This is a genomic window from Methanooceanicella nereidis, from assembly GCF_021023085.1.
Lineage (GTDB): Archaea > Halobacteriota > Methanocellia > Methanocellales > Methanocellaceae > Methanooceanicella > Methanooceanicella nereidis.
Genome location: NZ_PGCK01000009.1, coordinates 114,839 through 167,522, shown reverse-complemented (window position 1 = coordinate 167,522; position 52,684 = coordinate 114,839). Strand labels below are relative to the sequence as shown.

53 protein-coding genes, 1 rRNA gene and 2 pseudogenes (1 of these 56 only partly in view) are annotated in these 52,684 nt (G+C 46.1%); 26 read left to right on the top strand and 30 right to left on the bottom strand.

The window, feature by feature from the left end:
• Positions 1-96: ribosomal RNA gene (gene rrf, locus CUJ83_RS11620) — 5S ribosomal RNA — on the top strand; the annotation flags it as partial.
• Positions 97-269: 173 nt separating this feature from the next.
• Here the strand turns inward: rrf and CUJ83_RS11615 are convergent.
• The gene (locus CUJ83_RS11615; RefSeq protein ID WP_230742483.1) at positions 270-440 is read right to left on the bottom strand and encodes an Em GEA1 (EM1); all 171 of its coding nucleotides are present in this window, start codon (positions 438-440) and stop codon (positions 270-272) included.
• 216 nt (positions 441-656) lie between these two features.
• On the opposite strand from CUJ83_RS11615, the gene arcS reads away from it, so the two are divergent.
• The 5 genes from arcS (at position 657) to CUJ83_RS11590 (ending at position 5,052) form a co-directional block, all read left to right on the top strand.
• Positions 657-2,447, top strand: coding sequence for an archaeosine synthase subunit alpha (arcS, locus tag CUJ83_RS11610; RefSeq protein WP_230742482.1), 1,791 nt, complete (start codon positions 657-659; stop codon positions 2,445-2,447).
• Positions 2,444-3,463 carry an archaeosine biosynthesis radical SAM protein RaSEA gene (locus CUJ83_RS11605; RefSeq protein WP_230742481.1) on the top strand — a complete coding sequence of 340 codons (1,020 nt, stop codon included), beginning with the start codon at positions 2,444-2,446 and terminating at the stop codon, positions 3,461-3,463. Before arcS ends, CUJ83_RS11605 begins: the two co-directional genes overlap by 4 nt.
• 31 nt (positions 3,464-3,494) lie before the next feature.
• The gene (locus CUJ83_RS11600) at positions 3,495-4,055 is read left to right on the top strand and encodes a nitroreductase family protein (RefSeq protein ID WP_230742480.1); all 561 of its coding nucleotides are present in this window, start codon (positions 3,495-3,497) and stop codon (positions 4,053-4,055) included.
• A 74-nt stretch (positions 4,056-4,129) separates the two neighbouring features.
• Positions 4,130-4,633 (top strand): TrpY family transcription regulator, encoded by a 504-nt coding sequence (trpY, locus tag CUJ83_RS11595; RefSeq protein ID WP_230742479.1) that lies wholly within the window; start codon positions 4,130-4,132, stop codon positions 4,631-4,633.
• 113 nt (positions 4,634-4,746) lie between these two features.
• Positions 4,747-5,052 (top strand): hypothetical protein, encoded by a 306-nt coding sequence (locus CUJ83_RS11590; protein WP_230742478.1) that lies wholly within the window; start codon positions 4,747-4,749, stop codon positions 5,050-5,052.
• Positions 5,053-5,413: 361 nt separating this feature from the next.
• Here the strand turns inward: CUJ83_RS11590 and CUJ83_RS11585 are convergent.
• From CUJ83_RS11585 to CUJ83_RS11555, 8 genes and pseudogenes are all read right to left on the bottom strand, one after another.
• Positions 5,414-5,896: pseudogene (locus CUJ83_RS11585) on the bottom strand (HD domain-containing protein); the annotation flags it as partial.
• Positions 5,893-6,408 carry a transcription factor gene (locus CUJ83_RS11580; RefSeq protein ID WP_230742476.1) on the bottom strand — a complete coding sequence of 172 codons (516 nt, stop codon included), beginning with the start codon at positions 6,406-6,408 and terminating at the stop codon, positions 5,893-5,895. The pseudogene CUJ83_RS11585 and the gene CUJ83_RS11580, both read right to left, overlap by 4 nt.
• A 309-nt stretch (positions 6,409-6,717) precedes the next feature.
• Complete coding sequence (locus tag CUJ83_RS11575; RefSeq protein ID WP_230742475.1) at positions 6,718-7,785, bottom strand: ATP-grasp domain-containing protein; 1,068 nt, start codon at positions 7,783-7,785, stop codon at positions 6,718-6,720.
• Between the two features lie 7 nt (positions 7,786-7,792).
• The gene (locus CUJ83_RS11570) at positions 7,793-8,326 is read right to left on the bottom strand and encodes a tRNA (cytidine(56)-2'-O)-methyltransferase (protein WP_230742474.1); all 534 of its coding nucleotides are present in this window, start codon (positions 8,324-8,326) and stop codon (positions 7,793-7,795) included.
• A gap of 68 nt (positions 8,327-8,394) precedes the next feature.
• Positions 8,395-8,676, bottom strand: coding sequence for a DNA-directed RNA polymerase subunit L (locus CUJ83_RS11565; protein WP_230742473.1), 282 nt, complete (start codon positions 8,674-8,676; stop codon positions 8,395-8,397).
• A 16-nt stretch (positions 8,677-8,692) separates the two neighbouring features.
• Positions 8,693-8,977 (bottom strand): exosome complex RNA-binding protein Csl4, encoded by a 285-nt coding sequence (locus CUJ83_RS15760; protein ID WP_369424239.1) that lies wholly within the window; start codon positions 8,975-8,977, stop codon positions 8,693-8,695.
• 44 nt (positions 8,978-9,021) lie between these two features.
• Positions 9,022-9,255, bottom strand: coding sequence for a hypothetical protein (locus CUJ83_RS15755; protein ID WP_255668527.1), 234 nt, complete (start codon positions 9,253-9,255; stop codon positions 9,022-9,024).
• A gap of 16 nt (positions 9,256-9,271) precedes the next feature.
• Complete coding sequence (locus CUJ83_RS11555; RefSeq protein ID WP_230742472.1) at positions 9,272-9,877, bottom strand: METTL5 family protein; 606 nt, start codon at positions 9,875-9,877, stop codon at positions 9,272-9,274.
• 194 nt (positions 9,878-10,071) lie between these two features.
• On the opposite strand from CUJ83_RS11555, the gene CUJ83_RS11550 reads away from it, so the two are divergent.
• Complete coding sequence (locus CUJ83_RS11550) at positions 10,072-10,620, top strand: protease inhibitor I42 family protein (RefSeq protein WP_230742471.1); 549 nt, start codon at positions 10,072-10,074, stop codon at positions 10,618-10,620.
• A 109-nt stretch (positions 10,621-10,729) separates the two neighbouring features.
• Positions 10,730-13,102: a PAS domain S-box protein gene (locus CUJ83_RS11545; protein ID WP_369424237.1), complete on the top strand. Its 2,373-nt coding sequence runs from the start codon at positions 10,730-10,732 to the stop codon at positions 13,100-13,102.
• 18 nt (positions 13,103-13,120) lie between these two features.
• Here the strand turns inward: CUJ83_RS11545 and CUJ83_RS11540 are convergent, their stop codons facing one another.
• From CUJ83_RS11540 to CUJ83_RS15750, 6 genes are all read right to left on the bottom strand, one after another.
• On the bottom strand, positions 13,121-14,875 hold the full coding sequence (locus CUJ83_RS11540; RefSeq protein ID WP_230742470.1) for a sensor histidine kinase: 1,755 nt from the start codon (positions 14,873-14,875) through the stop codon (positions 13,121-13,123).
• A gap of 117 nt (positions 14,876-14,992) precedes the next feature.
• Positions 14,993-15,550 (bottom strand): hypothetical protein, encoded by a 558-nt coding sequence (locus CUJ83_RS11535; protein WP_230742469.1) that lies wholly within the window; start codon positions 15,548-15,550, stop codon positions 14,993-14,995.
• Positions 15,551-15,660: 110 nt separating this feature from the next.
• Positions 15,661-16,551 carry an RPA family protein gene (locus tag CUJ83_RS11530; RefSeq protein ID WP_230742468.1) on the bottom strand — a complete coding sequence of 297 codons (891 nt, stop codon included), beginning with the start codon at positions 16,549-16,551 and terminating at the stop codon, positions 15,661-15,663.
• On the bottom strand, positions 16,548-17,555 hold the full coding sequence (locus CUJ83_RS11525; RefSeq protein ID WP_230742467.1) for a single-stranded DNA-binding protein: 1,008 nt from the start codon (positions 17,553-17,555) through the stop codon (positions 16,548-16,550). The genes CUJ83_RS11530 and CUJ83_RS11525 overlap by 4 nt, the downstream gene beginning before the upstream one ends.
• 136 nt (positions 17,556-17,691) lie before the next feature.
• Complete coding sequence (locus CUJ83_RS11520; RefSeq protein WP_230742466.1) at positions 17,692-18,111, bottom strand: hypothetical protein; 420 nt, start codon at positions 18,109-18,111, stop codon at positions 17,692-17,694.
• A 21-nt stretch (positions 18,112-18,132) separates the two neighbouring features.
• On the bottom strand, positions 18,133-18,255 hold the full coding sequence (locus CUJ83_RS15750; protein WP_255668524.1) for a hypothetical protein: 123 nt from the start codon (positions 18,253-18,255) through the stop codon (positions 18,133-18,135).
• A gap of 1,139 nt (positions 18,256-19,394) precedes the next feature.
• Here CUJ83_RS15750 and CUJ83_RS11515 point away from each other — a divergent pair.
• Positions 19,395-21,203 (top strand): DUF294 nucleotidyltransferase-like domain-containing protein, encoded by a 1,809-nt coding sequence (locus CUJ83_RS11515; protein WP_230742465.1) that lies wholly within the window; start codon positions 19,395-19,397, stop codon positions 21,201-21,203.
• A gap of 112 nt (positions 21,204-21,315) precedes the next feature.
• On the opposite strand, the gene CUJ83_RS11510 is transcribed toward CUJ83_RS11515, so the two are convergent.
• A complete protein-coding gene (locus CUJ83_RS11510; RefSeq protein WP_230742464.1) occupies positions 21,316-22,863 on the bottom strand; it encodes an MBL fold metallo-hydrolase in 1,548 nt (515 codons plus the stop codon).
• A gap of 252 nt (positions 22,864-23,115) precedes the next feature.
• Here CUJ83_RS11510 and CUJ83_RS11505 point away from each other — a divergent pair, with 252 nt between their 5' ends.
• Complete coding sequence (locus CUJ83_RS11505; RefSeq protein WP_230742463.1) at positions 23,116-23,892, top strand: NAD(P)H-dependent oxidoreductase; 777 nt, start codon at positions 23,116-23,118, stop codon at positions 23,890-23,892.
• Between the two features lie 244 nt (positions 23,893-24,136).
• Here CUJ83_RS11505 and CUJ83_RS11500 read toward each other — a convergent pair whose 3' ends face one another.
• The 6 genes from CUJ83_RS11500 to CUJ83_RS11475 form a co-directional block, all read right to left on the bottom strand.
• On the bottom strand, positions 24,137-24,799 hold the full coding sequence (locus CUJ83_RS11500; RefSeq protein ID WP_230742462.1) for a ferredoxin-like domain-containing protein: 663 nt from the start codon (positions 24,797-24,799) through the stop codon (positions 24,137-24,139).
• Between the two features lie 150 nt (positions 24,800-24,949).
• Complete coding sequence (locus CUJ83_RS11495) at positions 24,950-25,099, bottom strand: hypothetical protein (protein ID WP_230742461.1); 150 nt, start codon at positions 25,097-25,099, stop codon at positions 24,950-24,952.
• A gap of 230 nt (positions 25,100-25,329) precedes the next feature.
• Positions 25,330-26,313 carry a YkgJ family cysteine cluster protein gene (locus CUJ83_RS11490; RefSeq protein WP_230742460.1) on the bottom strand — a complete coding sequence of 328 codons (984 nt, stop codon included), beginning with the start codon at positions 26,311-26,313 and terminating at the stop codon, positions 25,330-25,332.
• Positions 26,314-26,554: 241 nt separating this feature from the next.
• Positions 26,555-27,805 carry an MFS transporter gene (locus CUJ83_RS11485; protein ID WP_230742459.1) on the bottom strand — a complete coding sequence of 417 codons (1,251 nt, stop codon included), beginning with the start codon at positions 27,803-27,805 and terminating at the stop codon, positions 26,555-26,557.
• A gap of 320 nt (positions 27,806-28,125) precedes the next feature.
• On the bottom strand, positions 28,126-28,365 hold the full coding sequence (locus CUJ83_RS11480; RefSeq protein WP_230742458.1) for a glutaredoxin family protein: 240 nt from the start codon (positions 28,363-28,365) through the stop codon (positions 28,126-28,128).
• Between the two features lie 37 nt (positions 28,366-28,402).
• The gene (locus CUJ83_RS11475; RefSeq protein WP_230742457.1) at positions 28,403-30,049 is read right to left on the bottom strand and encodes a GAF domain-containing protein; all 1,647 of its coding nucleotides are present in this window, start codon (positions 30,047-30,049) and stop codon (positions 28,403-28,405) included.
• 252 nt (positions 30,050-30,301) lie between these two features.
• Between CUJ83_RS11475 and CUJ83_RS11470 the strand changes: the two genes are divergently transcribed.
• The 6 genes from CUJ83_RS11470 (at position 30,302) to CUJ83_RS11445 (ending at position 34,310) form a co-directional block, all read left to right on the top strand.
• Positions 30,302-30,982, top strand: coding sequence for a DUF169 domain-containing protein (locus tag CUJ83_RS11470; protein ID WP_230742456.1), 681 nt, complete (start codon positions 30,302-30,304; stop codon positions 30,980-30,982).
• 2 nt (positions 30,983-30,984) lie between these two features.
• Positions 30,985-31,824 (top strand): DsrE family protein, encoded by an 840-nt coding sequence (locus CUJ83_RS11465; RefSeq protein WP_230742455.1) that lies wholly within the window; start codon positions 30,985-30,987, stop codon positions 31,822-31,824.
• Between the two features lie 9 nt (positions 31,825-31,833).
• Positions 31,834-32,160, top strand: a complete 327-nt coding sequence (locus CUJ83_RS11460; RefSeq protein ID WP_230742454.1) for a DUF5400 family protein — start codon at positions 31,834-31,836, stop codon at positions 32,158-32,160.
• A gap of 228 nt (positions 32,161-32,388) precedes the next feature.
• Complete coding sequence (locus tag CUJ83_RS11455) at positions 32,389-33,480, top strand: PAS domain S-box protein (protein ID WP_230742453.1); 1,092 nt, start codon at positions 32,389-32,391, stop codon at positions 33,478-33,480.
• A 109-nt stretch (positions 33,481-33,589) separates the two neighbouring features.
• Positions 33,590-33,850, top strand: a complete 261-nt coding sequence (locus CUJ83_RS11450) for a hypothetical protein (RefSeq protein ID WP_230742452.1) — start codon at positions 33,590-33,592, stop codon at positions 33,848-33,850.
• Positions 33,851-33,926: 76 nt separating this feature from the next.
• On the top strand, positions 33,927-34,310 hold the full coding sequence (locus tag CUJ83_RS11445; protein ID WP_230742451.1) for a VOC family protein: 384 nt from the start codon (positions 33,927-33,929) through the stop codon (positions 34,308-34,310).
• A 4-nt stretch (positions 34,311-34,314) separates the two neighbouring features.
• Here the strand turns inward: CUJ83_RS11445 and CUJ83_RS11440 are convergent, their stop codons facing one another.
• Positions 34,315-34,527, bottom strand: a complete 213-nt coding sequence (locus CUJ83_RS11440; protein WP_230742450.1) for a hypothetical protein — start codon at positions 34,525-34,527, stop codon at positions 34,315-34,317.
• Positions 34,528-34,655: 128 nt separating this feature from the next.
• Between CUJ83_RS11440 and CUJ83_RS11435 the strand changes: the two genes are divergently transcribed.
• Positions 34,656-35,252, top strand: coding sequence for a DUF2284 domain-containing protein (locus CUJ83_RS11435; protein WP_230742449.1), 597 nt, complete (start codon positions 34,656-34,658; stop codon positions 35,250-35,252).
• A 30-nt stretch (positions 35,253-35,282) separates the two neighbouring features.
• Here CUJ83_RS11435 and CUJ83_RS11430 read toward each other — a convergent pair whose 3' ends face one another.
• Both CUJ83_RS11430 and CUJ83_RS11425 read right to left on the bottom strand, forming a co-directional pair.
• Complete coding sequence (locus CUJ83_RS11430; protein ID WP_230742448.1) at positions 35,283-36,113, bottom strand: MBL fold metallo-hydrolase; 831 nt, start codon at positions 36,111-36,113, stop codon at positions 35,283-35,285.
• A gap of 94 nt (positions 36,114-36,207) precedes the next feature.
• The gene (locus CUJ83_RS11425) at positions 36,208-36,885 is read right to left on the bottom strand and encodes a DUF169 domain-containing protein (RefSeq protein WP_230742447.1); all 678 of its coding nucleotides are present in this window, start codon (positions 36,883-36,885) and stop codon (positions 36,208-36,210) included.
• Between the two features lie 181 nt (positions 36,886-37,066).
• Here CUJ83_RS11425 and CUJ83_RS11420 point away from each other — a divergent pair, with 181 nt between their 5' ends.
• Positions 37,067-37,459, top strand: a complete 393-nt coding sequence (locus tag CUJ83_RS11420; protein WP_230742446.1) for a nitrogen regulation protein NR(II) — start codon at positions 37,067-37,069, stop codon at positions 37,457-37,459.
• On the opposite strand, the gene CUJ83_RS11415 is transcribed toward CUJ83_RS11420, so the two are convergent.
• Positions 37,383-39,719, bottom strand: a complete 2,337-nt coding sequence (locus CUJ83_RS11415; RefSeq protein ID WP_230742445.1) for a DNA polymerase domain-containing protein — start codon at positions 39,717-39,719, stop codon at positions 37,383-37,385. The two genes, CUJ83_RS11420 and CUJ83_RS11415, sit on opposite strands and share 77 nt — an antisense overlap.
• A gap of 581 nt (positions 39,720-40,300) precedes the next feature.
• On the opposite strand from CUJ83_RS11415, the gene CUJ83_RS11410 reads away from it, so the two are divergent.
• Positions 40,301-41,893, top strand: coding sequence for a GTPBP1 family GTP-binding protein (locus CUJ83_RS11410; protein WP_230742444.1), 1,593 nt, complete (start codon positions 40,301-40,303; stop codon positions 41,891-41,893).
• Positions 41,894-42,284: 391 nt separating this feature from the next.
• Positions 42,285-43,118, top strand: a complete 834-nt coding sequence (locus CUJ83_RS11405; protein WP_230742443.1) for a GNAT family N-acetyltransferase — start codon at positions 42,285-42,287, stop codon at positions 43,116-43,118.
• Positions 43,119-43,258: 140 nt separating this feature from the next.
• Here CUJ83_RS11405 and CUJ83_RS11400 read toward each other — a convergent pair whose 3' ends face one another.
• Positions 43,259-44,203, bottom strand: a complete 945-nt coding sequence (locus tag CUJ83_RS11400; protein WP_230742442.1) for a S1C family serine protease — start codon at positions 44,201-44,203, stop codon at positions 43,259-43,261.
• A gap of 131 nt (positions 44,204-44,334) precedes the next feature.
• On the opposite strand from CUJ83_RS11400, the gene CUJ83_RS11395 reads away from it, so the two are divergent.
• Complete coding sequence (locus CUJ83_RS11395; protein ID WP_230742441.1) at positions 44,335-44,943, top strand: YkgJ family cysteine cluster protein; 609 nt, start codon at positions 44,335-44,337, stop codon at positions 44,941-44,943.
• Here CUJ83_RS11395 and CUJ83_RS11390 read toward each other — a convergent pair.
• Together CUJ83_RS11390 and pheA are read right to left on the bottom strand one after the other, a co-directional pair.
• Positions 44,930-46,216, bottom strand: coding sequence for an ArsB/NhaD family transporter (locus CUJ83_RS11390; RefSeq protein ID WP_230742440.1), 1,287 nt, complete (start codon positions 46,214-46,216; stop codon positions 44,930-44,932). The two genes, CUJ83_RS11395 and CUJ83_RS11390, sit on opposite strands and share 14 nt — an antisense overlap.
• Complete coding sequence (pheA, locus tag CUJ83_RS11385; protein WP_230742439.1) at positions 46,213-47,025, bottom strand: prephenate dehydratase; 813 nt, start codon at positions 47,023-47,025, stop codon at positions 46,213-46,215. Before pheA ends, CUJ83_RS11390 begins: the two co-directional genes overlap by 4 nt.
• Before the next feature lie 181 nt (positions 47,026-47,206).
• On the opposite strand from pheA, the gene CUJ83_RS11380 reads away from it, so the two are divergent.
• Together CUJ83_RS11380 and CUJ83_RS15940 are read left to right on the top strand one after the other, a co-directional pair.
• Positions 47,207-47,548 carry a hypothetical protein gene (locus CUJ83_RS11380; protein WP_230742438.1) on the top strand — a complete coding sequence of 114 codons (342 nt, stop codon included), beginning with the start codon at positions 47,207-47,209 and terminating at the stop codon, positions 47,546-47,548.
• Positions 47,549-47,754: 206 nt separating this feature from the next.
• Positions 47,755-47,889: pseudogene (locus CUJ83_RS15940) on the top strand (MTH865 family protein); the annotation flags it as partial.
• A 220-nt stretch (positions 47,890-48,109) separates the two neighbouring features.
• Here the strand turns inward: CUJ83_RS15940 and CUJ83_RS11375 are convergent.
• Complete coding sequence (locus CUJ83_RS11375) at positions 48,110-49,156, bottom strand: SAP domain-containing protein (protein WP_230742437.1); 1,047 nt, start codon at positions 49,154-49,156, stop codon at positions 48,110-48,112.
• 173 nt (positions 49,157-49,329) lie between these two features.
• Here CUJ83_RS11375 and CUJ83_RS11370 point away from each other — a divergent pair, with 173 nt between their 5' ends.
• From CUJ83_RS11370 to CUJ83_RS11360, 3 genes are all read left to right on the top strand, one after another.
• Positions 49,330-49,632: an MTH865 family protein gene (locus CUJ83_RS11370; protein ID WP_230742436.1), complete on the top strand. Its 303-nt coding sequence runs from the start codon at positions 49,330-49,332 to the stop codon at positions 49,630-49,632.
• Positions 49,633-49,872: 240 nt separating this feature from the next.
• On the top strand, positions 49,873-51,351 hold the full coding sequence (locus CUJ83_RS11365) for an amidase (protein WP_230742435.1): 1,479 nt from the start codon (positions 49,873-49,875) through the stop codon (positions 51,349-51,351).
• Positions 51,352-51,553: 202 nt separating this feature from the next.
• Positions 51,554-52,684: the 5' portion of a PAS domain-containing sensor histidine kinase gene (locus CUJ83_RS11360; protein ID WP_230742484.1), read on the top strand. 819 nt of this gene lie beyond the right edge of the window; only the first 1,131 of its 1,950 coding nucleotides appear in the window; it begins with the start codon at positions 51,554-51,556; the stop codon falls past the right edge of the window.

Sequence of the window (52,684 nt, the reverse complement as noted above, 5' to 3'; positions counted from 1 at the left end):
ACCCGGTCCCATCCCGAACCCGGAAGTTAAGCCCGCACACGTAATGCCCTGTACTGAGGTACGCGAGTCCCCGGGAACGGCAATAAGCCGCCAAACCAACCAAAAAACCACCCAAATTATAAAAAATATCATTTTTCATAGTATACAATATCATTTTAAAAAAGTTATAGTTTTGAAAAATTTTTAAAGATCATTAGAGAATTTAATTTCTATATATTCATTATTTATCTGGTAAAATCAGTGAACTCAATTAAAAGTAGGCTAATTTCCTACTTTTTCATCGCCTCTTTGCCTCTTTCTATAAGTTCACGTACTTTCTGTCCGCCTTTTTTTCCTATGCTTTCATAGTAGCCTTCGCCATATCTCTTCTTAGTCGTTTCGCCGCCTTTCTTGCCGGCTTCCCTGACTGTCATTTCTCCTTTGCTTCCTTTTTGTGCCATAGGATCACACCACAATATAACATAAGCGCATATAATATTGTACGTTGTTAACGGAAATAACGAAAATACGCTTAATTAACAACTAATGGCACAGATAGAGAGAAAATATGAATTATAACGCATTTTAAACTAATACTCGTGAGATGTAAATATCGATAAAGAATATATCTTATGTAGCTATTAGTAGTTCTGAAACTTAATAAGAGGAGAGATAAATTGACACGTTTTTTTGAGGTGACAGGCAGGGACGGAACGGCAAGAATAGGTCGTATGCTGATCCGGGGGGATATTGAGACCCCTTATGTATTTAGTCCTGCCCGTAAAGATAATATCATCACTAACGCGGGAAACGCATGGGTCAACAAGCCAGTAGAGGAGTGTTCCGATTCATTTACTGTACAGCCATACATAGGTATGCCGTATCATGTTAGAAAGGAACTTGTAAATTTATATACATCACCGCATGTTTTGCAGACTGATAATCCTAAAGCAGTGCCGGTCCATCCGGAACAGGAGATACCGGTAGCGGACATGTACATAATGAGCGGGGCAAGGTCAATTGAAGGAGATTCAAGGGCCTTACTTAATAGTTTTATAAAGATCAGGGAAAAGGCGAGATATGACACGGCGCTATATGTGCCAGGGCTTGCCACTCCGGAAAACGTATCATTGCTGATATATCTGGGAGCAGACGTCGTAGATGATGTGCTGGTAACTGCAAAAGCATATCAAAGCCTGTATCTCACGCAGGATGGCGAGTACAGGTTGAATGACCTGGCTGCATTGCCATGCTCATGTGAAATATGTGCGGCACGCACGGTCGAAGATCTAAAGTCGCTTATCCCGGAAGAACGCTCAAAAGCTCTGGCCAGGCATAATTATCTCAAGCTAAAAGAAGAGGTCGATCGTGTTAAGGTCCATATCAAGAACGGCGTGTTAAGGGAATATATGGAGAAACAGTGCAGGTCAAGGCCCTGGCTTACGGCGTTATTGAGACTGGCTGATGCCGAATATGGATATCTCGAGAAAAGGACCCCTACATATCGTTCGTCCCAGCTGCTCGCATGCTCGGCGGAATCACAGAACCGTGTGGAAGTGAGGCGATTCGCAGAACGCGTAAAGACCAGGTTCAAGTCCGACGGGGAGATATTGCTCATAATCCCCTGCTCTGCCAGGAAACCATATTCCACTTCTCAGTCCCATATGGCAATATCCTCAGCTATAGGAAAGCTCAGGAATAACATCAGGGAAGTGATACTGACATCTCCTATGGGCGTAGTCCCGAGAGAGCTGGAACTTGTTTACCCTGCGGCTCACTATGATGTCGCGGTCACAGGCGTCTGGGATCTTGAGGAGCGTCAATGGGTCGCCGATTGCCTGAGGGACTTCATAGATAACAATGATTTTAAAAGGATAATAGCTCATGTGGAAGGGGCCTATGTGGACGTATGCAGGCAGGCTGACAGGGAAATGACGTTCACGTCGACCGGAAAAGTGACCGGCGAAGATTCATTGAAAAATCTGGTCGATTGTATAAAGCAGGCTATAGATGAAGTGTCGCCAAAGCCTCGTAACTATCCTTCATCCCAGCTGGATATATTCAGGAAGATGGCAGATTATGAGTTCGGTGCAGGCAAAGGCGATCTTCTTGTGGGCGAGAAATGTTCTATTAAGGGTAAGTACCCGAAATACGTTTTGTTTGATGGCAGGGATCAGCTTTGCTCGATGATCCCCGAGTACGGCTCATTGGCTCTCACGCTTGAAGGTGCAAGGCGCATGGGACTTGAAAATGATTATTTCGTAGAGATAGAGGATTTTATACCGAAGGGAAGCATCCTTGCGCCCGGTGTTAAGGACGCGGACATGAAAATACGTCCGGGAGACGATGTCTACGTCAGGGGCAAAAAGGCCGTAGCTGTAGGAAAGGCGAAGATGAGCGGGCCGGAGATGGTGAGCTCCAGCCGCGGGATAGCAGTGGAATTAAGGCACGTGGAGAAATTAAAATGACCGGTTTAAGCGAAGTGATGCTGGACATCAGAAAAAAGCAGAGAGTAAAGGAAAGATCCCCGCGGGAAGCGGCAGCGTTCTGGACCAGTGACGATCTGCTTGAAGGGGTCCCTGTAAAATGCTATACTATAATATTCCAGACAAGGGGCTGTTACTGGGGACAAAAGGGCGGATGTACCATGTGCGGTTATATTTATGACTCTGCGAGCATTCCTCCGTCAACGGAAGATCTTATAGCGCAATTCGATTCGGTCGCGGATCGTATAGGTGAAGGTGTAGTCAAGATATTCACTTCCGGCAGCTTTTTTGACGTGAGGGAGATACCTGAGAGCGTACGTGAACATATACTTACGAGGCTCAACGAGATCACTGATAAGGTCATCATCGAGACGCGCCCGGAGTTCGTAACCGATAAGACGATGGTGTCTTCAAAAGCTCTGGTCGATAACATGGAAGTCGCGATCGGGCTTGAGACGTCGAACGATGACATCCGCATCAATAGTATCAATAAAAATTTCCTGTTCAAGGATTTCGTCAGGGCCAGTGAGACTGCAAAGGCTCATGGTGTCACCACTAAGGCATACCTGATGATGAAACCGCCTTTCATATCTGAAAAGGATGCTCTGGATGATATGGTAAAGTCAGTTATGGATGCAGCGCCATATGCGCCGACTATATCGATCAACCTGTGCAATGTACAGCGCGGCACTCTTGTGGATGAGCTGTTTTACAGGAAAGCCTACAGGCCCCCATGGCTATGGAGCATAGTGGAGGTCATAAAACGTGTTCACGGAAAGACCGGCTCGGTGATAATGTCGGATCCTCTTGCTGCAGGCGCTTCCAGGGGCCCACATAATTGCGGCAAATGTGACTCAGACTTTGCTAACGCCATAAGAAAATACTCGATGACCCAGGATATTTCAGCATTCGACGATCTGGACTGCGAGTGTCGTTCTCTCTGGGAAAAGGTCCTTGAGCTTGAGGACTGGACATTCGGGGCGCCATTGATATATTAATAGGTCAATATATAGGTCTGGTAGTGTTATAATGGAGTTTTACGAGGTCATAAGGGATCGAAAAAGCGTAAGGCGATATTTACCCGATAAGGTGCCAGAGGAAGCGCTGCTGAGAGTGCTTGAGGCCGCCAGGCTAGCCCCTTCATGGTGTAATAAGCAGTGCTGGAGCTACATAGTCGTAGATGACCCCGGGCTCATATCCAGTATTGTCGCAGGCGGGGCTAAAGCTTTTAACGCTCCCATGTACATTGTCCTTTGCGCAGATCCTTCACTGTCGGGGAGCATCGGCGGCAAGGAGTATTATCTTGTCGATGCGGCGATATCCATGGAACATCTTGTGCTCGCAGCGACGGCCGAAGGCCTCGGTACCTGCTGGCTCGGTGCCATGTTCAACGAAGAGAGCGTAAAAAAAGCTTTGAGCATACCTGATGGTCTTAGGGTGGTCGCAATAACGCCCCTGGGCTACGAGGCAAAGGGTATCGGCGGGTTTATTGGCAACAATATCGTGCGCGCAATATCTTCCGGGCGGTCCCGTAAGCCCTTAAATAGCATGGCTTACAGGAATGGTCATGGCAGGCCATTGAATAAATAAAAAGAGTAGTTTTAATAATAGAAGACTAATACATATAGCACTTAATACCAATTATACTGGTGAGTCGAAGCATTATGTGGAGTGAAATCATCGGCAAATTTAAAGGAATGCCGTCACAGGAAAAGGTTATCAGGGTCCTTCTGGAGAGGGGTTTTCAGGTAAACGCCGAGGGGCACGTGGTATCCGGGGCCATCGAGATCCCCCATACCCAGATAGCCAAAGAAGTTGGTGTGGATAGAAGGGTCGTAGACGCTACTACCGAGATGATACTAAAGGATGAGGTCCTTAAGCGGGTGTTCATGAATATCCGTTCGATAGCATCGCTTCGTGATGTCGCGCCCATGCTAGGCCTTGGAGTCATAATCATAACCCCTGACAATGCCCAGAACGTGGGCATCATAACGGATGTAACTAGCGTCATAGCCAGGTACAACCTTAGCATAAGGCAGGCGGTGACCGACGATCCATTCTTTTCGGATGATCCCAAGATGACGTTGATAACAAATGATGTCATACCGGGGGAACTTGTCAGCGATCTGCGGAAGCTCAAGAACGTTAGAAGCGTCACAATATTGTAAGCGGCAAACCGCCACAATTTTTTGATATCGGCCTTATTTTATATTATCTCTGTCAAAGGGAAGCATAGTTAAAATATTTAAACAATAGCTGTTCATCTACCAAATGAGTAAGTATGCTGAAAAAATTGGCCGACATACAGAAAATTGCTGTGGAGATAAATTCGGGCATACCTTCCGCGGACGACTCCTCTAAGATAGAAAAGTTCGAGCTCAGGGATGAGATCGTAAATAAAATAAGGCGTATAGCAGGCAAGAATAGTATTAAGAGAGTAGTGCCTGTGCAGAAAAAGGGCGATCATAAAATGCAGGAGATCTGTTTCAATGTGGATGATACCCTTTACGTCGCCGTCATCAGGTACAATAACGCCCTCACTGAAGGCCAGGTATCTGACCTAAGACGAGTGCCTAAGAAATGTTAGGGCTTATAAATAAAAGTTTAAGATATCGTTCAAGCATCCCGGACCGAATAATAATGTAATGCCATAATATCCTTAAAAGATCATATGTGGCATGCGACCTTTTATCTTATGCCATCTTCGAATTCCAGGATCGATCTTAGGCCGAGAACGGCTCCGCTCCCATGTCTTTTATCAGGAGATCTTTTGCAGATCCCGCATCTCTTCCGTGAAGCGAGACGACATATCTATCGCCATCGATGTTGAGCCTGTAAAGAATATCCATATCCTTTAATTTCTTATCCAGGGCCTTTTTCATTAGATCTAAACCATTACCATTATCGGAGCATACCGGCTCAGTTAAAATGACCTTCTCGGGCCTGAATACTTCATAATGGAACTCAATGAGCCTCCCTACCGAGCTGGCGAACCATTTTCTTCGCGCCATACTGATAGTATCTTTGATCGAGACCCTTTCATTATTGCCTATCAGGTTATCTGCATGCGCTACGATCTTTTCCTCGATAGTCTTTGGCACATAGTCTGCGGGAGGCAGGCCGAGCTTTTTAGCTTCGTCCGGTGTCAGGCCGGCTCCTATGTGTCTTTCGACTATTTTTACTATACGATCGTCGACGCCTTCGTCTTTTAATATCCCTGCCCCGATGATGGCATGGTCGATATCATGAGATCTTGATCGCCCGATATCATGTAAAAGAGCTCCGACCTCGACAAGTTCCCTGTCGCAGTCTATATCTCCGGCTATCTCAACCGCATAATCCCGGACCGCCATAATATGTTCCATAACGGCCGGGCTGATACCATATTTCTTCAGAAGGGCCAGAGCTTCCTCTTTGCCAAACCTTTTCATAGCTTTACTGATTCTTTTAGCGCCTCGATCCTCTTTTGAAGTGCCTGTTTGTCTAAGATATTATCATGGTACACCAGCGGGCTTCCGTCCACAGGGCATACGAAGTTTGTCTCCATGGCATACTCGAACAGGATCCTGTGAGGCGGCTCTTCCTGGCATATATAAAATTCGTTGTTCTCGAATATAAGGCGCCTTTCCAGCTTCTTTATCAGTTTTCTGGACTCGTTCTTTAACATGTGCTCTGCGTTGTTCAGGTCGAGCTTCCAGAGATATGTGAGCCATCCGCTATCCTTGTCCCTCTCACGTCTGTACATGGCCAGGTGGTTCTCATACAGGATATAAAGTGTCTTGCGCACCAGGTTAAGGTTTATGCCACTAACCTCTGCGACTTTTTCATCGGTCACTTCCGTATCCGGCACTTTCTCCAACATCTTCTCGACGATGGTCATACCATCATCGCCTACGAGCCTTAATATATAGCCCCTTATTGCCTTATTATCTAACACGGACACGTTTTCACCCTTTGATCATCATAATAAACGTCTTCATAGTCTTTCAAATCAAAATGAACATGGCGGATATCCGTCATGATGTAAGTACAGGATTTGAACTGGTTACAATATTATACCTCGATTAAAAGATATAAAAGTTACCCGATGTCATGATGATTTTGCGCGGATTATCCTTAAATTACTTAAAGTACCGGCATATACTTTCGAATATTAACATAATGGGCAAAATGTCACAGCCTGATTATCTCGTCATATGCCATAATATCCGAAAAAGGTCATACAAGCCAATGAACTACGAACACACTTCAGTCAGTTCCTTGATACTTTCAGGTTGGCTTTTACGAACTTCAGGTTATCCCTGACCATTCCGACCGCAGAGCTTCGTTTATCGCCTTTCCCCATCACGGTCACTATGGCTTCCCCTTTCTCGAAAACGCTTCCCACTCTCGGGACGTCGGCGATCATGGGGCGAAGCATATTTCCCGTAACTCTGGTCGTGCGCCGGGCAAAGAATATCCCCTTATACCCGTATCTTTTTATCCCGAACTCCCGCAGGTCTCCGTTGATCGCGTCCACGTGCGCCTGAAATAGGTTTTCGCCCGTGGCAAGCTCTACCGAGTCCAGGCTTCCCTGAAAGCGAGGATTTATCTCCAGCACATATGGGCCGTTCTCGTTCACCATAAAGTCGACGCCGTTTGAGCCGACCAGCTTTAATGCCTTGATAAGCTTTTTTGATGTCTCGAACATCTCTTCTTTATACCTGGACTGATAGGGCGTGACATTTCCGCAATATCCGAACTCAAGGTCCTGTCCGAGCCATTTTTTACCGACCAGTATCTCGTTCAATGCTACCGGCACCGCATCATCCTCGCTCGATAGGACCGAGACGCTAAGCGGCTTGCCGCGGATGAACTCCTGTAAAAAATATTCATCTTCAGGCGGAAGCATCGATGCGTCAGTTACTAAAAAGTTTTTATGCCCGCCGCCGCCCCGTATAGGCTTCGCGACGCACGGATATTCTACGTTATCCCTGGTAAAGATCCTCGGCTGCCTTATGCCCATCTCTTTTAACTTATTGGCGAGCCATACTTTATTCAAGACCTTACGAGAAACATCCGGGTCATTACCCAGCACAATGGAGCTATCGATCCTCGCATCCTCAAATCCCGAGCCCAGTACTACGTGATCCACCTTATAGCGTTCAAGCCAGGGTACTATGTTCTCGGGCATGTCATCGAATCTCGCCCCTGACTCCGTACATTTTTCCAGGTCAAGGTCATCATAATGGCTTACCGAATATACCCTGTAGCCTGCACGACGTGCCGAACAGGCGATATACCTTGAACTGTAGCCCAGGACGAGAACAGACTTTACCATATCATCACTATTTCTTCAGCACTGTCTTACCATGTTCGCTCGGGACTATCTTAAGCTCTCCGCCTATGAAATCTCCTGTCAATGTCCTGCCTTCCTGCAGCCTGTCAAGGAATAATGCCAGCGCAGCTATCTCCGAATGAGGCTGGTTGCCTATCGCGACATTATAATCGGAAAGCTCATAGACATCCCCGGGGACCTTTTCCGCCCCCACGACGATCATTACGCTCTCTGTCCTGAACCTCTCCCTTATCTCGTCTATGCAGTCGGGCATGTTTATGCCGTACATCGTCAGGTGTACTACTATCCCGCCGGACTCTTTCCACTTTTTTATCTCGGACCTGTAGCTAATGCCGGTCTTTACCCAGAAATCGCCTCCCCATGCTTTTACGACGCGGTCTATGCTTTCACGGACCGACTTATCGTCGCTCGTAAGTAGCATGCCGGTTGCCCCGAGGACCCTGGACGTAAGCCCGACATGGGTGGTGACTCTTGAATCTCTCTCAGGCCTGTGCCCGAGCCTAAGCACAACAATATCGCTCATGGTTACACTACCCATGGGTTATCATCATAAAAAATATGCTTTTAATAAAATTAGAATATAAGGCGTTGTTACGCCTTTGATTTATCTGAGAATGTCTTGATGAACTCATCGCAGTCCGACGACAGTTTCTTTGATGCCTTACGTACGGCATCTATCGGGTCCTCGGTCTTGTCAGTCTTGACAAAAAGGACCGGGTCGCTGATACCGGTGAACTCTATGTCATATGTAGCGATCTTCACCGCTTTATCCATGAGCAGCGCAGATTTCAGCGCATTAAGGAGAGTGTGGTCCTCTCCTTTTATCTCGATCTCTATCTCTGTATCCGTTTTGTTTAAGATCTTTATTTCCATTAGATCACCTAAAAAATTAAATCAATCCTTTCCCGTAATCCTGGGATAGCTTTCTGTTCTCCCTTCTTTCGCATTTGGGGCATTTAAGCTTACCGTTCTCGAACTTCAAGTTGATCTTACACCTTGGGCACTGCGAGGTTATGACACCGAGGTTCTTGTCGACGGTCGAAAGCCTCATGTTCTTGGTATCGATGACCTTCGCCTTGACAATGTCCTGGTAGCCAAACTCCTGGGCCAGGTCCTGTACGTATGAATCTTTAACGTTGGATATGTGTATTGCGGCCTGAGTATTTCCTGCGATCTCGCGGTCCAGGCTGCCCTTTATCCTTGCCAGCTCGACAAGCGCTACAGATCCTTTATATCCACGACCCTGCCTACAACGATGTCCCCTTCCCTGGGTATCGGCGGCATCTTTGTCAGCGGCTCGATGTTTACGCTCCTTTCCCTCTTGTTTATCTTTATCTTTCCGGTGGCATTCGCGAAAATATTACCTGATTCCTCGTATGTGCCTTCCCCTGAAATAAACTCTTCCGATGTGCCTAAAAGGTCTCCGGGAACTACAAAATCTCCCTCTGGCATAATGATCCTGTTTCTCCTATCCTTTTTCTTCGTTTACAACTATCTTATATAGTTCAACATCTATTAATGCTATCTCTTTTTTGTGAAACTTATAGGTATGCCGTATCGGGAATTTCATGGCCACGACATCCGTCAGGGTTCCCCTGCCCTTTATATATTTCTGTATAAAATCTTTAGAGCCTGCATTGTGTATCGAATATACCACATACCCTATCTCCAGGGCCTTATCCAAAAAGGGCCTATCATTCCCTTTTTCTTGCGCTCCAAAAGGGGGGTTCATGATCACGGTATCAAAATGCCCGTGAACATCCCTGACATCACAGCAGACCCAGTCCACATGTGCGTCCAATATCTCTGCATTTTTTCTTGCAACTTTTAGCGCATTTATATCGCTGTCAATACCTATAATCTTTTGTGTGCCCAGTAATGACGCCCCTATGGCGAGTACACCCGTGCCGCAGCCGAGATCCACGACGCTTCCGTCGAGGTTTCCGTCCATGTATGCGAAATATAATAGCTCTGAAGCGATCACGGCAGGTGTCACATACTGCTCTTTCGTGACGTCCGGCCTCTCAAAGCCTTGTACCTTTTCAAGGAGCATCTCTAATTTTCTTTTCTTCATCGGGCTTCCGGGTTACTATGATAACCTACTAATATTTTTATTTTTTCCCGATCCGGGTTTGCGCCAAGGCCCGTCATTTTGAAACAATAGCGACATAGTAAGGCTTTAAGCGCATTAACAGGCGCAGAGCAATCATTTGTATGATTAAAATAATCCAAAATATTATAATAATTTATTCTGACTATTTGAATATTATGAGGAGAACGGTGTTTGTTAAGAGGGTAGTGCCGCTATTGATAGCGGTTATGCTTGTGTTGTGCGCGGGCAGTGTTTTCAAAATGGGTCCCAAGGTCTATACTGAAGTGAATAGCGGGGATACGATAACTGTCACCAAGGACGAGATATTCCGGGTAAAGCTTGCCGAGAACCCGTCAACCGGATACTCCTGGGAGATCACTACGACGCCAGGGCTTCAGAGGATGGGCGACCAGTACTCGCCGAGCGATCGCACGGGGATGCTGGTAGGTTCAGGCGGTGTACACGGATGGGATGTCAAGGCGATGAACACTGGCTTGCAGAAGGTAGAGGGTGTATATATGCGCCCGTGGGAAGGCCCGCAACCCGACGATAAGAGATTCGTACTGTACGTTAACGTCCAGGAAAAAGGTACCTTACAGGGTCTGTTGCCTGACATATGGAGGGACATAGATACGGAAGATCTGTCATTCCCGAATTTATGGGAAGACTGGGCTGACAAAGGAGCAAAACTATTCCCGTTTAATATCGATACAGGGCTTTTCTGAGCCAAAATTCGGCTCCTCATTATTTATATTTGGTTAAGTTCAGCCCGGGCCTTTTTTTCTTATAAAAGTAAATTATTTAAATTTTAAGAATATTAAATAATGTGTTTAGATCATTCGTATAGGGGGCAGGGTCCTTATCATCAACGAGGAAAAGTTATACAGAGCTGACAATATCGATGGTAATGGAATTGCTTTTAATTTCCTCGATAAAAATGATCGCGAATATAATGACCTGGTAAGATCACTTTTTAAAGTTTTAAAGAACTCACAGATACCATTCGTTGCATGCCGCCCGGACGGCCGTATACTTGCATGTAACATCGCTTTTTCCCTGTTGACCGGTTATACGATGGAAGAGCTGAAATACCTGAACATTAAGAGGGACCTGACTCCAAAAGACCTGCAAGAAATGGATTCCCGGATTTTCGAAAAATTTTTTAATACGGGCATACCTATCAGTTTTGAAAAAGAGTATGTCAGAAGGGACGGCTCTCGTGTCTCCGTGGAATTATTTTTACAGCTGGCATATGATGATGCAGGAAATATTCTTTTCTATTACTCTTTCATCACCGACCTTACCGAACGTAAACGAGCTGAGAATGGGTTTCGGGAAACGCAAAAATTTTTGAATAACCTGTTCAATTATGCCAACGCTCCCATAATCGTGTGGGACCATGATTTCATCATCACCCGCTTCAACCATGCGTTCGAAAGGCTTACAGGTCATCTTTCCTGCGAGGTGATAGGTAAGGAGCTTAGCATTCTATTCCCCTCATCCAGCCGCGAAGATTCGCTGGACATGATAAGGCGCACATTATCGGGGGAACACTGGGATTCCGTGGAGATACCAATCCTTTGCAGGGATGGCGAGGTAAGGATCGTATTATGGAACTCCGCGAATATTTACGATGAGGATAATAAGACGCTTTTAGCTACGATCGCTCAGGGACAGGATATAACCGGACGTAAACAGGTTGAGGAAGAGCTCAGGGAGACCCGGGACTATCTCGATAAGATGTTCAATTATGCCAACGCTCCCATAATCGTGTGGGACCATGATTTCATCATTACCCGGTTCAATCATGGGTTCGAAAGGCTGACCGGCTATCATTCGTGCGAGGTGATCGGAAAGGAGCTCAGTGTGCTATTTCCCGATAACTGCCGTGACGAATGCCTGGACAATATTGAAAGAACGCTGAGCGGCGAGCACTGGGATTCAGTGGAGATACCCATCCGCTGTAAGAATGGCGATATACGGATCGCATTGTGGAACTCCGCGAACATCCATAAGGATGACGGGGTATCTATCATGGCGACGATCGCCCAGGGTCAGGACATAACCGAAAGAAAGACAGCGGAGATCGCGCTACGGGATAGCGAGGAAAAGTTCAAGAAGCTCATCGAAGATCTCCAGGTCGGCGTCATGCTCCTTGACGGCAGCGGTAACATTCTTGTAAGCAACCAGGCCGCAAGAAGCATGATCGGCGTAAGGTTCAAGGATAAAAAGATCAGGAACATCCTGGACCCGACATGGACTAAATGGAAGTACATACAGGAGGACGGCAGTCCGCTGTCTCCTGAGAATAACCCTATACCCAAATGTTACGAGACCAGAAAACCGGTCAAGGACATTGTTATAGGCCTATCTTATCCCGACACTGACAAGATCGTCTGGGTGCTCATGAACGTGGAGCCGTTTTTATCGCAGGATGGCAGCATAAGGCAAGTGATATGCACATTAAGCAATGTCACAGAGCGCAGAAAAGTTGACGAAGCCCTTAAAGAAGCAAAAATGCAGGCTGAATTGTATCTTGATCTTATGGGCCATGACATCAACAACCTGAACCAGATCGGCATAGGGTACCTGGAACTGGCGAACATGAGCCTGGATATCCAGGAAAACGACCGTATGATGATATCAAAGCCTCTGGAGGTACTTAAGAGCAGCTCCAATCTTATATCGAACGTCAGAAAGTTGCAGCAAGCGAAGACGTGCAAGATCCGGATGGAGCCGCTGGATATAGGAAAAATTCTTTGTGAAGTGCGCGAGCAATATTCCAAAATACCCGGCAAGGACATCGATATCAATTATATTAACGTCAACGGCTGTTACGTAATGGCGAACGAGCTATTGAACGATGTCTTTTTGAACATCCTGGGAAACGCCATTAAACATACGAACGACAAGGTCGTCATAGATGTCGTTCTGAGTGAAGTGATAAATGGCGGACAAAAATATTACCGCGTCTCGATCGCAGATAACGGTCCCGGCATACCGGACGGGCAAAAAGAGCTCATATTCAACAGGCTATATCGCGGCTCGACGAAGGCTAAAGGCAAAGGTCTTGGCCTGTTCCTTGTTAAGACGCTTGTTGAAAAGTTCGACGGGTTGGTATGGGTAGAAGACAAAATGCCGGGAGACCATAACGGGGGCAGTAAATTCGTAGTGATGCTTCCCGCATACGAACCAACTGCAAAATAGCTACATCCGGGCTGATCGTTATTTTTGATGTCGGGGAAGCAATACCACGAACCTGCTGCCTTTGCTGCTGTCTCCCGGGACCCTGTCCTCCACATAGACGTGCCCGTGATAATCGCTCACTAGTGATTTTACAAGGTACAGCCCAAGGCCTCTGATACCCGATCTTAATCTTTCCGGCTTTAGCCTGAATATCCGGGACTTTTTATCATCGGGGATACCGGGCCCGTTATCGCTGATAGAGACCTGGTAATACTCTTTGTTCTCGAAATTCACCGGGGAAAGATCGACGTCTATAGTTACCGGCCCTTCAGAATGTTTGATCGCGTTCCCAATAAGGTTGACGAAGACATCCCTGAGAAGCTCGTCAGCTTCTGTCCGGCATCCTTCTTTTGGTGAGTAATTTATAGTGACATTCCTGCCCTGCACATGCGAGAACTGGGCTATAACATCCTTAAGCATGAGGTTTATGTCAAAAACAGTTCTCTTAGCTTTATCATCCTCTGCCTGTTTAAGCTTCCTGATATTTTCTATGAGCTTTGAACTGTTCCTCATGCTCTCCAGAGGCTTTAAAATATATGTCTTTGTATCTTCATCAAGTTTAAGCCTGTGAAGGGCCAGCTCTAGATAGCCTATGGCCGACTGGTTCATGTTGTTGATGTCATGGCTCATGAGATCAAGGTATAGCTCTGACCTTATCTTTTCCATCATCAGCCTTTCATTTTTAACTTCCAGCTCATCCATCATTGAGTTAAATGTCCGGGCAAGGTCTCCTATCTCATCCTTCCTCGATGACTCTACCCGCAGGCTATAATCACCGGAAGACGTGAGCTTCATCGTATCCGATAGCCTGACTACCGGGTCCGTCAGGTACTTTGACACATAATAGCTGAATGCGGATAGGATCATGGTCAGGAAGACTAATGTGCCGGCTATCCATTTCAATTGCTCTAAGAACTGTTCGTAGAGTAAAGTAGCCGGTGTCGTGATCACGACTCCCCACCCTATGACAGGGACAGGATAATACCCTGCTATTAAAAGCTGACCTTCGGGCTCGTCGAAATACTCTACACTCCCTTCCCTGCCGTTCAACAAATCCCTGACAGGTAAAATGGCAGATCTGTTCTCGTGTTTTTTTGTAAGTGTCTCATTGTTGCAGAAGACAACATTACCCCTATCATCGACGAGTAATATGTTTTTTGTAGGGTCAATTATTTGGCCCTTAACGTTTTTTTCAATATCGTTTATATTTACAGCGACTATGATATTACCCGCATACTCTCTTTCATCCATGACCGGAGATATTATTGCGAAAACATAATCCTGCTGTCCCGGACTAAAATAGATGCCTGTAATCCGGGATTGATTTTTTGGTATCGTATCATCATACCATTCATATTGTGATATTTTTGATATGTTCGACGGCCTTGTCGTATATATGATCGAACCACTGCTATCGGATATATGCACAGCGTTAGCTTGAGTGATGCTACCGTTCAGGTTCCAGGCTATCTTGCTCAGGCTTTTAATATCACCTTCTTTGATAGCGTTTATTGTGTTCTGGTCTGATGCTATGACATTGACAGAGCTCGTAATATTTTCCATGTACATATGAACATAGTTGGCTATATAGCGGGAGTCCTGAAGGTTGGATACATCTATGTCGTTTTTCAGCCTGTCATTTGACGTCTTTACCCATATCGAACCGAGGATAAGGATGCTGATAATGCTTATCGCTATAAGAATAAATGCTGTTCGAGTCCTTATAGAACTCATACGTATCAATTAATGATGTATTTATTATTTATTATATTTTTCCGGCAAGGATATGTGAACATATCCTGAATAATATGTCGAAAATAAATCCTGGCCAGGTTTAAAGTATAGCGGCCTTTAAAACTCTTTTAGCTTATTCGCGTAGCTGTAACGCTCTTCATCCGGGATGTGCTGCAGCGCTATAGCTCTTATCTCCATCATGATGTCGCGCTGTACCTTGCTTTCGACATATTCCGGAAGGTGATCGCCGGAAGCGCCATTCGCGTGCATCTCCCTGATGACACGCGGCATGAACCTGGCCGCATAGTCATGGACGTCCACAAAAGCCCTGTCCATTATTAGTCGAGAGTTAATGCATACATAGTTGGCCATCTTCGTCTCGAGTTCGGACGATACCTTCGCCAGGTTAAACCCGACAAGGCTCAACTCGGGCTTTTCAATGCCTTCTGACTTTAACGACCTTTCAAAATCCGAGTAAATGCGTAATGATATGACCTTGATAAAATTATCATATGACTTTTTATCTATGATCGGCGATAGCTCCATCTCGAACGGTTTGACCTGCGTGTTTTCCTTCTCAGGCGCAGTCTTTTCTTTCCGGACCGGTTCAAACAGCGATGCCTGTTTCCCTTTCCTGGTATGCGAACCTTTCTTAGTCGTCTTCTTTGCAGACATCCCTACATCCCCTGATATTATATCAAACTTAAAAAGACCTTAATATTTAAGAGCTTTTTTGTGGTTTTTATCCCGTGATCATGGAAGATATCCTTTCGGATATTAAATTATCACTTTATTAACCTTAATATCCCTATCTTTGGCTCATAGCATCGCCCTTTGTCCATCAGGATATTGAGCGCCCGGTCCACATCCGTCTCACCATAGCCATATTTTTCTGCCTTTTCAAGCAGTTCCTCATAGCTTACGCCTTTCCCTTCATCCATGCCGCTTAAAAGCTCCTCTATGACGCTTTCGGCGTCAGTCTCCACAACAGCAGTTTCAGCTTCTGCGGCCTCCTGTACATATCGCTCTTCGCCGGCGATGGTGGATAAGGCTTCCACTATCATATGCTTATAAGCATTAAGCGTCGTGAACGATACCCCGTAATGGTCGATCGCTCTTGAGACGCCGATGGCGTCATCCGTCAGGACCGACAGCTGCCTGGTCAGCTCCGCTCCTCTCAGGCCGCTTGAAAGGGCTTTTTCCATCATCCTTATGCGCTCTGCTGTAAATCTCGCAGTGTGGTAGACCCACCTGTCACGGACCCATTCTTCTACGCTGTTTATCTCTTCCGGCCTTATGGACGTATAAAATGAGCCTTTTTCCGGGTTGAAGACTCTCGCCTTGCCCACTACCGCTACATAGGCCGGCGTCTCCGCCTTTGATAGGAATGATGCCGCTACGGGCTGATATTGTCCCGCGTAGACCGTAAATACTCCTGTCGGGTCCGCGACCCTTGCCCGATATAGCGCCTGGCCTTCGCCGCCGATATTTTCCACTTCGGTAAGCACGCCCACGACAAATATCCTGTTACATACCACGCCTGTGGGCGTTATAATAAAGTTTGGCGACCTGTCCACCCTATCGCCATGCTGGAGGTCGGAATCGTTGAACTCTCTGGCGAAAACCCTCCTGGACGTCTCTCTTTCGATGACCTTTTTACTGCCGGCTTCGCTCATTGCAGCTCCCCCATCAGCGCCCTTGCAAGCTTACCTGTCTCCTCTGCCGGCATACTGATCGACGCGGCCACGAGTATCTTTCCGAAGTCTCCGCTGGTCACGTTACCCTTCACGACGAACGGGTATCCTATTAGTTTCGACCTTATCAGTTCGTTCAATGTATCCGGATCATCCGCTGAGAACTCATCGATGCCTTTTCCTATCAGCTTTTGTGTCAGGTCCCTGTCAAGCACGCATATCATCGAGCCGGTGCCGTCGTCGATCACGGCCTTTATACGCAGGTCCCTGACGCCGTTAAGCTTTCCGTGAGCCCTGCACTGTCCTTTTTGCATGACCCTGCTGCACACAGGGCATCTTTCTATGATCCCGGAGCCCGGCCTTATCGATATCATATCGCCTTCGACCTCTATATTATATGCTCCATCGCTATCCACCAGCTCTGACAGGTCGCATTTTCTCGTAACGTATCCCGGTATATCTCCCTGGTACTCTTCAAGCACGGAACTCTCGCTGATATTGACATTAGGCATACCCTGAAAGCTCTTGACGTACGCGTTCCTGATCACTATCGACCTGATGGAAAATATGTCAGGTATATCCACCCACGATGTAAAATGTACCCTTGCAGTGGCATCCTCGAGCATTCCCTCGATGACGGCGGTCTTATCGTTCTGGGTGGTTATTTCCCTGTACTGGGGATCTATGACATTTACTATGACTGTTATTCCCGTGTCGCCGTTCCTGATGTCCTTTAGCTGCTTGAACAGCCCCTCGTCAGCCTGAGGCGCTCCTGCATCATATTGAAGAGGCTTTAAATCCCGCGAATTTTCATCGCCGCCGCTATCTTCCTTTTTCCTGTATTTTTTCAATAAGCTTCTTTTAGCCTCTCCTGCAGGGACCTTAAAATCCTGAATAAGCTGCTTCAGCTCATTTTCCAGAGTATCTTTATCTATCCCAAGCGCCCTGTTTAGTTCTTCGGCCATGGGCGCGATAAGGTCTTTCATTATGATCTACCCGTCCAGTAAAAGATTATGATCTAACTAATAAAAATCATTGTATAGTATAGAAATTTTTCTGGATAAAATCTTTTAGTGTTCCATCATGAACATAGAAAAGATATATCAAAAGCTTTTGACCGCCTTACCTGATGATCCTCAAGTATTTCAATATCTGGACCAGGTTAAACAGGAATATCACTACCAGGACGAATAGATATATCGACTCATATATATCCAAGGACTGCTTCAGCAGCAGCTCATATATCACGAAAGCGAGATAGACCTGTACTATGACGCTCACGAATATCACTATGAAGTAGAGAAGGCTTTTTTGCGACACGTACTTTTCATTGTTCTTATTGTATGTCTCGATTATTTTCTTTTGCTCTTCCGTAAGCCTTAACGACTTGATGTATTCGTCCAGCTCCTCCCGGTCCAGTTCGTCCTCTATCTTCGTTGTCCGGCACCCTATCCTGCGCTGGTTTATCTCCTCGATCTTCCGGTTGATAAGATCGATCTTCTTCGTCGTTTCCTGGTCGAACTGATTTTCCATTCCGGTCATATCTATGCAAGCATTTAGCGATTAAATAGCTTTTCCTCTACCATACCTGTTAATGGCAATACCATTTTCTGCTATCCGGGCATCGTTTGCCTCTTCAGGAAAAACTATTATGTTCTCATCTTTAAAAGTATTTACGGCTGGCATTATGAGAATTTTTTATAAAAAGCTTACTTCGGGCAATGTTTTATCGTGTTTCATGCTATTTTGGGATGTGTCCTGTTTTGGAAATGGTTATGCGATAGGACCCGGATTGTTCAAGACTATCAAAAAGGCGACCAGGGCACACTAGCTTTCACCACGAAATCTTTGATGAGCGGGGTCTTGCTCAGGTTTTAAGAATGAAATAACGTGTCTTACTCAATGGTCTTTGATGTGAAGTTTTTATGGTTGTGCCTGTCGGATGGCAGGCAGACACGTAACCTCACAAAAACACAGAACCACAAAAATTTTTTATATGATCTTTTAAGGGCTCAAAAAGCACTAAGAATTTACTCACTAAACCACAAAGGCTCCAGTATCACCGTCAACGCACTAACACCTCTAACGCCCGGCTCAACGCACCAACCTCTCTAAGTCACCAACGCTAAAACAAGACCCGAACATTCCCCAAACCACAAAAGTCTAATATCCCGGTCTGCGTACCCCTGACCTATAGCATGTGTATATGGATCGTGTAAGCGTCGACCGTGAAGTTAAACTTTTGTGCCCTTGGAGAATGTTCGGGTCTTGTTTTAGCGTTGGTGACTTAGAGAGGTTAGTGCGTTGAGCCGTGCATTCGGGCTGTTTGAGCGTTGACGGTGATACTAGGGCCTTTGTGGTTTTGTGAGTGAATTTTTGAGATTTCGTGACCTTAAATTCTAAAAAAATTTTGTGGTTCCGTGTTTTTGTGAGGTTACGTGTCTACCTGCCATCCGACAGGCACAACGCCAGAACATCAATATCAGAACAGATGTTACATGCACGTCTTTACAGAGACCATCAAAAGTTTTTCATGGGAGCGCACGAAGGCGAATAAGGTACACAAAGGACTTTTTTATAAGGTTAGTATATACAAATTTTTTTGTGTTCCTTGTTTGCCTTTGTGCGCTTTGTGGTGAGTATTTGTGGTCATTTATGCCCTTTGTGTTGAGCGAAAATGTAAAAACTACGAATCCACCGGACACACAATTCACTATCATGTACTGCCCGCTCCCCCTATTCCGCCTTATTCTCTTCCCTCTCGATGCAAAAAGATTTATTCGATACATTGCGATATTACTTGACACAAAAGGTGATATTGGCCCTTGAGATTATCCTTTTCACACAAGCTTCAGTCAGAGAGCGATATACGCTCGATACAATCACTGGAAGACAACGGTTTTAGCTGCTGCGAGATATTTTTTGCCGACAGGGAATCGCTGGACGAGCAGACGCTGAACATGATAGACGAGGTCTCTGCGACCACAAACCTGCTACTGACAGCCCACCTGCCTTATAAAAACATCAACATCGCCAGTGTCTATCCATATGTATGGGAGAGCAGCACTGACATACTTTGCAAGATAATAGATGATGTCTCCGATTATGTGGAGATAGTGACGGTCCATACGGGCTATGCGTCGCCTTCGATAAGCGGGAGCATGGATAGGGCTGTAGAGAACAACATTCTGGCGCTCGCTAAGATGTGTGACTGCGCATCGCAGTACGACCTTATGGTAGGCGTGGAGAATGCCATGAACGAAAGGTTCCTGGTCGGAAAAACGTTCAGCGAGATGGAAAGGCTTTTCAACGGCGTTGACCGGGGCAACCTCGGGCTGACACTTGACATCGGGCACGCACACCTTACCGGGAACATCGAAGATTACCTGGATAAGAAAGAGTACATCATCGAGATACATGCCCACGATAATTTCGGATATTCCGATGAGCATCTTCCCATAGGGGAGGGTAAGATCAACTGGGCTTCCATTTATGAACTGGTGAAAGACCTTGATTGCCCGTGGGTCATAGAGAATAAGTGTATGGATGATGCTCTGAAGAGTATAAAATACGTACAGGGCCTGTCATCCGAATCAGGCACCTATTTTCGACTGAACCAGCTTATCAGGGCCATACGCTCGGCAAATAGCCCGCGCGCGCTTCTTTCGGTCAACAATGATATGATAGACCTCTCGGAGAACGCCTTAAAGCTGGGCGGAACGGGCAGCATTGTGAACTATATCGTGTCTTCCTGCCGGGACGCCATGGCCTGCAGGGTATCCGAGCTGGTACTGGAGGACCTGGAAAAGACAACGGGACAGCCGAAGCATAAGTTCGCGCTTATAGCTACGGGAAGCTTTGGAAGGGCGGAGATGTCCGTAGAGTCAGACCAGGATACGGTCCTTGTGCTGGACGATAAAGCGGATGAAAAAGACCGCGAGTATTTACGGATATTTTCGGAAAACCTGGTTAACGGGCTGGCCTCCGCCGGCTTCGATAAGTGCAAGGGCAACATGATGGCCAGCAACCCGAAATGGCGAGGCACGACCTCCGAGCTGATATCTCACCTGGACAGCAACTATGAGCGCTCTGTCATAATGGACTCAAGGTATATCTTCGGGGACCGCCCGCTTGCGAACCGTTTCCTCAAGACGCTTCATTATAAGCTTCATACCGACCCGTGGTATGCCATAGAGCTCGCGATATCCGCCATAAACGCAGAGGTCGGGCTTGAGGGAGATTCCCTTAAAATAGAGTTTTTCGCGGATGCGGAAGACGCGTTCAACATCAAGAAATACGGCTTCAGGATATTCAGCGCATCCGTTAAAGCGCTCTCTGCAAAATACGGGATAACAAAGACGAACATCGCTGACAGGCTCTGGAAACTTCAGGATCTTGAGGTCATCGATAAAGAGGCCTTTAAAAGATACATGTTCGCATACGACCAGATGGCAAGGGTCATGATGATTGGCTACGTCCATAATATTAAGCGCGGCGTCGTAAGCAATGAGTTCGTCCAGCCTTACCTGCTGTCGAAAAAAGACCGGGAAGGGCTGAAGGAAGCGCTCAGGATTGTAAAAGAGCTACAAGGAGTATGCAGCAGCCAGTTCGCGATAGCAAAGAGCATGCTATGATAATTTAATGGGTGTTTTATGCATGCCGCTGACCATTATGCAGTGAATGTCCTCCATGATCAATAATTACGGGATATTTTAATTATTCGATAAGCGAAGCCGGTAAACTTACTCAATTAAAATCGCGCGTTTCACCCTTCCTTATCGCATTGACATTCTCAAAGTTCTCGACGAACCAGTTTACATCCTTAGTATGCACTGGGATGATAACATCCGGGTCTATAGTGTCGATAATACGCGTAAGGTCATCCTTGGAAGCGTGGCCGGATGCATGATAACCCTTTGTAAAGTCTATGCTTTGACCATCTCCGTTCGCTGTCATTTCAAAGCCATATGCTTTTAGATGGAAATAGTCCAGCCATTTATTAAGCCTCTTAAAGTCAAGAGCCATCTCTTCCGTGAACGCTTCGCATGAAGAGTAGATATAGGAGCCTTCTTTTGGCTTTATATCCAGTAAATGCTTTAGGTCAAAATAAGAGAAACAAAGAATATACCTGCCGGGATCTTTTGATATGCTATCATGGCTGACATAATCGTCCTTACATCTATCCGATACTACCTCAGTCTCCCATTTATTTCTCGTCTTATCTTTTAGCTCATCGTATATTCTTAATCCCTTTAATCTCTCATTGCCGTCAGCGCATTGTATGGCATGGAGCATGTAAGCGTCTTTAGCCGTGATGACCGGCTCTCTGCCGGTCTTTTTCGCGATACTAATGAACATTTCAAGCCTTTCTAAGTTTCGAGGTGAAAAATCCGCAATGACAAGCCCTCTGGAATTTTCGACAGCAGAACGACAGTTCCTGTTAACGTCATCTTCGGTGACATTCTGGTCGTTATCTCTCCCTGCCCTTGTGCCTTCAATAATAAGTATGGATGAGCTTTTTGCCTCCTTTATGAAATCTCCGGTCTGGCCCCCGTTTTTCCCATGTAATCTTATATCCCCTGTGTATGCGACAGACGTCTCCCCCTGCAAAACATATGCTGTGGATCCATATATCGAATGGTCCACTTCAAACGCTTTAACATCAAAGCACATACACGTTCCGTCGAGGCATTTAATATCGCCGGACTTGAGCTTTTTTGAGTTTTTCCCATCCTGTCCGGGCTTTTTGGACATGAAGTCTTCCATATTTCCCGATAATTCACAAGTGCAGAAAAATTTTCTACCGATGTATTCTCTGCCTTCCGGTTTTAAAAGCAGTCCGCCATCGTCCTTCTTTTTAGGCGACATATAGGCTATTTCCGAGGCTATACGGGACTGTCCGGTATCCCTTTGCGCCTTCAGTATCGCAATGCTCGTATTCGACGCCACTATCGGTATTGTTTCTTTTAACATGCCTATACAACCGCAATGGTCAAGATGGGCGTGGCTCAAAAGGACCGCCTCTACGTTCAAAGAAGGATATGCCGGCATAAGGCGGCCGACATCAGTTGTGATAAGGTCATCACGATAAATATTTAGTTTCGGTATCAGATCAAGATATAAATGGTCGTGTATTCCCCTGCTATCCCTTTCTGTGAGAAATTCCTCAAAGAATGCATTATGAAGCTCAAAATTCATGCCGAAGTCCAGAAAGACGCCTTTCCCCTTTTCTTCGACAAATATCTTATTCCCGCCTATTGTCTCAGCACCGTCATATATCGTAATTGATACCATGGAAAAGTTCTCCACCGAGTGATGATTGGAGCATTATCTTATTCATGCCAATCATATGTACTATAAGTGCTTATTATGTGGGCGCCGAATAATAAATCTAATTAAGAAATATTCTGCGAGTAAAGTATTACTATTTTTATCAGTAACAGGGTAAAGATAACCATTTTATATGGGGCTATCCAGGGAAATTTTTTCCTGTCACAAAATAAATATATCTTATTTTAAATATACATTATCAGGTAGTGGTAAAATATGCAGAGATGGAGATGCAATGTTTGCGGCTATGAGGCCGAGGCCGATAATGCCCCGGATTCCTGCCCGTCGTGCGGCTCGCTGGAGAATGAGTTCTACGTTAAGGGAAACCATCCAAAAGATAAGCTCGACGGAAACGCCGAGCTCCTGATCATTAACGGCTCAAAGCACAGGGGCCACAATACGGCATATTTCGCCTCGCTTGCAGAGGAAGTAGCAAAAGAAAAAGGCGTAACGTATAAGATCATACATCTGGCCGATTATAACATCGACCACTGCTGGTGCTGTTACAGCATGAAAGAGGATATGTGCAGGATCCCGTGCAGGAACGCCTACGATGACATGCATAAACTTCATGACGTCATAATGAACGCAAAAGCTGTCCTTGTCTTCTGCCCGATAAACTGGAATGGGATGACATCCCGGATGAAGGTGTTCTTGGACCGGCTCACCTGCATAGAGAACATGTACCTCATCAATAAGAGCACACCGCTTGCCGGGCGTACTGTGGGTATAGTCATAAACGGCCACGAGGACGGAGCGTATAAGACGGCGTTCGACATATTCATGGTATTCCAGAACCTGGGTTACGCACTCGCCCCATACGGCATAGCATACTCCACGCACGGGAGGCAATATACGTCCGAGAGCGATATCGAGTTTTTCAAGACCGACGATCTCATGAGGACCTATGTAAGAAACGTGGCGCACAACGTGATCGAGCATTCGAGGCTGGAGATCAGTAAAAAGATGAAAATCCTTCCGAGCTGTGAATGACCCGAATATCTATCTTTAAGTCCTTCACAAAGGGTACACAAAGGTCCACAATTTTTTTTAAGAATATGCTTATCTTCTAAAAAAGTCCTTTGTGTACCCTTATGTTCCTTTGTGAGCTTTGTGGTGAGAAATGAATATGGCATAAAAAGAGATGCAGTGGACATGCCATAACGAAATAAAATAATCTACCTGTTTATCCAGACTAAATCTTACAATATGAAAAAAGATGGTAAGCTTTTCTCGCTTACCCAAGCATTATCTTTTTGAACTCTTCGAAGCCGATCCTCTCTATAAAAGCCCCCATACGCTCGCCTTTGTCCGCATGCGTGCGATAGTAGTTGATGATCTTTTCCGCCATATCCCGTGACTGTTCGATGGTAAGGCCGTCTACCAGCTCGGTGCCGATGCGCGGGGTCCTGCCTGCATCCCCTCCGACGATCACCTTGAACCCTTTTCCCGTACCAATGAAGCCAAGGTCCTTAAGCCATGATTCCCCGCAACTGTTCGGGCATCCGGATACGCCGATCTTAAATTTCGCCGGGGTGGAAAGCCCATGATATGCGTTATCCAGGGCCAGCCCAAGGTTAACGCTGTCCTGAAGACCGCGCTTACAAAAAGTCGTTCCCGGGCACACTTTGATGCTTCGGACACACATGCCCACCGCTGCTCCCGGTTCGAGGCCGAGGTCTTTCCATACGTTATCGAGATCTTCTTCCTTTAATCCGACGATCGCTATCCTCTGGGCTCCAGTGATCTTGATGGCCGCTGCCTTGTATTTGTCGGATATGTCCGCGATCTTTCTTAAAGTATCGGAGCTGCATATTCCACCCGGAATATGCGGCGCAACGGCATAGGTCTCTTTATCCCTCTGCAGTATTGCTCCTTTTTCCAGTATGTCTTTCTTCATGCTAACTCTCCAGGTCCTAAAATAAGCTACGATAGTGCTATAAATAATTATATAAAAATAATATTATTTATTAATTATGTTTTAAGTAATAAAAGTTAAAAATAGTCGGTACTTTTTGGGTATCATATCATGGCAAAAGTTAAAAATAGGTCATTTTGTGCCATGTAGTGTTTGCTGGCTTATGATCTCCCCATTCTTTATCTCATAAATGTATGTACGGTTCGTGTTCACGCAGTGGTTGACAGCTATCGTGGATTCCTTATCAGTCTTTCCTGGTCCTGTAGTATATGTCTGTTCCATCTTATCACCGTTTATATTTATTAGCGTTGAAGCAGACTATGATAAGAAATACAGGATATTTAACTTAATTATAATTTTTTTATGATTTTTATCTGTTTTACCATGTTATTTACGTCAAGTCAATCGATATCCTGGTTAATATACAGATAGCTACCGAATAAGCAGACCTGACGCGGAAAAATATTGGGATGGGGAAAAACAGGTTATATGACCGGCCTCTCGAAGCCCGGTCAATCGAGGATCGTTGTATCGATCCGGATATTTACTGCACAGATCTGTTCCATACTGTTATCTATCGGGAAGAATCCTAACCTGGCGGTTCCGTCAAAAGATAGCTCCCTGAGGTCACTTTTCAGCATCGGGAAAGCAAGCATCAGGCCTTCATCTCCCGAAGTCTTTATCGCCACGGATAAAAATATGCACTCCTCGTCAGCGACGCTGGCGTTCGCCTGGCTAAAGACGACCTGTATCTCCCCTTTCGAGCTCATGGAAAATATTTTTTCCGCATCTTCGGTGCTGACATGTACAAGGATGATCCCATCCCCTATGGATATGCCTTCATGCTCTATCCTGACAGGTGTCCTGCTCCAGTCGTGCACCTGGCATAACGCCTGTATCTCGAACATGACCTGCTCAAAAGCAAGGCCGTTCTCTCTTGAAGAATTAAAGATATATTCTTCGACGACGCCGCGGAGGTCATCACGCTCCGCCATCCTTAGAAGGCCGTGCACGAACTCAAGGTCCTGACGGTTCATATCTCTAAAATAGATCTTCTCTATGGAGTCATATATCGCTGTCGTGATCAGGGCTTCCTTATCCACGTCGATCGTAAGGCTATCCGGCAGCGAAAAAATGCCGCATGATCCGATCCTGCTGTCGATCTTATGTTTATTGATATAGCTTTTTATATCGCCGGCAGTCTGCCGGGGTTTAAGTCCCGGGAACAGCCTGCATATGAGCGGCTTCACTTCATGGATGGTGCATCCCGGGCCGTCTGAATAGAAATGGCATTTATCCTCTATGATCTTCAGGTAAAGCCTCGGGCTCTTGTTTTCGGCCGTTATGGTCCTTATGACCCCGTACTTTTCCATGAACTTATCTACAGGGAGGCCGAAGTGATCTGCGATCCTGTAGATATCCGCTGTATTCAGGAGCACAAGCCTCTGCGCACAGCAACTGCCGCATTTTGAACATGTGAACGTTTCGTTTTCCATGATATGACCAATAAGTTTTTTTGATATTTTGGATTGCACTGATTAACTCTTTTATACTTAAAAAATTAATTGTTATTTCAGAACCTTTAAATAATATCAAGTGTTACTAATCTATGCGATTGTAATAATAAACCAGATGGCTTTGATCGGCAGGGGCGCTAAAATCACTGGCCGGTCTGCTACCCTCCTCATTTTGTCGCGGCACCCGCGATAACCGGGTGCGCTTCTTTATTATATTACCCTAAATCCTGATCTCCGGCTGTATCGTGGTCTTTTCCCGGCCATCCTTCTTTATTGATCGTACTACTGCTGCGGCACCCATGGCCGATATGACGGCCGATAATATATACGGCAGGATCATATTGATGTCATATATAAAACCGCCTACGGGGGGACCTATGATCCTCCCGAGGCTGTTATATGATCCCAGGACGCCCATTATTGCCCCCTGTCTGTTCTGGTCAGTCCTTCCGGATATTATCGAGTTAAGGCAGGGCATGACGAGACCGCTGCCTATGCTGAACAAACTTGAATAGGCGAGCAGGGATATCAGTCCGAAAGTCGTCACCGTCATCACCAGGCTTATAGTAGATATGATAAACCCTATCATGACCGTTTTTTCCTCGCCCAGCCTGTCAATAGCCTTATTGACAAGAAAACCCTGGCAGATCACTCCGAATATCCCCATGACAGTGCATATTATGGCCATTACCGCCGGTCCTGAAACATTAACACCTTGATCAGGACCATTCATCAAAGGAATATATGAAACATCATCGGATAGGTTGAACCTGTCCATGGAAAAATACGCGATCGTGCCCTGGAAGCATGCCATCACAAGGCTTATTGTCAGCGTCAGTATGAAAAATATGCCTACAGCTGTCTTTAACGGAGAAACTAAAGATATTTTTTTGTTCATGTTTTCTGATGACATCTTTTTCCCGGATTCAGGCAGTATCGCGTAGCTTATGGCCATGGTCAGGATCGCCAGGCCTCCCGCGGCAAAAAACGGCGCGGATAAGCCCCATACAGAAATGACCCCGGATATCGCAGGCCCGAATATCATTCCTAAACCGGACGCTGCCCCCATCCATCCCATTGCCTTGCCGCGATCCTTCGGGCCGGTCACATCCGCGATAATGGCCAGAGATGACGGGTATATCCCTGCCGACATCATACCACCGAATATTCTCGCCGCTAATAACATCCATAACGAATCGGACACTCCGAATATTACGAACGACACGCCAAAACCCAGCAGGCCTAACGCAAGGACTGGCTTTCTGCCTATCCTGTCCGATAACTTGCCCCATGAAGGGGCGAACAGGAACTGCATGAGCGAATATGATGCCATGAGCAGGCCGAGATCAAACGCGGTGGCTCCCAGGTTCTTTGAATAATATGGCATTACGGGTATAATGATCCCAAAGCCTAAAGTAAAAATGAACATAGAGAACAAAAGTACTAATAGCTGCTGTTTTTTGACTTCCATAGAATCATTTCCGTAATCGGCGATAACCGTTAAATTGACAAAGTCTTAAGCTATTACTATTTATAATTTATTATTAAAAACGTGGGAGTTATTTCTTATGAATAAAGGCTCTATTATTGTTTTAGATTAAAAGTCCACTGAACCTGCTTTTTTCCGGGTTAATTTTAATTTTGGATACTGCTCAGTGTCCTGTATATATCACGAAAACATGATGTGGTCCCGGACTAAGTACCCTATCACTTAAAGGCTTGAATCAGCATCTTCAGAAAATATAAAAGATAAGATTTTTTTTATCTTTAACGATAATAAAACGAATGGGATTATTTATTCTCTGCCAGGGCGTTTTCAAGCTCCAGGACATCGAAGCCGATTAGCTTTTTGTCGCCTATCAGGATAAGCGGTGTAACCCTTACTTTGTGAGTTTTTATCATCTCGTTCAGCGCATCACGGTCTTTGGTCACGTCGTAGTCCACGAACTCGATGCCTTTATTCTTAAGGTATTCCTTTACCTCATTACAGGCGGGGCAAGTCGGTTGAGAGTAAATTTTTATGGTCGCCATAAATTTTCCTCGATAAGTTATGGGATTTAATACTATACTATTTTTTCGAAGCGTTCTTCCCGGTAAGTTTCAGGGCGAGCTTTGACCTTTCTAGCGCAAGCCCGAGCTGCAGCCCTATCGAGCCAAGGTTTTCCAGGCTCATCCTGCTGTAATGTTTTTCCTCCCTGCTTCCCATGTTCAGGAGCCCGATTATCTTATCTCCGCTCTTTATGGGTAAAATAAGGAGCGTTCTTACATTGTTCTCCTTGATCGCCGGGTCCAAAGAGTCATATTCTTTTGACGCTCTGGTGATATATACAAGTTCATGCTCCTCAAAAGCTTTGCTGAAAAGGTCTTTGAACATGCCCGATATGCACATGTTCTTTAGGTTTTCGGGAAGGTTCCTGTGGGCTCTTAACATCAGCTCCTCGTCATCTTCCCGGATATAGATACAGCCCATGTCGAACCCCAGAGTTTCCATGGTCGATGCTATTGCTTTTTCTAGCATCATGTCCTCATCCTTTGATGTGTTCAGTATTCCCGATATACTGTTCATTGCCACCAGGGTCCTGACATACTCTGATCTTTCACGTTCCAGCCTCTGCATTTTAAGGCCGCTGGCAAGCTCGTCCGCTATCATCTCGACGTTTTCCAGATCCACCGAACTTATCGGGTCTTTCGTTATCAGTAATATTGCCCCCGAGCCTTTTTCATCGTCTATGATCGGTATTGCGAATAAGCCTGTGAACGGCGACTCTGATATCTGCCTCATAGACTCGTATGCGATGTCTCCTGGCTTTGCCGACAGCGTTTCCATTGAGCCTATGCACTTATCCAGGAATGAAAGTAAAAATTCGGGCTGCTTAAAGAGATGCTCAGGAATGTCAAAAGTCTGATAAGCCGGGTATATCGACCCTTCTTCTTTTAGGAATACTGCAGCGTGAATATATGGTAATAATTTTTCACTGACACCTTTCATAGTATCCCGGAGCAATTGTTTTTCATCGCCTGCGGATCCGGCTGTCCTGATTATATACAGGAGGGCCTCAAGCTGTCTCTTCGTTCTTTTTATCGCGGAAAGCTCCTCGCCTATGGCGGTTGTGCCTAATATATTCCCCGAAGCATCCTGTATCGTCGAGAGATTTATCCGGTAAGGCCTGTATATGCCATGTTTCTCCATCAGGTCAAGCTCCACTGATACGATGCTACCGGGAACTATCGATGAAAGCGCACTATCCAGCCTGATCGCCATGGACGGAGGTATCAATGATCTTAAGTTATTCGCTTCGGGAAAAATATTCTTGAACATGTCATTATATGATACGATATCCATAGACCTGTTCATGGAGAATATTATCATGTCAGGCCGGTCTATGGACTCCCGTAGTTCTGTCTCCTTATATTTAAGCATGTGGAGCTCAGATATTTTTGAGGCCATTTCGCCGATGTCCATGGATACGCCTGCTTTTCGCTCCTGTTTGACCTCAAGGACTTTGTCCGGGGCGCCGGCAAGCATCCAGAGCTTATTTCTCCCGATGAACTTGAACTCGAGAACTCCCCTGGCATAAAGCGTCTCGAGGTATTTGAGCACCGTTGCCCTGCTCTTGTTAATGCCCATCGTGATCTTATCGAGCATACACTCTTCGGGCGGATGGGACTCAATATATGAGACGATCAGCTTTTCAGTATCAGATAGTTCCTCCATGCTCTTCCTGCCTGTTTATACTATATAGTATAATTTTGATATGTTTATTTATCTGTCCCGGATATTTAATATTATCCCTTAATGTCTTCTTTTTCGGTTTGGCGGTTACTTATCATAAGCATTAGAAAGCTATATATACACAAAGTTATACTATACAGTATAGTTATACTAATTAGTATAATCTTATAATGCTCGAACCAAACCTGGGCCAGCCGGCTAAAGGTTTCTTTGCGAGCTACGGAGGATCAAATAATGAACTACGAAATAGCTGCAAAAGAACTTAAAGAGCTTTTAGGGCTTGAGGGGAGCCCTGTAGCTGTTAAGCTAGCAAAGACATCCGGGGATATTCCTGCAGGCATTTCAAAGATGCCGGAAAAGACAAGGCACTGTCAGTTCGTACAGAACGCGCGGCTAAAAGGCGACACAGGATATGCCACCCCGGAAGAGCACGCATGTAAAGGCGGTGCAGGTGTAATGGGACTGGAGGCTCTTCCCGAGACAGTGGCGAATGGGAGCATGTATCATAAGCTCGGCAATTACAGGACCCCTGAAGCCGCTCTGGAGACGGTGAGAGCTATTCCCCGGGAAGGCGAAAAATATTATGCGTCAGTCTACGCTCCGCTTGAAAAGGCAAATTTTGAGCCGGATAGTATCGTCATTATCGCGACGCCAATACAGGCTCTAAGGCTAAGCCAGGCCTATCTCCATGATAAAGGCGGGAGAATGTCCTGCGATTACTCGGGCATACAATCGCTATGCGCTGATGCTGTGGTTGCGGTAAAAGAGCGGGGAGTGCCCAATATGACTCTCGGGTGTAACGGCTCAAGAAAGAACTCCGGTATAAAGGATGATGAGGTCATCTTCGGTATCCCTGCGAAGAACCTGCCGGTGATCATCGAGGCGCTAAAGACTTTCAAGACAAAGTGGGTATGAACATGGCTAAAAAAGTGAAAGCGCCGGGGATATACGCCCCGGGCTCCATCATACTTACGGAGAACATCATCAAGAACATGGATGACCCGGATGAGGGCCTTATCATGGAGTTAAGCCCGGGCGGCGAAACAGGCATGGATAAGGTCGCCGCGAAGTATGGCTACTCTTTAGAGATAAGCACATCAGATAATATGGTCACATCCCGCATGATGCCTCTGAATAAGAAAACGGAAGAGATCGACGTTTCGGGCGAGACCTGTCCCGGCCCTGCTATCATCGTCGGCGAAATGTTATCCGGGATGCCTTCCGGCGACAGGCTGATGGTAAAAACATTAAGTTCCGACACACTGGACGATATTGCCATGGTCGCCAGGTCCATGGGCTCCAAAATAGTCGAAAAAGGAGTTATCGGGGACAGGAACTATGTCATCATTGAAAAGGCAGAAAAGATACAGGCAGATGGCGCTGCGGCCTTAAATAAGGACAGTGTACTCATAGTCCAGAGTAACGGCATAGGCAACGCCGAGCGCGCATATGCTACTTTCATATTCTCAAAGGTAGCCCTGAGCATGGGAAAGAAAGTTATAATATTCACGCTGATGGACGGCGTCAGCCTTGTCAAAAAAGGAAATGCAGCCATCGTAAAACACCCTGATTTCGAGAGGCTGGATAAGCTGATGGGCGATGTCGTGAAGGCAGGCGCTACGATCTACGCGTGTGAGCTCAGCGCAAAATTCCGGGGGATCAAGCCATCGGATCTTGCCGAAGGAGTAAAAATGGCCGGTGCTGCCACGTATCTTGAGCTCCTGAGCGATCCGGGCAACGTTATAGTGAACTTCTAGGTGGTATGAATGGACATGATATATCAGGTAATAGCGCTGGCAATAATGTTAAGCGCCGCTGTCACGGGCTTCATTACGTTTCGAATGTCCGGGATGAAGCTGGCGATACACTTTGGCGCGTTAATGCTGGCTCTTGTGGTAACTCTCGCGGCTTTAGCCACGGGGATTCAAACACTGGTCTATGGGGCTGCTATCATACAGGTAATGGCCGCGCTGACCGCATATACGCAGCTATGGGCGACATTGAAGTACAACTTCCAGACATCGCCCTCTTATGCTCCGCATATCGCTCTTGTGACGATGCTCCCTGTATTCGCAATAGCTACGCTAGTGTAAAACGATAACATATGATTTTTTTGTTCTTTTTACATCTAAATTTAAATTCAATTTTTTTTCATTAATCTGTGATATTTATTACAGAAGCACAAATGCTTTATACTGCTAAAGTAGAGTCAAATTTATATCAATAGCAGGGTTTATAACCTTCTACTTCATATATTCATAAATCTGATTATATTGACTTAGGCTTACTGGCTATCAAATAAATGAATGCGGGACAGGAATATGGCAGGCGAAAAAATACTTGTGGTAGAAGATGAGTCCATAATTGCGTTAAACCTCAAAAATATGCTGATCGGCCTGGGGTATAATAGCGCAGGCATAGTATCTTCAGGCGAATCTGCCATAAAGAAAGCTACCGAGACAAAACCTGACCTTGTTTTAATGGATATTTTCCTTAACGGAAAAATGGACGGCGTCGAGGCCGCTGAAAATATCTATAAGAACCTTGACATCCCCGTCGTATATCTTACGGCATATGCGGATGAAAAGACATTACAGCGTGCAAAGGCCACGGTCCCTTATGGTTATCTGTTAAAACCATTCGAAGAGAACGAGCTGTATATCACTATCGAGATCGCTTTATACAAACATAAAATGGAACTGAAGCTAAAGGAAAGCGAGGAGAAGTACCGTACGCTGGCCGAAGCTTCTACTGACGGAATTTTCTTAAAGTCTTTCGAAGGCGATATTCTTGATTGCAACATCATGGCATGCAAGATGCTTGGCTACACCAAGGAAGAGCTTACAAAATTCAACATGTCGGATATAATCGCTCCCGAGTCCGCAAAAAAATATCCTGTTTTAATATCCGATAATAAGGGATTGGGAAACACCTTTGTGGAATCCCTCGTGAAAAAGAAGAACGGCCTGGTATTTCCGGTAGAGGTAAATACCCAGATCGTTAACATAAACGGAAAACAGATGGCAATATCGTACTTCAGGGACATCACCGAAAGAAAGTGGATGGAAGAACGGCTAAAGGAGACCATGGCGAGGCACGCGGCGATCGTGGAGGCCTTTGACGGCCTTATCTACATATGTTCCCAGAACAACGATATAGAGTTCATGAACCAGCGACTGACAGAAAGGATCGGGTATAACGCCACCGGTGAAAAATGTTATCGCGTCATATTTAACCAGGAAACGATATGTCCGTGGTGTAGAGCAAACCAGCTGTCAAAAGATGTGTCGATAAATGGCGAATTCAAAGATCCCAGGGACGGTCGCGATTACCGTGTCATCAGTAAGCGCATTGATAATCCGGATGGCACCATGTCCACACTCGTGATGCTGCATGAAATTACCGGGTTATAAACTCCTGAACATGTGCTACCGATAATCATTTCTTCTATAGTTTTAATCGATCTTCAGCTATACCTTTAAACGAAAAGTATTTCTTTGACAGGCGTAAAAGCAAATATCGATGCCGGCAAAAAGAAAGTCCTCACCAGAGGTAAAAGACCAGTTCAGCTCTCCTTTTAAGACAGCCGATATTTTGCTCAGGGAGGATACCGGAAAGTCAGAAAATAAGAAGCGGTTCGAAAGATGGATGGACATAATGGTAAAGGAAAGGAAGATCGACCCGCTATGGAAAGACGACACTGACGCAATTAAGACCGTGAACTGGATCAAGGACAGGAACGCAAAATCTCCCGTGCCGGAAAAAAAGAAAAGATCAAAATAAGTTGAAATCGATAAAACCCCAGATATGTTTTTTCTTCAGGCGGCACCATTAAGAACAAGGAGGTGTTTGCCTGCAATTGACATCAACCGGGGGCAAGATCAAGACCAGCGGCCTTTCGCATATCGCTATCCGGGTAAATGACCTGGACCGGTCGATCAAGTTCTACACTGAGCTTTTTAACATCGGGCTGACCAGAAAAGGCGAGGACATGGCTTTCTTGAATACTCCGGGCACGCCGGATAGCTTCGCATTTTTCCGGTCCGACCAAAAGATAAGCCATGCCTGCGACCTTCATCATTTCGGGTTTTTTGTGAGCGAAGAGGACTTTAAAAAAGCTCTGGACTATATAGATAAAAACTCGATAAATATACTCGAGGGTCCCGGTGCCTGGTCAGACGGCACAAAATACGTATATATCGAAGACCCTGATGGCTACCGTGTGCAGATATCGACCGGATAGGCTATCATTTTTCAATAATTTTTTCCAGCTCTTCCTCATCATCGATCCATCTTATAGTGGATATGGCAAAAAGGATTATTCCAAGTGCAGCGATGACTGCCGCTAACTGGTACCCCATGAGCCATCCGATAATGCCTGAACTTGACAGGATCAGCGTTACTACCTGGACTCTTCTCTGTTTCACCATATCCTTCAATATGGCTTTTATGTCTTTCATCGATCCCGTCTCTTATCAAATGAAAATATATAAATCCTGCTCTACATTGTTATTAGATATCATGCCGATATATGATAGCATTTGACGATCGGGAATAAATTTTGAATATCGTTCTTAAGGTGGTATTAATGGTCAAGCCGATAAATAAACTTGAGGAGGAATTAAGGGAGATGGCTCTCGATAGTGGCGCTACCGCTTTTGTGCCGCTGGAGCCATGGAAGATAGTCACAGCGCACTGGGTAAGGCTGAAGTGCCAGTTCGGCTGTAAAAACTACGGGACAAGGCTTTCATGCCCGCCATATAGCCCATCTCCGGAAGAGACGAGAAAAGTCCTTGACGAATATAGTAAAGCCTATATCGTACGGTATGACGGGTTTTTAGATTTTGATACGTATCCTCCGAAAGATATTGACCGGGCAATGACCGAATTAAGCCTTCATGTTTGCGATACCATATTCAGGATGGAGCGACACGCTTTCCTTTCAGGGTATTATAAGGCTTTTTCCTATGGTGCCCACAGGTGCAGGAGATGTGACGTTTGCGTGATCAACGAAGGCTCAAGGACCTGCAGGTTCCCTAAAGAGACGAGACCGTCACTGGAGTCCGCAGGCATTGACGTATTCAAGACCGCGGAGAATGCGGGGCTGATGACTAAAGTGGTCGAGGATAAGAACATCGATCAAAAAGAAAAGCTGCCGACGTTCACGTTGCTATTGGTCGAATGAACCGGATAGAAGGCATCCATGCCAAAAAAATTAAAATTCAAGCTTCATTCCGGCTGACAGCGGCTCGGCGTCTATTCCTGCTTCAGAAGCCCTTAATAAAACTTCACGGCCGCTGCAATGTCCCGGTATTATCTTTTTTATTCCTGCCTGCTTTAACGCAGCGATCGATCTTTCCATTCTTTCCTCACTTACATTGGCCATGTGAAGCCCGCCTGCTACAAGGACCGGATACTTCCCGAATTTATTTTTTACATGCTCGATCGTGTTAACGATGCCCGCATGACAGCATCCGCATAACAGGATCAGGTCATCTCCGGCATCAATGACGATCGACTGGTCGTCCCTTACCGGATCGGCTATCAGCGAACCATTTTGATCTACCATAAGATCTGGATGCGGCAATTCATATGATGTGACCCTTTTTACTTCCCCTGTGGTAAATACGCCTCCGCCAAGCTCTATGCTATCGGATGCCTGCACCAGCTCACAATGCTCCTTTAGCTCGCTCTGGCCGAATGGGATGCCTATTTCCTTGAACTTTCCTTCCTTCCGCGCGTATTTACTCTCAAAAGCAGCCGGATGTACGACGATCCTGACCTTTCCTGCTCTGCCGGCGGCCTCGCGAAGGCCTCCGGTATGGTCATAATGGCCATGGCTTAATACGATCGCGTCCAATCCATCAAGATCTATGCCTGCGACTTTAAGGTTATGCGATAAGACTTCCTCTGTCTGTCCCGTATCTAATAATACTCTTACTCCGTTCGACTCGATATAGAATGACAGGCCGTGCTCGCCCCAGTAGCCGCTGCCGAACGATACTGTGTTATCTATCAGGCATGTTATCTTGATTTTTGCAGACATGTTCTTACCTTTATGATCGATCCCATATTAACGATGCTGTCTAAAGTCAGTCTATTTTACGATATATTGTCCGGCGGCGAGATAAAGAATAATATCAGATCTTGAACGCACCTTCTCTTTCGAGGATGTTATTCACGATGCCGGGCAGCTTTTCGCCCGGTATGCTGACTATCATCTCATTGTCTTCCAGCTTCATAAAATCTCTCGCCCCTACGTCCGCCACACAGTACGTGACATCGCCCGAGAGATATGGCTGGGCTACCGCGACCGAGCATGTGGCCGGCCCTGTCCTGCCCGATACATATCCGCCCGTGTCATACGTCACCGCTTCCATGATCTTCATCGCCTGTGCCGGGTCACAAACTATGAGCACGACGTCTACATCCCAGCCTGCCTTATCCAGCGGCGCGCATATCGTGGCGACAGCGACGCCCCGGGGGATCTTTGCGGTATCCTCATCAGTCCGGACCGCCGCCCTTGGTGTCCTGTAGAGGTTTATTGTTCTGGAGAGAAATGTACCGTTCCTCTGATCGGGCGAGGGCTTTGCAAGTCCCATATAAAATGTTCCGCCTCCGCAGGTGTTTTCCTTTTCCGTGGCACAGACTATCTCCCCTTCCATTGCCTTGACCCACATTTCACAAAATCTCATAGGCTCTTTTAGCACTGGTATCCTGACCTCCAGGTCCGGCAATAGCGATATGGCTACAGGGGGCTTCTTTAATGCGAACCTGCTCCTTAATACTTCAGACATCCAGGGATATTCGTATTTCATATTATCACTGTATTATATTTATGATTTTTAACTATATCACATCTTTTAAAAAATAGTAAGGATGGCATCAATTATGGGCGATATAAACGTAGCAATGTAATTATAAAATAATAATTACATTATTTTAACAAATATTATATGTAATAGTCCGGACTTAATAATCCATATTATGAGGGATTTTGTGGAAGATCTGGATACAATCTTAAAATACCATTCCGGGCCTATGCTTATCTTCGATAAGGGATTAAAGATACTGCATATTAACCGCGAATTTCTCGAGCTTTTAGACATCACCGAAGACGAATTCATTGACCGCATAGCGGAAGGGTCATCGATCCCGCTTCTGGGAAATCCCTTCATAATGTCCTTTCTCAAGGACTCTCTTTCGGGTAAGGAGATCACACACGAGCTATCTTTTAGGAAAGATCAAAAAGAGCATCGATATAATGCCATATTAATACCTGTATCCTTCTATGACGGAGACCGCGGCGTAAGCCTCATACTTGAGAGCATATGTGAAAGCAACACTCTAGCTTCATCTGCCTCGGTCCCGGCAGCAGGTCCTCATATTTGACGCCGAACTCTCGAAGAAGTGCGTATACGGGACGAACGGTATTTTCCACATATGACCCGACATCATAATCGGGAAGCTTTTTGACGAGACTGCGCGGTACCGCCTGGTTCTTTCCCGTTATTATATATTCTATTTTACCCCCGACGCGCACGTCCATGCCATTGTCCGCAAGCGTCTCGGCCGCCACGCAATGGTGGGTTGCGGCATTATACTCTTCGGGCCGGCGGGAAAGTTTTTTGATTATTACCAGGTCATCGGCTGTCACCCTTCCGTCAATTATGCGCGATACCTGGCCGCGTACATAAGACGCTGCCGCCGGGATGACATCCCTGAACTCCTTTTCATCGCGCGCCGAAGCGAGCATTTCAAGCACCTTTTCCTGGACTTCCTTAGTGATCCGCGAACGGTCCTGCCGTCTCACTTCGAGTCCCCTGACAAGCACCTCACCGTCAACGCTGGCAAAATATTTCTTTTTCAGCCCTTTTTTACCGCCGGGCCTTTCCGGAAGGAAAAGCACCCATCTGCATATATGCTCCAGCTTGAGCTCCATGCCGAACTCTTCGCTCACCATGTCGCAGAATGCCCGGTATTCCTCCTTGCATGACCCGCGTCGCTGTATGAATAACGAGTCCGTGTCGGCGTATACGACATTAAAGCCCGCCTCTTCCGCCATATCCCTCGCCCTTAAAAGGTACCACCTGCCGAACGCGGGCACTGCCCGGTTCCCATCCACGGTCCTGAAATTGTTCAGGTGGAACTGCATATACCCGTAAGGGCTTACCAGCTGCATCTTAAGGGACTTGTAGAGCACATCCAGTATCCTGTATTCCTCGCTATCGCTGTCAATCGTCCTCATCTTCTCTTTTACCCTGTCGCGCTCTTCGAGCACTTTGCCAAATACCTGCGGATATATGCCATGGCGCTTTTTGCATATGTGGAAACCCAGGAACGGCACTTTCTCGCCATGCTCCATGCATTCCTCATGCCTGCAGTTGATGGTCTCAGGGCTGATATTATGCTTGACAAATATCCGGGGGAAAAGCGATGAAAAATCCACGATCGCCACATCCTCGTGTATGCCCGCCTCGGGTGTGATCACGAGCCCTCCGTTCTCTTTCAGGTCCTCGACCAGTGGCGTTTTGAAGCCTTCAGGATATTCCGCCTCATCCGGTATGATCGTAGAGCCTATGAGCGCATAGTTGACCATTGAAGCGTTCATCATGCCGTGTTTCTCCCGGCAGACGCTGTCAAGAGGCATCATGCATCTTTCACACCATGACAGGAACATCGGAAGCCTCTCTTTTGCGAGGCGATATATCTTCTCGGCTTCCGCGCACGGGACATTATCGCCAAACTCCGCCTCGTATACGGCGTCCAGGCTCAGGTCCGTCCTTTTGAGATCTGCATCGGTACGGGCGTCTTTCCACAGGTCCATGATCACCCGCCCCGGCGCCCTGACCTGTCTCGCCCGCCAGTGCTTTACCTCGCTTTTGGTATATGTCCCCTCATGCAGGATCGTGCCCGAGCCCAGCCGCCCGAGCATGAGCCTCATATTGTTGGCCCTGGCGCGCAGCCCTAACATCGGCAGCTTTTCGTTGTCGGCGTCAAAGAACGCCAGCAGGTCCGGATCAGCTTCATCGACAGCTTCCTGGAATTCCCGAAGCATGCAGGGCTCATCTCTTTCTATGTATCTTTCGATGCCGTCGCCGTATATCGACACGGATACCAGCCTGCGCCTTCGTGAGGGTCCGGGCGTGAATACAGGGCTCACCGCCATTATCTTTAACGGTTCGCGAACAGACCCATCCCGTTCTATGGATGTAATGATGCCGTCAGTCACATTGACATTTACGCCTGAATGCGGTGGTATGTCTCTCAGGTAATGCCACTGGAGGTCTGCCCTGATATTCGCCTCCGCGAAGCTTATCCTCGACGGCGTACGCATCATGATCTCCCTCATCGTCTCATCCGCCCTGCGCTCATCGATCATGAACGCCCTTATCACCGGCGTCTTTACCTCAGAGTATATTGACGCGTACATGGGCCTGATCTCTGTCCTGCAGATATTCTCATGCTGGGCCACCGCCTGCTCTACCAGGGCGGCATTCTTTTCAGTGATCACCGAGAAGGACGGCCTGAACTCTCTGTCCTCGACGCATCTGACGCCGTCCCCGGACCTGATCCAGAGCATATACGCTCCTGACTTATCGTCCGATGACGGCCTGTACCATAGATCGACCAGCGTTCCCGAAATGAGCATGTAGTACCTCCCTGTGTGAATTTTTGTCGTGGGAGTAGATAAGTTAAAAGAATAAGCGCCATGAAAATATTAGAAAAGTTTAGCCGTAAGTCTTTATAATTCCTGTTCTTACAATAGCTTCTTCCATGCACTAAGGCAACCAAGGACACGGTTTTTTTTCACCACGAAGGGCTCTAAGGGCTCGATGGTCCACTATTTTTCACCACGAAGGGCTCTAAGGGCTCGATGGTACGCAAATTTTTTTAAGTAAATGATAACCTTCTAAAAAAGTCCTTTGTGTACCCTTGTGCCCCTTTGTGCGCTTTGTGGTGAGAGCTAGTGGTCCTTTTTCGCCTTCGTGCGCTTTGTGGTGAAAAATAGTGAACCCTTGAGCCCTTCGTGCGCTTTGTGGTGAAAAAACCGTGTACTTTGTTGCCTTAGTGATAAGAAAACAAAGATCATGAAACATCCAAATGATCCGGCAGAATGACCCGTCCCGGATATCATATAAACATTGGCCCATCAGCCCTTTCTATGTATGCAAAGTATGTTTTCTATATACACAAAGATTATTTATCTACCAACATTTAACCCTACATATAATGAACGAACTCGAACTCGAAGCCCTGGTATCGGCTGGAGAGAGGAATAATATTGAGTTCAAGGAATTTCTCAGCGAGAAGACGCATTTGAACTCAAGGAGGATGGAAAACCTCGCGTGCCAGATGAAACACCGGCTTCTTGCGGGTAACGGGACTGCAGTGTACGTTATCGGGGTCACGGATTCAGGTGACATGAAGGGCATCAGCAGGGGCGAGTTCGAAGAGACCGTGTTCATATTGAACAATATCGCAATGGAGATAGATTCGAAGGTGACAGGCGTAGATGAATACCCGGCCAATGGTGGGCTTATCGGGATCGTATCGGTAACTAGCGATACGAGGTCCGGAGAACATATTTTGATCGGGACGGCGGGGCATGTCGATCACGGTAAAAGCACTCTGGTCGGTGCGCTGGTTACGGGAAATAAGGATGACGGCGCGGGCAAGACCCGGATATATCTCGACGTTTTGCCTCATGAGATAGCACGCGGTCTTTCCGCAGACCTCTCTTATGCCGTATACGGTATCAAGGGCAACGATATCATCCACATAAAAAACCCTCTCAACAAGCGTGAGAGCGCCAGCGTCGTGGCAGAATCAGATAAGATCATCTCTTTTGTGGATACGGTGGGGCACGAGCCATGGCTGCGTACCACGATAAGGGGTATAGTGGGGCAGAAACTGGACTACGGTCTCGTGGCCGTTGCTGCGGATGACGGTGTTACACATATAACGCGCGAACATCTCGGGATACTGATCGCCATGGAGTTGCCTGTGATCATCGCGTTGACCAAGATAGACCTGGCGACCCAGGAGCAAATAAAGCGGACAGAGGCCTCTATACATAATTCGCTAAAGCTGGTCGGAAAACTGCCGTACCGGCTAAAGTCCGCAGATGACGTGGACACGATAATTAAAAAGATCCCTGACGGGATCGTCGTACCTATCCTGCACACATCCTCTGTCACAAGGGAGGGATACGACATCCTTGAAAAGCTTATCTTCAGCCTTCCCAAGCGTAATACTCATTGTAAAGAACCATTTGAGATGTACATAGACCGCATCTACCAGGTCGAGAGCGTCGGTGTTGTCGTTAGCGGTACGATCAAGCAGGGCGCTGTGGAATCTAACGAGCAGCTATTCCTCGGCCCGATGACTGACGGCTCGTTCGTCAGGGTAAGGGTACAATCCATCGAGATGCATCATTACCGCGTCAACAATGCGAAGGCCGGGGACATCGTCGGCGTAGCCATAAAAGGCGTTAAAGCTTCGGATGTCCAGAGAGGCATGATCCTGTCTAAAAAGGAGCCTGAAGCGATTAGGGAATTCGACGCCGAGATAATGATACTGAACCATCCCACCCGTATAGGGCTGGGATATGAGCCCGTCGTCCACCTTGAGACGATCTCAGAGGCAATTGAGGTCGTGGGCCTTGAATCGGAGTATATGATGGCCGGCCAGAGCGGTAAGGCGCGGCTCAGGTTCAAGTTCAGGCCATATGTGGTAGAGCCCGGACAAAAGTTCATTTTCCGCGAAGGAAAAAGCAAAGGTGTCGGAAGGGTACTGTCCCTGGTGACCGATAAGGTACACTGATACCGGATACCGGCAACTTTCCGGAGATGTTTTTATTTCAGGTTCTTCTGTTTATAATATAATGTAAGTCCGATGAAGAGTCTGGAAAGAGATACTTTTATGATGATACTTATTCAAAATGTCATATTTCGATTATTCTATAAGGGATAAAGGATAAAGTATATAATTATGAGCAATTATATTATAATTTATATATATGAAACCAATTAAAAATAATGTTATTTGTCAAAATACTTTATTATTATTTGCATTTATACTAATATTTATTAGTGTCATCTTTTTTATATCTGGGTATGACTTAATATTCATAACGTTGATCCTGGGGACATTTTCTACTATTATCTATATTATATATAATTTTTATAATATAGTATTTTTCCTGTCACTAACTATGCCTTATAAAAATCCGTCATCTACGGGCTCAACTCCGGAGATCGAAGATTTCCGCAAGATAGTGAATGTATTGAGCGTTAAAAATGACATTAAGGCGCCAAAACTGATCATTACCAAAAATGTTGTGCCCGATATTTACGTTGAGGGGTTTAACAAAGACAGGATGGTCATGGTCGCTACAACCGGAGTTTTTGACAAATTAAAAAATGATGAGATACTTTTCGAGATCAATAATGAGATATCAAGTATCGCCAGATCAGATTGTATTGATCGGAAAAAGAGATCTATTTTTGATCTGCTGGTCCAGATCAGGGATAATATCGTGCTGTCCTCTCTATTATTTAAAAAAGACTCTGGTGAAATATCTTTTATATCTAATAACGATATATGCATAAGAAAAGCAAATTATGGCGATATACTGGACATCTACCGGATGACAAAAAAATACATATATTTTCAAATTTTCCCTCTACACTATTTATTAAAACTATTCAACAACAGGATGTCTGATTTTTTTATCGCTGAAGAAAAAGGAGAATTCATAGGATTCCTTATCGGGTTAGTAAAGTTCGGCATCCACGGGCCCTATGGGTATATTAACCTGCTGATCACGGATGAAAACCATCGGCGAAAAGGGATTGCCAGGTATTTACTGATATCGACCATGGAGGGATTTAAAACCTATGGTTGCAAGGAATGTTATTTAGAAGTGAAATCCGACAATATAGGAGCAATATCGTTATATAAAAAGCTGGGTTTCGAGACAAAGGAAGTTCTTCCGAAGTATTATTCAGATGGCGGCGACGCTAATCTTATGATAAAGAATTTATGAGTGTCCGATATTTACTGAACATTGGGATTAATCATCTTATTAGTAAATAAATAAAATGCATAGAAAAATAGTCGGGACATGAGTATTGTCGGTCAGGACTTTTTAAGATAGTATATTTTAAAGGGATAGGGTCCGGGGTTTTATCTTGACGGTATCTCTGTCAGCCTCAGGTCGACCTCGTCTTTTCGCGCTCCTCTCTGCACTATCAGGGATAATCTGTCGCCTACGTTCTTTGACCGCACTTCCTTTTGCAATTCTTCCATGTCGGCCATTTCCTTATTTTCAGCCGTGATTATCATGTCTCCCGGTGAAAGGCCTGCTTCCTGAGCGGGGCTGTTCATGTATACTCTTGTTATTAAAACGCCCTTGTCCGAGGGAAGGTTATAGTAATTTGCGATCTGGTCGTTCACGCCTATGCCAAGTATGCCGATCCAGGGCCTTACGACGCGCCCGTACTTTATTATTTCATTCGCCACCTTGCCTGCGACACTTATCGGGATAGAAAATCCGATCCCCTGTGCATACGGTATCGTCGCCGAGTTAATGCCTATGACCTCTCCTTTGAGGTCGACCAGGGGACCTCCGCTGTTGCCGGGATTGATATGCGCGTCTGTCTGTATGAGATTTTCAAATATTCCCTGCTCTGCCTGAACGGTCCTGTTAAGGGCGCTGACGACGCCCACGGTCACTGTCGGCCCCCTCAGGACAAATCCGAACGGGTTTCCTATGGCTATTGCGATCTGCCCGATCCTGACCGGCTTTTCGCAAAACTTTACCTGCTGAAGCCCATCCTGCGGGACTTTTACTACCGCGATGTCGGATGTCGGGTCCGCTCCAAGAAGTTTTCCATGGAACCTTCTCCCGTCAAACGTCGTCACTTCTATCTGGTCCGCGGCAGCGATGATATGGTTATTTGTAAGTATGTATCCGTTCTTGCCGTCGATTATCGTGCCCGAGCCCATTCCCCTTAGCGGTACTACGTTCATATAATAGTCGTGGACGAGCTTTACCGTGTTTACGTTAACGACCGACGGGCTTACTTTCTCTATAGTGGATATGATCTCTTCTTCAAATACGGGCAGCATTCAAGACACCATATGATTTTTCGAGCCCAATCTATAATATATTTGGGGATTTTTTTAGCAATCTAATAATTTTTTGATAATCTCTTGACCAGAGATGTTTTATGTCTTGAGATGCGAGATAATTTGATGCTATGCCTGGCGATAATGACGTATCGATCATAGACGGAGTGAAGTTCGAGTGTAAATGCTGCGGTACTTGCTGTCTCAGGTACCCTTACTATGCGGTATCTCTTATCGATATCCAGAACATAAGCTCGTGGCTTGGCATGAGCCCGGCGGATTTTTTTGATCGTTATTGCGACGTCGTCGAAACCGCGGGGAGTTTCAGGTACTCTGTAATACTCGCCGATGACGGCTGTCCTTTCCTGAAAGAAAACCTGTGCAGCATCCATTTCGTAAAGCCGATCGGCTGCTGGGTATTTCCGGAATCCTCCCTGCTTTCGCTGACAAAGCTTAAGGTCAGCGTCAGCGGGATAAAGAGTTGCGGGCTGGCAGACCTTCCCGACGGCGATCAGATGCTCCGGACCGATATGGAGCTTCTTGCGGCCAGAGACGTGCATTTTGAGGCTACTAAAGAATATTTTAAGGATCACGATGCTTTCGAGGAACGTTCATGGCGCGAGGCAACGGAAAAACTAAGGAATAAGCTGGCCGATGCAAGAGAGATCGAGAAGCGTGCGGAGCTGATCCGGAAAAAGGCCGCTCTCGCCATAGACGGCTCAAAGCCTAAAAAAGAATGATCTCCAGGGCCAGAACGGCCGACGATGCCAGGATCACAAGCGGCGTTACCGTCAGCCCTATCCTGAGAAATTCTGTGACCCCGGTACTCCATTTTTCCACTCTCGCACATTCGAGCCACAGGATACCTGCCAGTGCGCCCGTTATCGTGATATTGGCCCCCAGGTTACTTCCTATGACAAGGGAATAAGCCATTGCGAGTGACATGTCCGGAGTCGCCGCGATGGAAGACGTTATCGGGACCATCATGGCTGTCATCGGTATGTTATTCACCAGGTTGCACATGAACGCCGAAGTGATGGAAATGAAGAACGTGGCGATGACCGGGTTCTGGCCTACGAGCGATAGTATAAATGAGCCGAGCAAAGCGTTAACTCCGCATACCTCCAGGCCTTTTACGACGATGAACAGCGAAATGACGAAGATCACGACTCTCCATGACACTCTTTTAGTCCTTAAGATCGGTTTTCTTTCTATGAGGTAGATGCATATCATGCCTATCGTAGTCACGACCGACAGCGGCAGGCTGAGATTATTGGCAAATCCGCATCCTATAAGTACGAATATGAGGACGGCGATGCCTGCCGCGACCATCCGTTTATCTTTTATCAGGCCTCTCGTGTCTTCATGCTCAGATACCGGGTAAGACCGGGGCAGGGAATCCCTGAACATGCGGCGGAAAATAAAATAATTCACTATGATCGCCGCCATGGTCGGGAGGAACATATATGCGGTAAAGTCAAAATAGCCCAGGTTAAAAGCGTCGCCTATAAGGATATTGGTCAGGTTGCCGATATACAGGAACATCGACGCAATGTTCGCCGCAAAGAAGAACGCGAACATGAAAGGCTTCGCGTCCAGGCCAGCTCTCCTGCAGAACTTCAATATTATCGGAGTCAGGGTAAGTATTGCCAGGTCGTTGGACGTGAAGGCGGTTATAAAGCATGTTATGATATATGTGTAGCTGAACAGCTTAAGCGCGTCACCTCTTGCGAATTGCATTGCTTTGACCGCGCAGTACTCGAAAAACCCGTAGTCGTCCAGAAAAGTGCTTATGACCATCAGCTCTATCAGTATTATTACGACGTTCCACGTGGTCACAAGCGGGGTGCCGTACTCCGCTGGAAAGCCCAGCGCCTCCAGTATGTGGTGCGGCTGAAGGAACACCATCATCAGTAAAGCGCCAAGAAGTGCCCCGGTAGCTTCGTTTAATTTCCAGGGTCTTACCATTATTAGAAAATATGTTAATATAAAGACGAGTATCTCGCCGATCATAAAGTCTCTGCCTTAGGATATGAACCTAACACCTTGAGTGTGGTACACTTATCCTTTAAAGCAGATATAGCTTCCTGTAATACCAGGTCCTCAGCGTGTCCTTCCACATCGATAAAGAACCAGTACTCGCCCAGCATTTTTTTCGAGGGCCGGGACTCTATTCTCGTCATATTGATGGACCTGTTCGCGAACTCTCCAAGGAACTCATATAATGCGCCCGGCATGTCCTTTTCCAGGTAGACGGCAAGAGAGGTCTTATCGTTTCCCGTAGGGGCATGCATCTTTTTACCGAATACGAAAAATCTTGTATAATTAGACTGGTAATCCTGTATACCTTCCTTTAGTACTTTAAGCCCGTAGCGGTTCGCCGACTCGGAGCATCCTATCGCGGCCATTTCCGTGAATTCCTGTGCCAGTTTGCCGGCATGTGCCGTGCTTCCGGTAGTCCTGACCTCGGCGTTCGGGAAATGCTCGCGGATATATCTCCTGCATTGCCCGAGAGCCTGCGGGTGCGAGACTATGACCTTGATGTCCGAAATGCCTCCCTTTGACATAAGGCATTGCTTTACCGGTAAAATCACTTCGCCGATGATGGGCGACTTTATCTCAAGGAGAACGTCTAGCACTATCCCTACGGCTCCCTCGACTGAGTTTTCGACCGGGACGATGGACTCGTCGCATATGCCTTCATCCACGCATCTTACCGCGGATTCCATATCATCGAAAAAGATCAGCCCGGCATCAGGTTTCCATTTTTTTGCCGCCATTTCAGAGAAAGTGCCTTCCGGACCGAGTAATCCTAGTTTCATTAAATGATAATGGGCTAAATACGTATTTAATGATATTCAAGGCTGGATGCCGGATATATGATCAATTGTTTTATTTGACATTTATTTCATATTAGTTGATATTTTGTTACATAACAATAAATTTTATTACATATTACTTTATTATGATTTTTAGCATTTGAAAATGCCGGCGGTGGAAAATTTGAGGAAGAAACTTGAGGCTATACAGTGCAAAGGCAGACAAAAATTTAAGGGAGTCTTCTTACGGTACGGGTCGAAATGCAATTACCGTAAAGGGAGGACCCTGACCGTGCTGGTGGCCGACATCAGGGATGATGAAGGCGAATTGATGTGCGACCACATGTGGTTTGACTTCGGGGACGGGTTCGAGAATATCGAGCTAAGGCCTTACGACACGCTTGAGTTCCTGGCTACGATAAAAAAATATAATAAGGGCTACAGGAGCCGGGATAAAGAGCATGATTACCGGCTGTCAAAATTAGAGGGTATAAGGAAAGTGTCAGCCGATGTGTTCTCTTTTTAAGCCTTTTATTCATTTTTATCCATCGGTGTTTTATCGTCCGCGATAAGCATAGTGAAGACTGTCCCCCTGCTGAAGCCGCAGGGACAATCAATGAATGCCCGGTGCATAAAAATGAGTGAAGGATGAAATACGCGCACAGATCGCCGGAGCACTGGCAGAGGCCAGATTCCCGGTAAACGATCTGAAGGGCTGTTAACCGCTTTCCCCATTGGGCAAATACAACGTCCCAGTACGGCAACATAAAAATGACGGCAGGCAATGCCGGTAAATCGCTCACTCCTTCCGTTCTCCCACTCAAGAGCGGCGATCAGGTCGCAGATATTATATTAAAAAAGGCCTGACATTAATTACGGTCTCATTCTTATTTTTTGGTAATAGTGTTTTTAATGATGAAGCCAATTTTTCAATGTTCATGTCAATTAAATGATCACATGTGCCCTGAAAATAATATTGCTCTAATGTGCAGGTACAGATTAACGATCTCAGTTTTGATATCATTAAAAAAATAAAAAGCGTTTTTCCGTTTTTAAGAAGTTCCCGCTTCCCGTTATGATCAAATGATCAGATCCATGCCACGTATTTACAATGGCATCCAAGGTGCCTGGGCATCTTTGGTATCTTGTCTATCTCCGACCACTGGTACTCGTTCTTCCCGCTGTAGCAGGATATGCATGAGTTGCCCCGTGCAGGCAATATCCTTATGCCTTTGCCGATATGTGTGGCCGATAAGCACTCAAGGTCGTTTTCGGCGAATGCCTGCAATATCTGTTTTTCCGTGTAAAGTTCGACGACCTCTTCCTTCTTGATATTCTCTAGCCCCGAGCATTTACAATATGATGTCTCTTTGAGGTGATCTACGAGCGGGCCCCATGAAAATACGTCATATGATTCACTGAGAAGGCGGCTGGCAGACTCTTTTACCGTTTCCCCTAACATGATCGATAGGGCCAGCTGCATTCCGATATCCTTTCTATGGGATTCGTTCAGAGGCAGGTCATCGTATGAATATTTTATCAGGCTGGAAGCGGCTTTTATATATGTCTCCGGTACGTTATACGGCCTGTTTAGCCACTGGCTTCCCGGGTAGTTCTGAAGTGCCCTGTACTGCGAGATCCTTTGTGCCGCCCTTCTTGCGTCCCCTTTCGATAAATATCCCAGCGCGTCCCTTTCCATTGAAGAATATTCTTTTTCTTTATCTGTCTTGTATGTCTCTATGAATTTTTTACCTGATTCGCTGGCTACATAAAGCCTCACGTCGGCGACCATGTCCGAGATGCTCTGCTGGTCCGTGTTCTCTATCGCGGCGCTGATCAGCTCTGATTTTTTGCCTTTTGCCTTTATATCGCGCCCTTCAAGGAGCTCTTTCAGGTCAGACACGCGATATTTTTTATCCAGCTTATCTTCAAGCGGTGCATCTTCCAGTAAGCCCATGCTTATCATATTTGCGATGCTCGCTTCAAAGTTGCCCACGATGGGAGTCCATGTCCGTTCCATGTCCCTGTCGATCAACTGACCGACCAGACACAACAATAGTTCCTTCTGGTCCGTAGAGAGACCTTCATTTTTATCCCTGGAGCTACGGTAGCCTAACAATCCGAGTATACTCAATTTACCATCCCCATAACATATTGAAAAATATAAGCACTTATTCTTTTTGCTCTTATTTTATATTTGGTTGCATATTAATCGCATATATTTACATTATCATGAAATCAACGAGATCTATCGGTTAAGGGAAAAGTTATTAAGCGCCGGTTACAAAAACATATCTGGTGAACCATATGTCAATAGAGAAGCCAAACTATAGCGAACATGCTGAGGCTCCCGGCGCTACGTCAATAAAAGAGCTGGAGATGATGAAACTGGAAATAGTGTCCCTGATGACCGGCGCCAATGTCCGGTTCCCTATAGACACGAGGGAGGAACTGTTAAAAGTATTTCCTAAGGCAACTCCGATGGCCTGTCAAAAAGGCGACCGGCTGTTGACGATGTATGACCTCATATGCAACCTCGATAATAATGATTTCCCGATAAAGAGCGCAGGGGACGCCGCATCATTACTTACTGCAAGATGTCCTCTGTGAATGCCGGATCACCGATCCGGTATTTTCTTTGATCTTGAAAGTCGAAATACTATTTTTCCATCAACAGCTTAATAAAAAAGCTACATCCAGTGATCTATTATTTTTAAAACGGCTTCGTATTCTATATTTTCAATACTTTGGTAATACCGGGCAATAAAAAAGATACGACATCGGACAAAATATTTTTGATATAATATTTATTATTATATATTTAATCAGCCAGAGTATTGCGTGATATTTATGACCGATATTGTCTTTCGGACAGCAGCTGACCTATCAAAAGCCATCCTTTCCGGAGAGCTATCCGCGGTCGAGGTGCTAGAAGCTCACCTGGGCCATATTCGGGAATATGATCCTTACATTAACGCTATAGTCACGTTAGATGCGGAAAATGCTCTCAGGCGGGCAAAAGAGGCAGATAAAGCTTTGGCCCGCGGGGAGGTATGGGGCCCGCTTCACGGGGTGCCTATGACTATCAAAGACTCTTTTGAGACCGCGGGATTACGCACCACGAGCAGCAATCCTGCCCTGGCGGATCATATCCCCAAAAAAGATGCTACGGTCGTGGCACGCCTGAAGGCTGCAGGCGCCGTCATAATGGGCAAGACCAACCTGCCCGAAATGGCCTCCGGCTGTCATTGTGACAGCCCGCTTTTCGGGCGTACAAATAATCCCCGGGACCTTTCAAGGACCCCGGGAGGAAGTAGCGGGGGCAGTGCCGCTGCTGTGGCATCATGTATGACGCCGCTAGACATTGGCAGTGACATCAGCGGCTCTATAAGGGTACCTGCACATTTCTGCGGAGTATTTGGTATGAAGCCGACCGATCATCTGGTATCATTCGCGGGCCATGTGCCGGGAACTCCCCGGGGTCTTCTTAGGTACCTGATATCAGTCGGCCCTCTGGCACGCTCAGTAGAGGACCTTGAGCTGGCATTGACTCTGATCGCCGGACCGGACGGGAGGCAGTGGGAAGTGCCGCCTGTTACCTTATCTTTACCATTAAAAAAAGAGCTGAAGGGGTTGAGACTGGCATGGACTGATGAACTCGGTGGAGTTCCCGTCACGGAGGAAACACGGTCCTCAATGGAAAGACTTGCCGGCGAATTAGCCCGGCAGGGATGCCAGGTAGAGAAGCTTAACCCGCCCGGATTTGATCTTGCCGAGGCCATACGAACAAGAACCGAGATCGAGTCAACTGCGATGCATACCGGGTCTACGCCTTTACATTTGCCACGGGCTTTTCTTCGCTGGCTGTCAGGGCTTAATATCAGGGATGACGCGTTCATTAGCGGGTATCTTAAGGGGGCGGGGTCGACATTGGGCACTTATTCAAAGGCGCTTTCAAGACGTGATAGACATATAAAAATTATGGAAACTTTCTTAGCAGGCCGTGACGCATGGCTCTGTCCTGTCGCTTCGGTGCCGGCCCCTCCTCATCCCGGCATACGAAACCATTTCGAGGAAATGCTGGCTTCCATCGATGTGGACGGTAAAAAAATACCTTATGACCTTGGCACTTTTGCATACACTAATCCTTTTAACCTTTCGGGAAATCCTGTCGTCGTTTTGCCGATGTCATCGACAAGCGACGGTTTACCGCTGGGGGTGCAGATCGTCGGGCGCCGCTGGATGGATATGGATATTTTATCCGTGGCAAAGGAGATAGCGAAGATCACAGGAGATTTTCTTCCGCCTAAGAATATTATAAAATTTTAATTATTTTTCTAAAAATAGTTCTAACTAAAAAATTAAATAATTTTGACATTTTTATATTATGGGGGAACGCAAAGGCTTTTACCTGTATAATAACTAATAGTTACTCCTGTATAGAAAAAAGTAGAAATATAGCCAGGAAATACAAACAATTTAAAAAATAGGTTTATCCGGCATATATATACTAATCTGGTTGTTGAGAATTATGGACATGCAAATAAGGCGGGTAAAAAGTTTTAACATATTCCTATTCTTCCTTATTGCAGTTCAGTTCGCCATACTCATGGGCGTTGCCGTAATCCTGATGTTCTCCCTGGTCATCGATATTTTCTCGATCTTATCTGTCATATCCTACGCTCTATTGCTACTGCTGAGCCTTCCGTTATCCGTATTGCTCTATAAGTCGAGCACAGACGGGACCCTGAAGGCCATATTTTTCGGATTGATGGCGAACTTCACGCTGCTCTCGATCTCCGGCTTCCTCTGGTACATATTACCGCTATCGTTTGATTTCTCCTGGCTGGTGACAGCAGGGAAGACAGCGATGGTCCTGGCATATTTACCCATCATTTACACTTTCTTCGTCCTGTTCAAGGCCCAGCATGAGAAGATAGAGCCATATATGAAAATATTCATCATTTTCATAAACATCACATCCGCGCTCCTGATACTGTATTTTGTCTTAGCCAATATACAGTGGGGAAGCAGCAATACTTTCAACATTATCATCTACACGCTTTGTACGCTTGCCGATGTTGTGATCCTGGCAATGTCCGCGATACTCATACTTGCCTATATGCCGACCCAGCTCAGGTATATTTTTTCCATAACGTTCATCTATTTCATACTCAGCTTCGCCGGCGATTCATTAACTCTTATCGATTATTTAGGATTATACGAAAACGTGGGCGGTTCCCAGTTCTTCTACGATGTGATGCTCATATTCATGTCCGTCGCCTTGCTCGTGTACTCACTTAGCAATATCAAGACCATAACGGTGGAAGAGGTCAATAAGAAACTTTCCGATACCCGCCTGCTGATGGATGACCTCATAACCCAGTCCCCGGACGCGATGTGTATACATGACACCGGCGGTGTCATAGTAAGGGCAAACGCAGCCTTTTATGACCTGTTCTATTTAAATAAGGATGATGTTATCGGGAAATTTAATATCTTTGAGCATATGTTCCGTATGGACGACGGCATCCGGTCGAAGATATTGAAAGTCAAGGACGGCGAAACGGCCATCATAAATGAAGTGAAGCTTGACCTGATGGTCAACGATGATGCCCGTTATGTTACGATAAAGATGTTCCCGACTTATGACTCGGAAGGG

Coding starts and splice junctions, on each gene's coding strand:
- CUJ83_RS11615 (WP_230742483.1), bottom strand. CDS start 440: ATGGCACAAAAAGGAAGCAAAGGAGAAATGACAGTCAGGGAAGCCGGC.
- CUJ83_RS11605 (WP_230742481.1), top strand. CDS start 2,444: ATGACCGGTTTAAGCGAAGTGATGCTGGACATCAGAAAAAAGCAGAGA.
- CUJ83_RS11600 (WP_230742480.1), top strand. CDS start 3,495: ATGGAGTTTTACGAGGTCATAAGGGATCGAAAAAGCGTAAGGCGATAT.
- trpY (WP_230742479.1), top strand. CDS start 4,130: ATGTGGAGTGAAATCATCGGCAAATTTAAAGGAATGCCGTCACAGGAA.
- CUJ83_RS11590 (WP_230742478.1), top strand. CDS start 4,747: ATGCTGAAAAAATTGGCCGACATACAGAAAATTGCTGTGGAGATAAAT.
- CUJ83_RS11575 (WP_230742475.1), bottom strand. CDS start 7,785: ATGGTAAAGTCTGTTCTCGTCCTGGGCTACAGTTCAAGGTATATCGCC.
- CUJ83_RS11570 (WP_230742474.1), bottom strand. CDS start 8,326: ATGAGCGATATTGTTGTGCTTAGGCTCGGGCACAGGCCTGAGAGAGAT.
- CUJ83_RS11565 (WP_230742473.1), bottom strand. CDS start 8,676: ATGGAAATAAAGATCTTAAACAAAACGGATACAGAGATAGAGATCGAG.
- CUJ83_RS15755 (WP_255668527.1), bottom strand. CDS start 9,255: ATGCCAGAGGGAGATTTTGTAGTTCCCGGAGACCTTTTAGGCACATCG.
- CUJ83_RS11555 (WP_230742472.1), bottom strand. CDS start 9,877: ATGAAGAAAAGAAAATTAGAGATGCTCCTTGAAAAGGTACAAGGCTTT.
- CUJ83_RS11550 (WP_230742471.1), top strand. CDS start 10,072: ATGAGGAGAACGGTGTTTGTTAAGAGGGTAGTGCCGCTATTGATAGCG.
- CUJ83_RS11540 (WP_230742470.1), bottom strand. CDS start 14,875: ATGAGTTCTATAAGGACTCGAACAGCATTTATTCTTATAGCGATAAGC.
- CUJ83_RS11535 (WP_230742469.1), bottom strand. CDS start 15,550: ATGTCTGCAAAGAAGACGACTAAGAAAGGTTCGCATACCAGGAAAGGG.
- CUJ83_RS11530 (WP_230742468.1), bottom strand. CDS start 16,551: ATGAGCGAAGCCGGCAGTAAAAAGGTCATCGAAAGAGAGACGTCCAGG.
- CUJ83_RS11525 (WP_230742467.1), bottom strand. CDS start 17,555: ATGAAAGACCTTATCGCGCCCATGGCCGAAGAACTAAACAGGGCGCTT.
- CUJ83_RS11520 (WP_230742466.1), bottom strand. CDS start 18,111: ATGACCGGAATGGAAAATCAGTTCGACCAGGAAACGACGAAGAAGATC.
- CUJ83_RS15750 (WP_255668524.1), bottom strand. CDS start 18,255: ATGCCAGCCGTAAATACTTTTAAAGATGAGAACATAATAGTTTTTCCT.
- CUJ83_RS11510 (WP_230742464.1), bottom strand. CDS start 22,863: ATGGTATCAATTACGATATATGACGGTGCTGAGACAATAGGCGGGAAT.
- CUJ83_RS11505 (WP_230742463.1), top strand. CDS start 23,116: ATGCAGAGATGGAGATGCAATGTTTGCGGCTATGAGGCCGAGGCCGAT.
- CUJ83_RS11500 (WP_230742462.1), bottom strand. CDS start 24,799: ATGAAGAAAGACATACTGGAAAAAGGAGCAATACTGCAGAGGGATAAA.
- CUJ83_RS11495 (WP_230742461.1), bottom strand. CDS start 25,099: ATGGAACAGACATATACTACAGGACCAGGAAAGACTGATAAGGAATCC.
- CUJ83_RS11490 (WP_230742460.1), bottom strand. CDS start 26,313: ATGGAAAACGAAACGTTCACATGTTCAAAATGCGGCAGTTGCTGTGCG.
- CUJ83_RS11485 (WP_230742459.1), bottom strand. CDS start 27,805: ATGGAAGTCAAAAAACAGCAGCTATTAGTACTTTTGTTCTCTATGTTC.
- CUJ83_RS11480 (WP_230742458.1), bottom strand. CDS start 28,365: ATGGCGACCATAAAAATTTACTCTCAACCGACTTGCCCCGCCTGTAAT.
- CUJ83_RS11475 (WP_230742457.1), bottom strand. CDS start 30,049: ATGGAGGAACTATCTGATACTGAAAAGCTGATCGTCTCATATATTGAG.
- CUJ83_RS11470 (WP_230742456.1), top strand. CDS start 30,302: ATGAACTACGAAATAGCTGCAAAAGAACTTAAAGAGCTTTTAGGGCTT.
- CUJ83_RS11465 (WP_230742455.1), top strand. CDS start 30,985: ATGGCTAAAAAAGTGAAAGCGCCGGGGATATACGCCCCGGGCTCCATC.
- CUJ83_RS11460 (WP_230742454.1), top strand. CDS start 31,834: ATGGACATGATATATCAGGTAATAGCGCTGGCAATAATGTTAAGCGCC.
- CUJ83_RS11455 (WP_230742453.1), top strand. CDS start 32,389: ATGGCAGGCGAAAAAATACTTGTGGTAGAAGATGAGTCCATAATTGCG.
- CUJ83_RS11450 (WP_230742452.1), top strand. CDS start 33,590: ATGCCGGCAAAAAGAAAGTCCTCACCAGAGGTAAAAGACCAGTTCAGC.
- CUJ83_RS11440 (WP_230742450.1), bottom strand. CDS start 34,527: ATGAAAGACATAAAAGCCATATTGAAGGATATGGTGAAACAGAGAAGA.
- CUJ83_RS11435 (WP_230742449.1), top strand. CDS start 34,656: ATGGTCAAGCCGATAAATAAACTTGAGGAGGAATTAAGGGAGATGGCT.
- CUJ83_RS11430 (WP_230742448.1), bottom strand. CDS start 36,113: ATGTCTGCAAAAATCAAGATAACATGCCTGATAGATAACACAGTATCG.
- CUJ83_RS11425 (WP_230742447.1), bottom strand. CDS start 36,885: ATGAAATACGAATATCCCTGGATGTCTGAAGTATTAAGGAGCAGGTTC.
- CUJ83_RS11415 (WP_230742445.1), bottom strand. CDS start 39,719: ATGCTCATTTCGGGAACGCTGGTCGATCTATGGTACAGGCCGTCATCG.
- CUJ83_RS11410 (WP_230742444.1), top strand. CDS start 40,301: ATGAACGAACTCGAACTCGAAGCCCTGGTATCGGCTGGAGAGAGGAAT.
- CUJ83_RS11405 (WP_230742443.1), top strand. CDS start 42,285: ATGCCTTATAAAAATCCGTCATCTACGGGCTCAACTCCGGAGATCGAA.
- CUJ83_RS11400 (WP_230742442.1), bottom strand. CDS start 44,203: ATGCTGCCCGTATTTGAAGAAGAGATCATATCCACTATAGAGAAAGTA.
- CUJ83_RS11395 (WP_230742441.1), top strand. CDS start 44,335: ATGCCTGGCGATAATGACGTATCGATCATAGACGGAGTGAAGTTCGAG.
- CUJ83_RS11390 (WP_230742440.1), bottom strand. CDS start 46,216: ATGATCGGCGAGATACTCGTCTTTATATTAACATATTTTCTAATAATG.
- pheA (WP_230742439.1), bottom strand. CDS start 47,025: ATGAAACTAGGATTACTCGGTCCGGAAGGCACTTTCTCTGAAATGGCG.
- CUJ83_RS11370 (WP_230742436.1), top strand. CDS start 49,330: ATGTCAATAGAGAAGCCAAACTATAGCGAACATGCTGAGGCTCCCGGC.
- CUJ83_RS11365 (WP_230742435.1), top strand. CDS start 49,873: ATGACCGATATTGTCTTTCGGACAGCAGCTGACCTATCAAAAGCCATC.